Source organism: Caballeronia sordidicola, assembly GCF_002220365.1.
Classification (GTDB): domain Bacteria; phylum Pseudomonadota; class Gammaproteobacteria; order Burkholderiales; family Burkholderiaceae; genus Caballeronia; species Caballeronia sordidicola_C.
In genome coordinates this window covers 1-57093 of record NZ_MTHB01000301.1, presented here as the reverse complement: position 1 = coordinate 57093, position 57093 = coordinate 1, and the positions used below count along the sequence as shown (strand labels likewise).

Below are 57093 nucleotides of genomic sequence, written 5' to 3'. Positions count from 1 at the left end.
CTCCGAGTGGTTGTCGAAGACGCGCGGCGGCACGGTGGACACCGCCACCGAAGTCGACATGAACGGCTATCTCGCCGCCCGCCGCGCGGACAAGGCAACGTCCGCCAACCGCCGGTTATCGGTTTTTCGCCGCTACTACGCGTGGGCCTTGCGGGAACATCGCGCGCACGCCGATCCCACCCTGAAGTTGCGTTCGGCCAAACAGCCCCCGCGCTTTCCCAAGACCTTGAACGAAGCCCAGGTCGAGGCGTTGCTGAACGCGCCCGATGTGGAAACCGCGCTTGGGCTTCGCGACCGGACCATGCTCGAGTTGATGTACGCGAGCGGCCTGCGCGTGACCGAACTCGTGACGTTGAAAACGGTGGAAGTGGGGTTGAACGAAGGCGTGGTGCGCGTGATGGGCAAGGGGTCGAAGGAGCGCCTGATCCCGTTCGGGGCGGTCGCGCACGACTGGATCGAGCGCTATTTGCGCGAATCGCGGCCTGCGCTGCTCGGCGCCCGCGCCGCTGATGCGCTGTTCGTCACCACGCGCGGCGAAGGCATGACGCGCCAGCAATTCTGGAACATCATCAAGCGTCACGCGCTCACCGCCGACGTGCGCGCGCCACTCTCACCGCACACCTTGCGCCATGCGTTCGCCACGCACTTGCTGAATCACGGGGCCGATTTGCGGGTGGTGCAAATGCTGCTCGGCCATACCGATATCACCACGACGCAGATCTACACCCATGTCGCGCGTGAGCGGCTGAAGACACTGCATCACGATCACCATCCACGCGGTTGAAGGTCTAAAAAGGTCTAAAAAGGTCCGAGCGGGTCAGAGCCTAAAGCTCGTCCCTGAGCTTGTGTTTCAACACCTTCCCGGTCGATGCCGCCGGCAGTGCGGCCAGCACGCGGATCTCGGCAGGCCGCTTGTATGGCGCGAGACGGTCCGCACACCACTGGACGATATCGCCGGGCAGCGCATGCACTGACGGCAGCAATTCGATGAACGCAATCACTTCCTCGTTGCCCTCGACCGCCCGCCCGATCACAGCAGATTGCAGCACATCGGGATGTGAGTTCAGCACGTTCTCCACGTCAGCCGGATACACGTTGAAGCCTGAACGAATGATCAGTTCCTTGCTGCGCCCGACGATATACAACGCGCCATCCGGGGCAAGACGCGCGAGATCGCCGGTCCGGAGCCAGCCATCTTCCGTGACCGTCGCCCGCGTCTGCGCTTCATTGCGGTAATACCCGAGCATCACGTTCGGCCCGCGCACCCATAGTTCACCAACTTCACCCGGCGCTACATCCACGCCATCCAGCGCGACGAATCGCAGTTCGATACCGGGTATGGGGTCTCCCGCCGAGCAGTCATCGCGTGGCGCGTCGAGCATGGTCTGCGATATGGTCGGGCTGCTTTCCGTCATGCCATAGCCGTTGTGTAGCGGCACCTTGTACAAGCCTTCGACGCGCGCCTTGAGTGCGGCATCGAGCGCAGACCCGCCGGAATACGCGAAGCGCAACGCGGGCGCGCGCCACGGTGTACCGCTCGTCTGCACGTGTTCGACGAGCTTTGCGTGCATGGCCGGCACGCCCTGGAAGATCGAAACGTTCTCTTCTGCCAACGCCCGTCGCACGGCATCGGGCGCGAAGCGCGGCGCGAGCCGCAGCGTTGCGCCGGCGAACAGGCTGCCGAGACAGACCGACGCCAGCCCGTAGATATGCGTAATGGGCAGCACGGCGTACACCACGTCGTCGGGCGTCACGCGCCGCAACGTGCTGGACATGGCCGCGATAAACAACACGTTGCGATGCGACAGCATCACGCCCTTTGGCGCGCCCGTCGTGCCCGTGGTGTAGATCAGCGCGGCGCACTGACGGGCCGGATCGGTTGCGACGGGCTCCGGCGACACGGTTTCATCGACGAAAAAACGCCACGCGCCCACGTTCGCTGCCGCTGCCGCTTCTGCAGCGTTCAAGCGGCCTGCATGATTCGCGGCATCCTTCGATGCGTCGACAGTAAATGCCACCACGCGAGGCTTTGCGTGAGCGCGGATTGTGTCGACTTCGCTTGCCGAAAGCCGGGCGTTCGTGAGCAAACACCACGCGTCGAGCTTGGCCACGGCGAACATCAGCACGACCTGTGCGACGCAATTCTCGCTCACGATCATCACGCGATCACCGCCTTGCACGCCCGCTTGCGCGAGCTGGCGGGCTATGTCATCAACGGCTCGCAGGAGCTGCGCCGCGTTCAGCCGCCGCTCGTCTTCGATCAATACAACGTGCTGCGGGTCGCGGGCGGCGAGGCGCGCGGGGATATCGGAAATACGTGTGGGCAATGCGGCGAGCAAGGCGGCGACATCCATGTCCATTTCAAATCTCCGTGCCGCGCATGAGTCCGCGCGCGATGATCACTTGTTGAATCTGCGACGTGCCTTCGTACAGCCTGAAGAGCCGCACGTCGCGATAAAAACGTTCGATGCCGTACTCCGAGATATATCCTGCGCCACCGTGCACCTGCACCGCGCGATCGGCCACGCGGCCGCACATCTCGGTGGCGAAATATTTGGCACACGACGCTTCTATGGAGACGTCACGGCCCTCGTCTCGGCGGCGCGCGGCATCGAGCACCATGCATTCGGCCGCGTAGATCTCGGTCTTGCTGTCGGCCAGCATGCCCTGAACCAGTTGGAATTCGACGATCGGCTGGCCGAACTGCTTGCGTTCCACGGCGTAGGCGAGGGCGTCGCGCAGCATCCGTTTGGCCGCGCCGATAGCTACAGCTGCAATGTGCAAACGACCTTTGTCGAGCACTTTCATGGCTGTCTTGAAACCCACGCCCTCCACGCCGCCGATCAATTGCGCGGCCGGAATGCGGCAATTCTCGAAGATCACGTCACACGTGTGCGCGCCGCGCTGGCCCATTTTCTTGTCGGGTTTGCCGAGCGACAGCCCCGGCGATTCCCGCTCGACAATGAACGCCGAAATGCCGCTCGCGCCCTTTGCGTCGCTCGTGCGAGCCATGACGGTGAAGATGCCGGCTTCCGGCGCGTTCGTGATGAAGCGCTTCGTGCCGTTGAGCACGTAGTAGTCGCCGTCCTTGCGGGCCCTGGTTTTCAGCGACGCCGCGTCCGAACCCGCGTCCGGCTCGGTCAGGCAGAACGAGCCGATCAGATCGCCTGCGGCGAGCTTCGGCAGATAGTGCTGCTTCTGCTCCTCGCTGCCGTCGAGCAGGATGCCGATGGAACCAATGCCGTTGTTCGTTCCGATCACGGACCTGAATGCCGGCGATGTCTGACCGAGTTCGAACGCCACGCGCACTTCCTCTTCCATCGTCAGGCCGAGGCCTCCGTAAGCCTCTGGAATGGTCAGCCCGAACAGGCCGATCTCGCGCATGGCGGCGAGTACATCGGCGGGAATCTGGTCGGTTTCGTCGACTTGCGCTTCGCGCGGCACGAGCGTTTCACGTACAAAGCGGCGAATGGCGTCTTCAAGCAACGTCTGGGTTTCTGAATCGCGAATCACGTTGAATCTCCTTACTCTGGTCCCATGCGCTTACCGGATGAGCATTTGCGAACGATCGTGCCACAGTAAATCGGCTTGCACAATTGGCCGTTCGGCCGATGGTGGCCGTGGTTTCGCGCCGCTACAATGCCGTCATGTCCAAGGTAAAACACATTTCCGAGACCCCGGCGACGCAGTTTTTGCGTCGGCACAAGGTCGCGTTCGGCGAGCATCCTTATGAGTATGTCGAGCATGGTGGCACGGAGGAATCGGCGCGCCAGCTTGGTGTGGACGAACATTGCGTGGTCAAGACGCTCGTGATGGAGGACGAACATGCGAAGCCGCTGATCGTGCTCATGCACGGCGACAAAACGGTCTCGACCAAGAATCTCGCGCGGCAGATTGGCGCGAAGCGCGTCGAGCCGTGCAAGCCGGAAGTGGCCAATCGGCATTCAGGGTTCTTGATCGGCGGTACGTCGCCATTTGGCACGAGGAAGGCGATGCCGGTGTACGTGGAATCGACCATCCTGGACCTGGACACAATTTATCTGAATGGCGGACGGCGCGGGTATCTGGTGAGCATTGCGCCGCCGGTCCTGACCGACCTGCTGAAGGCCTCGCCCGTGAGTTGCGCGAGCGTCGATTAAAATGCGCGTCCTGAAGTCTTGCTCACGTCTCGCGCTTCACGTCCCATTACGCTTGACGTACCCGAAGATAAGAAGAAATCAATGAACAATGTGATTGTTGCTGTGGTGGCTTACCTGATCGGGTCGATCTCGTTCGCGGTGGTTGTCAGTTCGGCCATGGGTCTTGCCGACCCGCGCTCGTACGGTTCCGGCAACCCGGGCGCGACGAACGTGCTGCGCACCGGCAACAAGCTGGCAGCCATCCTGACGCTGCTCGGCGACGCGTTCAAAGGCTGGCTACCCGTATGGTTCGTCGTGCATGTCGGCGCCCGGTTCGGGCTGGATTCCACGGCTATCGCGCTGGCGGCCATCGCCGTGTTTCTCGGGCATGTGTTCCCGATATTCTTCAAGTTTCAGGGCGGCAAAGGTGTTGCGACCGCGGCGGGCGTGCTGCTCGCCATCAACCCGGTGCTGGGGCTGGCCACCTTGCTGACGTGGGTGATCATCGCGGTCTTCTTCCGGTATTCATCGCTGGCGGCGTTGGTGTCGGCGGTATTCGCGCCGTTTTTCGATGTCTTCCTCTTCGGCCCGAGCCGTATATCGCTGGCCGTCGCCGCGATGAGCGCGCTGCTGATCTGGCGGCATCGCGGGAATATCAAGAAATTGCTCGATGGGAAGGAGAGCCGGATTGGCGAGAAGAAGCGGGCGGCGGAAGCGGTTGAATAAGCCGCCGTAAAACCGTGCGGCCAAAGCAAGAAAGCCGCCCTGAAGGCGGCTTTCTTGCTCATTGCGGTGCCTGACTCAACGCAATCCGGATCACACTCAATCGCGGAAATTATTGAAGTCCAGCGGCGTATCTGTCACGTCCTTCTTCAGCAATGCAATGGCGCTTTGCAAGTCATCGCGCTTCGTGCCGTTGATGCGCACCGCGTCGCCCTGAATGCTCGCCTGGACCTTGATCTTGCTGTCCTTGATCATCTTGACGATTTTCTTGGCCAGATCGCCGGTTACGCCCTTCTTTACCTCGACGACTTGCTTGAGCTTGTCGCCGCCAATCTTCTCGATCTTGCCGTATTCGAGAAAACGCACGTCCACATTGCGTTTTGCCAGTTTCGACAACACCACGTCCTTGACCTGGCCGAGCTTGAAATCGTCGTCGGCAAAAAGCGTCAGATCACGATCCTTTTGCTCGACACGCGCGTCCGAACCCTTGAAGTCGAAGCGCGTGGCAATTTCCTTGTTCGATTGTTCGATGGCGTTTTTCACCTCGATCATGTTTGCTTCGCTGACGACGTCAAACGATGGCATCTGCATTCCCCTTCGTTGAGGCGAGGCGTGACGTAAGGCTTGCCGTAAGGCTCGCACGCACTCGCTATAATCACTGACCACCATCATTCTACCGATGCCGTCCCGGTTTGCCCAAGGCCGCCCCTGATCTGACCCAAGCGCTTCCTCAATGTCCGAGTTCCCACTTCTCTCCGATTACCCGCTGCTCGCGCATAACACGTTCGGTTTCGACGTTCGTGCCAAGTATGCCGTTCGGCTCACAGAAGAAGCGCAGATCCCGGCGTTGGCTCGTGACGCCCGATTAAACGGCTTGCCGCAGCTGGTGCTTGGCGGCGGCAGCAACGTCGTGCTGACGCGTCATTTCGACGGTGTCGCGTTGCTCGTCGACTTGCGCGGCCGGCGCGTGATCAATGAAGATAGCGAAGCCGTTTTCGTAGAAGCCGGTGCGGGGGAGAACTGGCACGAATTCGTCGCGTGGACGTTGTCGCAAGGCTTGCCCGGACTCGAAAATCTCGCGCTGATTCCCGGCACGGTGGGCGCGGCGCCGATTCAAAACATAGGTGCATACGGGCTCGAAATGGGTGAGTACTTCGAGCGTTTGCGGGCGATTGAATTATCGACGGGCGAAACGCGGGAATTTGATCGCGACGCGTGCGCGTTCGGTTACCGGGACAGTTTTTTCAAGCAGGAAGGGCGTGGGCGTTTTGTGATCGTATCGGTGACCTTTCGTCTGCCGAAAGCGTGGACGCCACGCGCGGAGTATGCGGATATCGCCCGTGTGCTTGAGAAAAGTAGCGCGAACAATCCCCAGGCTATCTTCGATGCCGTCGTCGCCGTGCGTCAGGCAAAGTTGCCCGACTGGCGGGTGCTCGGGAATGCGGGGAGTTTCTTCAAGAACCCAGTGATAAGCGCTACAGCTTTCGACGCACTGAAGGCGCTCGAACCCGACCTCGTGTCTTACAAGCAACAGGATGGCCAGTACAAGTTGGCGGCGGGTTGGCTGATCGACCAATGCGGCTGGAAAGGCCGCGCGATTGGAGCCGCCGCCGTGCACGACCGGCAGGCGCTGGTTCTGGTGAACCGCGGCGGCGCGTCGGGCGCGCAAATTTTGGAACTCGCCGCTGCCATTAAACGCGACGTACACGCGCGATTCGCGGTCGAGCTTGAAGCGGAGCCGGTGTGTCTTTGATTTAAGGCTGCTGCGAAAGAAGGATGTATTGCGGTTGTCGGGTGTCACAACAGTCGGCCGAAGCAAGCGGCGACGGCGAATCGGCCGGAAGCCCACGTAAGTCATCCTCCGCAGCCGCACATCGCCGCCCATCAAACAAAAACCCGCCGAGGCGGGTTTTTTTTCAACATCAACCAAGCTGGGCTAACTCAACCACCGCGCTTGCGACGTGCATTTTCCGCGATCCGCATCCGCAGGGCGTTCAGCTTGATGAACCCGCCGGCATCGGCCTGATCGTACGCGCCGCCGTCGTCATCGAACGTTGCGATGTTCTTGTCGAACAGCGTTTCCTTCGAATCGCGTGCAACCACGGTCACGCTGCCCTTGTACAGCTTCACGCGCGTCCAGCCGTTGACCTTGTCCTGCGTGTGGTCGATCAGCACTTGCAGCGCGCGCCGCTCCGGACTCCACCAGTAGCCGTTGTAAATCAACGCAGCGTAACGCGGCATGAGGTCGTCCTTCAGATGCGCCACTTCGCGATCCAGCGTGATCGACTCAATTCCACGATGCGCCTTGAGCATGATCGTGCCGCCTGGCGTTTCATAACAACCGCGCGACTTCATGCCGACATAGCGGTTCTCGACCAGATCCAGCCGGCCAATACCATGCTTGCCGCCAATCGCGTTCAACTCTGTCAGCATGTCCGCCGGCGACAAACGCTTGCCGTTCAGCGCGACCGGATCACCCTTCTCGTATTCGATATCCAGATATTCCGGCTGATCCGGCGCATCTTCGGGCGCGACCGTCCAGCGCCACATATCGGCTTCGGCTTCTGCCTTCGGATCTTCCAGGTGACGGCCTTCGAACGAAATATGCAGCAGGTTCGCGTCCATGGAGTAGGGCGCGCCGCCTTGCTTGTGCTTCATTTCGATCGGAATGCCCGCCTTTTCCGCGTAAGCCAGCAGCTTTTCACGCGACAGCAGATCCCACTCACGCCACGGCGCGATCACCTTGATACCCGGTTCGAGCGAGTAATAACCCAACTCGAAACGCACCTGATCGTTGCCCTTGCCGGTCGCGCCGTGCGACACGGATTGCGCACCCACCGCACGGGCAATCTCGATCTGGCGTTTAGCGATCAGCGGACGCGCGATCGACGTGCCAAGCAAGTACTCGCCTTCATAAACGGTATTGGCGCGGAACATCGGGAACACGAAGTCGCGGACAAACTCCTCACGCAGATCTTCGATAAAAATGTTGTCCTGCTTGATGCCGAGTTGCAGTGCTTTCTTGCGCGCCGGTTCGAGTTCTTCGCCCTGACCGATGTCAGCGGTAAACGTCACGACCTCGGCATCGTAGTTGTCTTGCAACCATTTCAGGATGACGGAGGTATCGAGGCCGCCTGAGTAGGCGAGCACGACTTTTTTGATATCGCTCATGGTGAACTCGTATAGCTGGAAAACGGTGCGCGCCGGGCTTTCTGCGCTCGGAAAACCGCCATTTTGACATCAAATGGCGGCCGTTCCGCATTTTCGAGACTACACGGCGGTTCGACGGAAACGCCGCACGGGTTACCTAAAAGCTGCAATCGGCGCAATCAGGTTGCTCGATCAAGCCGCTCAATCAAGCCGCTCAATCAAGCCGCTCAATCAAGCCGCTCAATCAAGCCGCTCAATCAAGCCGCTCAATCAAGCCGCTCAATGATTGAGTTTGCCGAGCAGCAGAAACTCCATCAGCGCCTTCTGGACGTGCAGCCTGTTTTCGGCTTCGTCCCACACTACGCTCTGCGGGCCGTCGATCACTTCGGCGCTCACTTCTTCGCCCCGGTGGGCCGGGAGGCAGTGCATGAAGAGGGCGTCCGGATGAGCGCGCGCCATCATGTCTGAGTCCACGCACCAGTCGGCGAAGGCTTTCTTACGCACTTCGTTCTCGGCTTCGAAACCCATGCTGGTCCAGACGTCGGTGGTGACGAGGTCGGCACCGGTGCAGGCGTCGTTCGGATCGGCGAATTCTTCGTAGAACGGCGCGCTGTCGGGCGAGACCAGCGAATGGTCGAGTGTGTAGCCCGGCGGCGTGGACAGACGCAATTTGAAGCCGAGAATCTGGGCGGCTTCGATCCACGTGTACAGCATGTTGTTCGCGTCGCCGACCCAGGCCACGGTTTTCCCCGCGATGGGGCCGCGCAGTTCGTAATAGGTGAAGACGTCGGCCAGGACTTGGCACGGGTGATATTCGTTCGTCAGACCATTGATCACCGGCACGCGCGAATTTTCGGCGAAGCGCTCGAGGATGTCCTGACCGAACGTGCGGATCATGATGATGTCGACCATGCGCGATACAACCTGCGCCGCATCCTCGATCGGCTCGCCTCGTCCTAGCTGCGTGTCGCGTGTGCTGAGGAACACGGCATGGCCGCCAAGCTGGAAGATCCCCGCTTCGAACGAGAGCCGCGTACGCGTCGAATTCTTCTCGAAGATCATCGCCAGCGTGCGGTCGTGCAGCGGATGGTAGGTCTCGTAGCTCTTGAACTTGCGCTTGAGAATACGCGCGCGTTCGAGCACGTAGTCATAGTCGTCGAGAGAGAAATCCTTGAACTGCAAGTAGTGGCGAATTTTTTTTTCGGTCATGAAAATGCGTACGGCGGCTTCAGCCGGCAATTGCGCCGGACGGCGCCGCCGTCGTGGTGGTATCGAATTTCAGCATAAAGGAATTTCCGGCGTTTGACGAGGTCGTCAAATAGCGGATGCGCGCCGCCATACGCCGTCTGGCGCGGTTTAGAGGCTTTGTGTGCAGTGCGGAAAAAGGGCCTCTGCTGTATAATCCGCCTGGTTTCTCCGGCAGTCCTGACACCTTTCGACTGCTTACGAAGCAGATCTGTTCGCGTTGGTTTTCAACAGTGAATCTGCGGGAGTCAGAGCGGTTTGCGCTCACGCGAGTTCGGCTCGCGGGTACCTGCCTATCTGCCCCGGCAGTCCCGTATGACGGGCAACTGTGAGCGGGATCAGCATGAGTTGATTGCGCGCTCAAGCCGACTCGGGCGATGTCGTAGTCTGGTCGATGATTGGGTAGATGCAGGTCGAAGAAATAGGCTGGGGCTGACCGGCCGCGACGCTGCCGGACGAGGCGGATTTCAGCCCCCGGGGGTGCAGCCGATGACTTTCCGGTTCACCTTGCCAACCATGCATGCGCGTTCGCCGGCGTTCTCCGCCGGTCGTCAAACAGGTATTCCTACATGGCCGAAACAATTCCAACCGAATACTTCATCCAGGGCGTTACGTCGAACGGCAAGACTTTTCGGCCGAGCGATTGGTGTGAACGGCTTTGCGGCGTAATGTCAGGGTTCGGCCCGGGCAAGCGCGGCCCAAATGCCCGGTTGCAGTATTCCGTTTATGTGCGCCCGACCTTGCTCGGTAACGTGAAGACGGTGATTCTTGATTCCCGCTTGCGTGACATCGAGCCTATGGCTTTCGATTTCGTGATGAACTTCGCCAAAGACAACGATCTGCTTGTGACTGAGGCTTGCGAATTGCCGCCGCACCACGCAACGCAGCAACAACATGGCTAATTGAGCAGCAGGGGCCTTCCAGAGGGCTTCTTTTCGATGCACACGACAAAAAACCCGCCATTGGCGGGGTTTTCTATTGCTGCCCTCTGTTGCCGTTCGCTGTTTTGAGCGTCAGGACAGAAAGCAGCAGCCTGTCACGTGCCCGTCAAACCAAAGGCACGCAAAGGGCGACGACCAGAATCCTTAAGCAGCAGTTGCTTGCAGACCCTTGATAGCAGCCGACAGACGGCTCTTATGGCGAGCAGCCTTGTTCTTGTGGACGATGCGCTTGTCCGCAATGATGTCGATGGTCTTGACCGACGTCTTGTAGATTTCTGCAGCCTTGGCTTGGTCGCCGGCGTCGATCGCCTTGCGAACGGCCTTGATGGCGGTGCGGAATTTCGAGCGCAGAGCCGAGTTGTGCGAGTTTGCCTTGGCGCCTTGACGGGCGCGCTTGCGGGCTTGTGCTGTATTTGCCATGACGGTTCCTTATCCTGTTCCAGCTATGTGTTTCAGCGCTTCCCGTTTTGCTTCTGGATCGGATCCAACTCGATGCTGGCCCGACTCCACACAAGATAAAACGAGGTCAATCCGATGCGCTGTTTATGATCAAACCCTCGGGATCGATTGCCCGAAAGCGCAAAAACGTCGAAAGAAGACGCGAAGCCGCCATGCTCGTAGGTAATTTTACAACTTGCGTAAAAGTGCCGAAAGCGGATTCAGGAGCTTCGAAACCGGCGATTATAGCAACGAAATCATGGGACTGGCAAGCGTAGCTGGTTTTTGCCCGCTGTCGCATTTGCCCGCTGTCGCAGGGAATCAACCCCAGCGAACCCGGACGCAGCTTAACAGGTGCATGCCAGGCGCACGCGAGGCCGCACGCGAGCTGCCTGCGCGCGGCCTAAGTTGCAAATTCTAACGATTCCGCAAATGTTGCAACGCGTCGCGTTCATAATGCGGCCCGTATAATAAGCCCCCCATGAATCTATTCCGAGCCCTACTGACGGTCAGCGGCTTCACGCTGCTTTCCCGCGTGACCGGCCTGGTCCGCGAAACGCTGATCGCGCGAGCTTTCGGCGCCAGTCAATTCACCGACGCCTTCTACGTCGCCTTCCGCATACCGAACCTGTTGCGGCGCTTGTCCGCTGAAGGAGCGTTTTCGCAGGCATTCGTGCCTATCCTCGCCGAGTTCAAAAACACGGAAGGTCACGACGCGACCAAAGCCCTTGTCGACGCCATGTCGACGGTGCTCGCCTGGGCGTTGGCTGGCGTATCGCTCGCGGGCGTGGCGGGCGCCTCCTGGGTCGTGTTTGCCGTGGCGTCAGGGCTGGAGCACGACGGCCGCGCGTTCGGCCTCGCGGTGACCATGACCCAGATCATGTTCCCGTACATCATCTTCATCTCGCTGACATCGCTCGCGTCCGGGGTGCTCAACACCTACCGGCAATTCTCCCTGCCTGCATTCGCGCCCGTGCTGCTCAACGTGTCGTTCATCGGGGCTGCCATCTTCCTCGCGCCGCATCTGAAGGTGCCGGTTTATGCGCTTGCCTATGCGGTGATCGTCGGCGGGATCCTGCAGTTTCTCGTGCAGTTGCCCGGCCTCAAGAAGATCGACATGATCCCGCGCATCGGCCTGAATTTTTTCCGTGCGCTGCGACATCCGGGCGTCAAGCGCGTGCTGATCAAGATGGTCCCCATGACGTTCGGCGTGTCGGTCGCCCAGCTGAGCCTGATCATCAATACGAACATTGCGTCGCGCCTCGGCCCGGGCGCGGTGTCGTGGATCAATTACTCCGATCGCCTGATGGAGTTTCCCACCGCGCTGCTCGGCGCGGCGTTGGGGACCATTCTGCTGCCAAGCCTCTCGAAGGCGCACGTGGACGCCGATCCGGTCGAATATTCGGCATTGCTCGACTGGGGGCTGCGCATTACGTTCCTGATGGCGGCGCCTAGCGGAGTCGCGCTGTTTTTCTTTGCCGTTCCGCTGACGGCTACGCTGTTCCATTACGGTAAATTCGATGCGCATTCCGTCGTCATGGTCGGCCGTGCGTTGTCGGCGTACGGCGTCGGACTGGTCGGGCTAATCCTGATCAAGATCCTCACGCCCGGTTTTTACGCGAAGCAGGACATCAAGACGCCGGTGATCATCGGCATCATCGTGTTGATCGCAATTCAGCTCAGCAACCTGATTTTCGTGCCGATCTTCGCGCACGCCGGATTGACGCTGTCGATCGGCCTGGGCGCATGCGTGAACGCAACGCTGTTGTTCATCGGCTTGAGGAAGCGCGGAATTTACCAACCCTCGCCGGGATGGACGCGCTTCTTCGCGCAACTGCTCGGCGCGTGTCTCGTGCTTGCGGGCGTCATGCATTGGGTGGCCGGCAATTTCGACTGGATCGGCATGCGCGCCGCGCCTCTGGAGCGAATCATGCTGCTTGGTGCAAGCCTGGTTGTATTCGGTGCGCTATATTTCGGTATGCTCTCCGCGATGGGTTTTAAATACGCGTATTTCAGAAGGCGAACGCTGCAATGACAACGACGCGCATCCTCGACTATTTCACCTCGCTCGTGGCGGAGGACGACAGTCTGCCGCTCACCGAGGCGGCGTTGTCGCTCGCCCAGGACGCGTATCCCGATCTCGATCTGCAGGGCGTACTGGCCGAGATCGACGAACTTGTCTTGCGTGTGCGCCGTCGTATGCCCGATGAGGCCGATATCAAGCAAAAAGTCGGCGTGCTGAATCGTTTCTTTTTCCGCGAGCTGGGTTTCACCAGCAATCTCAACGATTACTATGACCCCGATAACAGCCACCTGAACATGGTGCTGAAGCGGCGTCGCGGAATTCCGATTTCGCTGGCCGTCGTGTATCTGGAGATGAGCGAGCAGCTCGGTATTCCGGTGCGTGGTGTGTCGTTTCCGGCGCACTTCCTGCTGCGCGTGACCACGCCCGACGGCGATGTAATGCTCGATCCGACCACTGGCCATTCATTGTCCGAATCGGCGATGGTCGAGATGCTCGAGCCGTATGTGCAGCGCGTGGGCGAATCCATTGGCAGCGCGCTGAAGGTTTTATTGCAGCCGGCCACGCGCCGGGAAATCATCGGACGAATGCTGCGTAACTTGAAGAGCGTTTATCTGCAGACCGAGCGCTGGCAACGGCTGCTCGCCGTGCAGCAACGGCTGGTGATCCTGATGCCGGGAAGTATTGAAGAAGTGCGCGATCGGGGCTTCGCTTACGCGCGCCTGGATTACTTGCGCCCGGCGATAGAAGACCTGCGTCGATACCTCGACGATCGGCCTGATGCCGAAGACGCGACCGTCGTGGAGACGGAATTGCACGAGCTGCGCCAGCGCACGCACCACAACGGCGAGTAAGTTGCTTCGAGCTTTCTCTGGCTCACATCTCAAACCCAATAAAAAACGGCGGCCCATCATGTCGATGGCCGCCGTTTTTTTTGGCGCATAAGCCCGCGAGCTGATCAGCTAGCCGCTGCCAGCCCCGCCCAGCCGAAAACCTACTTCGGCTGCATCCGGATCGCGCCGTCCAGGCGAATCACTTCGCCGTTGAGCATGGGGTTGTCGAAGATCTGCTTGACCAGCATGGCGTACTCGTTCGGTTTGCCGAGACGCGAGGGGAACGGCACCATTGCGCCGAGCGCGTCCTGCACTTCCTGCGGCATGCCGAGCAACATTGGCGTTTCGAAGATGCCCGGCGCAATCGTCATCACGCGAATACCGTTGCGCGACAAATCGCGCGCGATCGGCAGCGTCATGCCCACCACGCCGCCTTTCGATGCCGCATAAGCCGCCTGGCCGATCTGGCCATCGTAAGCGGCAACGGATGCCGTGCTCACGATCACGCCCCGTTCGCCCGCGGCATTCGGATCGTTCTTCGACATGGCCGCTGCCGCCAGCCGGATCATGTTGAACGTGCCGATCAGGTTCACGCCGATAGTCTTGGCGAACAGATCGAGTGCATGCGGGCCATCCTTGCCCACCGTTTTCGCAGCCGGCGCGATTCCCGCGCAGTTGACGAGGCCGCGCAAGCTGCCGAGTTGCGTCGCGGCTTCCACGGCGCGCTGGCCGTCTTCCTCGCGGCTCACATCGCATTTCACGAACACGCCGCCGAGTTCCTTCGCCAGCTTCTCGCCGCCGGCTTCGTTCATGTCGGCGAGTACGACTTTGCCGCCGTGGTCGCGGATAAGCTGCGCCGTGGCCGCGCCGAGGCCCGATGCACCGCCGGTGACGAGAAAAACGTTGTCCTGGATGTCCATGCTGTGTGCTCCTTGATGATGGTTATACGTAATCGTGTGCGCGTGTTCGCGTGTTCGTCCCGAGGATCGCTCAGAACGAAAAACCCGCTCGGCCGATGGAGCACGAGCGGGTTTCGGAAGGCATGCCGCGAGCGCCCGGGTACGAGCGCTCAGTGACGTTTCAGGTCAATGCATCGAATACGCGCGTGCGGATTTCATCGACAGTACCAAGACCCGAAATACGTCGATACTCCGGCGCCTTCAGGCCATTGTTGTCGCCATGCTTGGACCACGTGTTGTAGTACTCGATCAACGGCTTGGTCTGCGCGACATACACGTCGAGCCGCTTCTTCACGGTCTCTTCCTTGTCGTCGTCGCGCTGGATCAGCGGCTCGCCGGTGACGTCATCCTTGCCTTCCTGCTTCGGCGGATTGAACTTGATGTGATACGTACGACCGGATGCCGCATGCACGCGACGACCGCTCATGCGCACGATGATGTCCTCGAACGGCACGTCGATCTCAAGCACGTAGTCGATAGCAACGCCGGCTTGCTTCATGGCGTCGGCCTGGGGAAGCGTGCGCGGGAAACCGTCGAAGAGATAACCGTTCGTGCAGTCCGGTTCCTGCAGGCGTTCTTTCACGAGGTTGATGATGAGCGTGTCCGGCACGAGTTCGCCGGCATCCATGAAGCGCTTGGCTTCCACGCCGAGCGGCGAACCCGCTTTCACGGCGGCGCGCAGCATATCGCCCGTCGAGATCTGCGGGATGCCGAACTTTTCCTTGATGAAAGTGGCCTGGGTGCCCTTGCCGGCGCCGGGGGCGCCCAACAGGATCAAACGCATGGTGATATCTCCGAATCGAATAGAAACCGCTGCGCTGCGAGGCTTATTCTTGCATCCGGTCGCTGTGGCACATTGCTCGGTTGAAGCCGCAAACGAGGCGCGACGAGCCGAATTCGGGAGACGGCGCGGCACCAGTCGGACACGGGCGCTCAGGAGCGTTGGCGCTGACCGGAAGGCTCGCGCTACCGACCGATTATGCCATGCATCGTTACGATGGCGGCTCGAATCCGAGGCTGGAAAGCCCGGTAAGTCGCGCGCAGCGGGGGTTAACGCGAGTTGATCGGAAAGGGGATGCCGCGCTAGGACGCGATGAAAACGAGCCGATTTCGCGGTTATGCCGACGCGCCAAACAGCGCGCGGACGCGAGCCAGATCATTGGGGGTATCGACACCCGGTGGCGGCGCGTCGTTCGTCGTCAGCACCGCGATGCGCTCGCCGTGCCAGAGCGCGCGCAGTTGCTCGAGCGCCTCGGCTTCTTCGATCGGCGCCATGGACAGCGTGGGATAAACCCGCAGGAACTTCGCGCGATACGCATACAGGCCGATATGGCGCAACACATTGGCGGGAACGGACGGACGCGCAGCAAGCGCGGCTACATCTGGCCAGTCCTTCTGCCACGCGTCCCGCGACCACGGGATCGGTGCGCGCGAAAAATACAGCGCGACGCTCTTCGAATCCAGCACGACTTTCACTACGTTGGGATTGAAGACATCGGCCGGATCGTGGATAGGATGCGCCGCGGTCGCGATCGCGCACGATGGATGCGCCGCGAGATGCGCGGCCACGTTGCGCACGAGCGCCGGGTCGATCAAGGGCTCGTCGCCTTGCACATTGACCACGATGGTGTCGTCGCTCCAGCCGAAATGCGTTGCCACTTCGGCGAGCCGGTCCGTACCGTTCGGATGATCGGCGCGGGTGAGCAGCGCCTCGAAACCATGTTCCCGCGCGACTTCGACCACACGCTGCGAATCGGTCGCGATCAGCACCTGCAGCGCGCCCGATAAACGCGCGCGCTCGGCGACGCGCACGACCATCGGCTTACCGCCGATATCCGCCAGCGGCTTGTCCGGCAGCCGCGTGGACGCGAGCCGCGCGGGCACGACTGCGATGAAGGGCGGCGCGACCGGAGCGTGTGCGTTCATAAAACCCTCAATTCCCGCCGGCAGGGTTCAACGGCTCGACGGGCGTGCCTTCCACGGTCTGGCGGGCTTCGTCGGGCAGCATGATCGGAATGCCGTCGCGGATGGGGTAAGCGAGTTTGTCGACGTTGCAGATGAGTTCCTGCGCCGCGCGGTCATACGTGAGCTGGGTCTTGCAAATAGGGCAGACAAGGATTTCAAGCAGGCGTGCGTCCACGGAGTTTCTCCACAACTAATGCGATGAGGCGGGGGCTGAGCACGGCTTCGACTGGAACCACCCAGATGCGCGCGTCACGCCAGGCCCCGAATTTTACTGCATCCTTCTCGGTGATCAGGATCGAATCGGCGTCGATGCCGGCGAAGGGATTGTCGCGATAATCGTAGTGATCCGGAAACGCGCGCGTGGCCGGCACGAGGCCGGCCGCGCGCAGCGACGCGAAGAACCGTTCCGGCGAGCCGATGCCCGCTGCTGCCGCGATCCGTTCGCCCTTGAACGCGCTGAGCGGACGGCGCACGGCGGGGTCGTCGAGGCGCCAGGCCTCGCCGGTGGCCAGGTCCAGCGAGAAGGTGTTCGGCCACGGCGGCAACGTGCGCTCGTACGGGCTGTTGATGAGCGTGGCGTCGCGGTGCCGCGACATCGGCTCACGCAGCGGTCCCGCCGGCAGCAGGAAACCGTTGCCGCCCAGACGGTCGTCGAAGACCACGAGTTCGAACGCGCGCGCGAGGCGGTAATGCTGCAGGCCGTCGTCGCTGACGATCACATCCACCGATGGATTCTGCTTCAACAACGCGCGCGCCGCCGCGACCCGATCCGGCGACACCATCACTGGCGCGTGCGTGCGGCGGGCGATCAGCAGGGGTTCATCGCCCACATCGGCAGGTTGGCTGTCGGGCGTGACCCGTGTGGCTTCATGGATCTTCGCACCGTAACCGCGCGAGACGACGCCCGGCTGAAAGCCGGCGGCGCGCAGCGCTTCGACGAGCGCGATGACCGTCGGCGTCTTGCCGGTGCCGCCCACGGTCACGTTGCCGACCACGACGACCGGCACGCCCACGTTCACCTGCTTGATCCAGCCGAGCGCGAAGAAGGCGCGGCGAATGGCTGCGATCAGGCCGAACACGCACGCGAACGGCGTGAGCGACCACGCGACCCAGCCGCGCTTGCGCCACTCACGGGCGAGGAAGTTTTCGATCGGCGGCTTGAAGTCAGACATGGCGCGCCTTGTTATCAGTGGCTTCAGTGGCTTCAGGACCTTCAGGAGCGAACGATGCATGCGCTTGGGACGACAGCAACGTAGGGCGGTGTAGCGGCGAGGGGATGGGCAATGTTCGTGTTAACGGCCGGCACCTTTGCATCAGGACGGATCTCCAGAATGAGCGAATGGTAAGCAGATGGTAAGCGGTCGCTAGGCGACGCTGGGCAATTGTCACGCTGGCCCTTGAACCCGGCACTCTAGCGCGGCGTTGCCGGAGGCGCCAGTCGAAGGGCAAACCGGACCATTCGGCCGGGCATCGAAACAGCTTTGGACGCGAACGGTAAACGGGTAGAGTCCATGCTCCATTTTTGACACACCGCGCCTGTGGATAACTCTGTGAACAACTTGGGCTTCAGGCGCCCGAAATCGGCTTCAGAAAAGCCTTGCATCGGTCTTGTCATTATTTTGAGACATAAAGCACAATAAAAACAATGACTTAAACGATATTCATCTAGGCTTCACGAGGGTTTCCGTTAGCTTCCGGTAACTTGTGCATTGTGGACACTTGCTACACTTCGGACGCGGAATGGTCTATCGTCCGTGCCTTGTTCATAGGCCGTTCAGCGTTGCCGGAATGGCCCTTGTTTGCCTTCAGGCGAGCGTATTTTCAGTCTCGTTTTCAACTTCAACCGACCCCCATTTTCTTCGATGAGCTCCGACCCTTTCGCTTCATCCGGTTCAGCCGGTGCATCCGGCAGCGCCGATGCCGTCATCCCCGTTTCGGCGCTGAACCGGGCGATCGGGTCGATGCTCGAACGCTCGTTCCCGCTGGTCTGGGTATCGGGTGAAGTATCGAATTTTACGAAAGCGGCGAGCGGTCACTGGTACTTTTCGATCAAGGACGCGCAGGCACAGATGCGCTGCGTGATGTTCCGCGGCCGCGCGCAGTACGCCGAGTTCACGCCGCGCGAAGGCGACCGGATCGAGGTTCGCGGGCTCGTCACCATGTACGAACCACGCGGCGAGTTGCAACTCGGCGTGGAAGCGGTGCGCCGGACGGGCCAAGGTCGGTTGTACGAAGCCTTTTTGAAGCTGAAGGCAAAACTCGAGGCCGAGGGACTGTTCGCGGCTGAGCGCAAGCGTGCGCTGCCGCAGCATCCGCGCGCGATCGGTATTGTGACGTCGCTGCAAGCTGCGGCGTTGCGCGACGTCCTCACCACGCTCTCGCGGCGTGCGCCGCACGTGCCGGTGATCGTGTATCCGGCGCCGGTGCAGGGCGCGGGCGTGGCCGCGAAGCTCGCAGCGATGGTCGATCAGGCCAGCGCGCGTCGCGAGGTCGATGTGTTGATCGTGTGTCGGGGGGGCGGTTCGATCGAAGATCTGTGGGCATTCAACGAGGAAGTGCTTGCTCGCGCGATAGCCGAAAGTGCGATGCCGGTTGTCAGCGGCGTGGGCCATGAGACGGATTTCACCATCGCGGATTTCGCCGCCGATGTCCGCGCGCCCACGCCGACGGCCGCCGCCGAACTTGTCAGTCCGCAGCGCGTGTTGTTGCTGCGCGATCTCGATCACCGGCATGCGGCGCTGGCGCGTGGTTTCGGCAGGATGATGGAACGGCGCGCGCAGCAAGTCGACTGGCTGGCGCGCCGGCTGGTCAGTCCGGCCGAACGGCTGGAACGTCAGCGCACGCACTTGCGGCAACTGGCAGTGCGGCTGGCGTCGGCCGGTGCGCGCCCGGTCCGCGATGCCCGCGCCCGTTTTGCGCTTGTGCAAATGCGCTGGCAACGCTGGCGTCCCGATCTCGTCGCTGAGCGGGAACATCTGATGCGTCTTGCACAACGCCTGAGTGTTTCGCAAGGGCGCCGGCATGAACGGGCGTCGGCCCGGGTGTCGGAGTTATCGGCGAGATTGCAGGTGTTGAGCCCGCAACGCACGCTTGAGCGCGGCTACGCGGCTTTGATCGATACGCAATCCGGACGCGCCGTGCGCGCGCCGGACGCGTTGAAGCCAAAACGGCCGTTGACCGTGCATCTGGCGGAAGGATCGGCGGATATCGTGCTGGCCGATATCCAGCCCCGGCTCTCCGATGAATTCTGACGCTGGCGGCGGTGTGTATCGAAAGAAAACGCCGCCGCGTTCATGCGATGTTCGTCAGGATGTTTACAAGACAAACGCGGGTGCTTGAAAGCCCGTATTTTTGACGGCTTAGAAGGAACGTTCGAGCATTTTTTACGCCGCTGTTAAAGCTTCGTAATCGATACTGCTCATAAAAACCCGCAATTTGCGGGGTTATCCCAACTCGCCTACAATCGAGTGCTCCATTGCTTCACTCCTCACGTCCCCCATAATCATCATAGAAGGAAGCTCGCACCATGGAACATACCCTCCCGCCGTTGCCGTTCGACAAGAACGCGCTTGTTCCGAACATGTCGGAAGAAACGCTTGAGTATCACTATGGCAAGCATCACCAGACCTATGTGACGAACCTGAACAAGCTGATCCCCGGTACCGAATTCGAAAACCTGCCGCTTGAAGAAATCGTCAAGAAGGCATCGGGTGGCGTGTTCAATAACGCAGCCCAGATCTGGAACCACACGTTCTTCTGGAACAGCCTGTCGCCCAAGGGTGGCGGCGCTCCGGCCGGCGCACTCGGCGACGCAATCAACGCCAAGTACGGCTCGTTCGACAAGTTCAAGGAAGAGTTCGCGAAGGTCGCAACCGGCACGTTCGGTTCGGGCTGGACGTGGCTCGTGAAGAAGACGGACGGTTCGCTCGACATCGTCTCGACGAGCAATGCCGCTACGCCGCTGACCACCGACGCGAAGGCGCTGCTGACCATCGACGTGTGGGAACACGCGTATTACATCGACTATCGCAATGCGCGCCCGAAGTTCATTGAAGCGTTCTGGAACATTGCGAACTGGGACTTTGCGTCGAAGAATTTCGGCGCTTAAGGTTTCTTGTAGCGTGAAAAAATAGTTTGGAAAGTGCAATAAAGTTTGGAAAATCCAGACTGCATGTCGCAATAAAGCTTAGAAACGGTAGTCAAAATGACAGCCCTCGCTTTGAGGGGAATGCCGTTCAGTTAAGGTCCTGCTTAAGGTATCGAACGGTGTAACGTTTAGGTCGGGATTTGACGACCCGCTCGCATGCGCGACCGGGTCGTTTTCCGTTGGGTAAAGCCTTGAGCCGTTCACGCAGCCGCTGAAGGCACGCCGGCAATTTTGCATAGGCCGGAGTAACGGCGGCCCACATCATTTCGTGGTGGATCGTATGAAGGGCTCGCACGAAGCTGATAGTCGGTTCGAGGTTGGCTTCCCATGCGGCGCTGGCGATCTCACGGCGAATCAGGTTGTAGGCGATCAACGCACCCCATATCTCCTGATACACCCCTTCGACCGTGCGACTGCACAAGGTCAACTCCGAACCCAGCATCGATTGCTTGATCTCCCGGAAACTGGTTTCGATCTGCCAGCGACGCTCGTAGCAGGCCACGATATCGGCGGGTTTGAAACGCCGACGCTCGCCCAGCGAAGTCAGCAGCACGCGTTCGCGCCCGCGTGCGTCGAAGGTGCGGATCGCCCGCGCATTCCAGAATTCGGACAAAGCCGAGCACTTCTTGCGCGCCTGCTGCGAGACGCGCATGCGCACCGTTGCATCGTCAGCGGTACCCGCGATCACTTCCCAGCAGGTGGTGGATTTGGCTGGAATCAGGAAGTGGCGATTGCGTGCTCCCATCGTCAGGCCACACAGAATCTCGGCGGCCAGAAAGCCCTTGTCGAACACAGTCAGCGAGTCTTCCGGTATCTGTGGCAACAGGCTCTTGGCGTACACCATTGCGTTGGTGTCATAGCGACCGAAATTGATATCGGCGACCGGATGCGTTGGAATCGCGGTGAGCGTCACTGCGCGCACTTGCGGATAACTGGCCACCTTGCCACTGGCGTAACCCTGTGCGCCGAAGTGCTCACGGTTGGCCGGGCTGTCGGGCGTGCGCAGCGTGGTGCTGTCCATCGCCCACAGACTCAACCCCTTGAATGCATGGTGAGCCGCGTCCTGCGTCGTCCACGCACGTGCTGTCTGCTCAAACAGCCAAGCCAACGGTGCCTCGCCGATGCGCTGACGCGCCTGCGCCGCCGCGCTCTTGCTGACAAACGGTGCGGCCTCGTTAGGCAACGCTAGATCAAGACTGTCGAGCACCTCGCTGATCGACCAGTGCCGGTACATCGCCAGTGCGATTACCAGCCACACCACCTGTTCAGCCGGCAGGCGCCGCCGCCGGATGCTCGCTGCGCCCGCTGCCCAGACTACACGTTCGATCCACTCGTCGGGCAGATGCTCGGCTAACCGGCGCAGATCGTCAGGCTCTTGTGCTTCGATCAGGTAAGTGAGGTGGCCGGAGAGCATCGTGCCGAAAAGTTAACAGCTTGGCGCAACGTTTACAACCACTTCCCGCGACAAAAATGAAAATGCCGCTCAGCTCTTAACTGAACGGCATTAGGTGCGCGAGGGGGGATTTTGGAATGTTCAGCACGCCGCTGACGATGCCGAAATGCCGGGCCGACAGATGCCGTTGACGCGGCACCCGCGGCATCTCCAGCCCGACGCGGCTATGATTATGAGCGGCAATCCATGCTAAACCACGAAAGGAGATGTCCGGATGATTCACGTCATTGCCACGATCACTGCGCTACCCGGTTCACGCGACGCCGTCCTCGCTTTATTTCACAAGAACCGTCCGGCGGTGCTGGCGGAAGAGGGATGCATCAGCTATGAAGCGGTTATCGATGTACCCGACTTCGGTGCAATTCAGACACCGCTCGGCAATGACACGTTTGCCGTGATCGAACGCTGGGAAAGTGCCGATGCATTGAAGGCGCATGGCGCCTCCGCGCACATGGCTGATTACGGGCGCAACACCAAGGCGTTGCTCGCCAGCCGCGTGATTAATGTGCTGCAAGTCTGCTAAAGAACGGGGGTCACATGCGCTTTAGCGGCTAACTTAGCGGCTTATTTAGCGACTTTGCGCATGGGCCGCTGCTTGCGCATGTGTTTCGCAAACATGTGACGCAGGATCGGACTCGCCAAACGCGGCATCGAGTTTCATGCGCATGAATGCGCTGGTAGTAAAGCGATTCGCCGAACTGTAGTACTTGAGTTGCAACTGCCTGACCATCTCGAAGTACGCATCGACCTCCGACTCGTCCAGCCGGAATCCGTCGCAGTTGACCATCCGCGAAACCTTGTGGCCAATGCGATCGCAGAATGCCGCGAGCACGCGCCGAACACTTTCGATATCGTCATTCGAGCGGATCGCCATGCCTTCGAAGTTCACGAACATCGTGTTGCGCCCGGCGTCGTAGCTGAGCCGGCCGCTCATCTGGAGATCGAGCAGCACGGTTGCCAAGCCCATGGCACGGCGTCGGGGTCCAGTTACATGAACAGGCCTTGAACCACGATGAATACATCGGGACTCGGGTCGATCCCTTCAATCCAGCCAGGCTCGAACACGCTTGCAGCAACATGGCGCATGCGTTCGGACGAAGGCAGGAAGTGCTCACGCAACGCGATCACAGCCGGCAGATCGACGGTGAGCCAGCGCATCCGGCCGTTGTCCACTCGATGAGCCTGCGTTTCGAGGCCTTCGCCAGGGGACACAATCAAGCCATCCGGATGGCGTTCGAGCCATTGCTTCAATTGGTCGATCTGTGCTGCCCGCGCGGCAAACGAACCAACAGGTTCTCCAAAATGACGCTCGAAATCGTAATCGATAGCGTCACAGATGCGCACGCCGTGCGGGTCGATAAGAATGCCGCCGGCTCGGCGGGCTTCACATGCACGATCGTAAAGCGTCCACAGCGTTGTTTCCGACACGCCGTTCAGTTTGCACGGGTCCTTCGAGACACTGTCCACACTGTGAGTGCGCGAAGGCTGATAGTCTCGACGAAGTGGCGGCCGTGACGCGGTGACTGTCAAAGCGCACCCAGACGTTTTGCATTCGCCGTTGCGCGCTCATGAATGGGCGCAAAGCTTTCCCGGACTACACGAGTAGTTAAACTGGCCAATTGCGAAGGATCGGCCGGAGAGTTTGCCGCGATCTTCAGCAGCGCTGCCTGGCATTCAATCCATTGCGTGGCAGATCGACTTGACGCCAGTGCCTACGCCGCTTAAGACGCAGCCCAGATATGTTTGCTGGTGTCCATTGCCAGTGTCATGCCGAGGCTCACCAATCCTGAACCCATCGCCCGAATCGATTCGGATGCAGCTTCGCTCTTTTCCCGGCTCATCAGGCTGAACTCAACCCGGTCGCGTTCGTTGGGCAATGGGCCGGCCATCGCCATGCGAGTGGTGCGAACTTTGACGACCTGGGTGGTCGCGCTGAGCATTTTGCAGGTGTCGGTAAAAAAGTGCAACCAGTTGGTCGAAAGCTCACCGAGAGAGGGCGAGCAGGTGGCGGAAGTCATGAAGTGCTCCACGGATTAGACCAGCTGCTACGGATACCTAATAAAGGGATCAATCGTAACGAAAAGAAGGATGCGAATTAAGTCAGGGATGTGTCTGCTGCGGGAATTTGATGCGGGTCACTTGAGTGCGCGATAAATGTCCGGCCATGTCCAGAACATAGGCCGAAATGCTGCATCGCAACAAGTCATTTGAGAACGACGAACACGATTGATTCGTCCGTCTTCACAGCAACCGATGTTTGATCCGGAAGCAAGCGTCGCACGAGTTCCGGGAAGCGGGTTTCGCTTACGTCTTCAACGAAGCTTGCTCGCAATGCGTCCGATGCCGGGCTCAGCGATCTTCCTGCAAGCTCCACGAATCCCACAGTACGCTCGATCCGCGGCGCGTCAATTGGAATGAACCGCAGCGCGTCGCGGTAACGCTGTTTCGCGAGATAGGGCAGCACGGTGAGGCCCACGCCTCCTTCCACAGCGGCAAGCAGCGTGGTGGTATTGGCGATGAAGATTTCGTCCTGTACGGCCGCCGCTTCACGCACTTCTGGCGGCAAGGCGCGAAGCGTGCCGTTGCCGATCATCCGGTATCCCGACAGGTCGCTCCATTCAACATGCCGATGCCTGAAAAGCGCATGTCCTGAGTTCACGACCACGCACATGACGTCCGCGATCAGCGGCGTAAAAGTCAGCTCGGATTCCTGCTCAGGCTCGCCCGCGATGCCGAAATCGATTGCGCCGGAGCGTACACGCTCGTGGATATACGCAGCGGTGCTGTCCTCCACATGAAGCTGGATGCCGGGATAACGCGCGGTGAACCGGCTGATCGCGCGCGGCAGTATTTCGTGCGCGATCGACGGTACGGCGGCGAGCCGCACGCTGCCGCCGCGCACGCGCGCGACATCGATTGCGGCTGAAAGCGTGCGCTCGTAATGCTCCACGAGTTTCCTCGCTTCGCCATAAAACGTCGACCCGAAGGGCGTTGGCGTCGCATGGCTGCCCTTTTCGAATAGCGGAGCGCCGAGCGCGGTTTCCAACTCCTTCATTGACAGCGATAAAGCCGGCTGGCTGCGAAATACGGCCTTTGCGGCAGCCTTGAAGCCGCCATGCTCGATGACGGATACGAAATGCCGCAACTGCGCGATCTTCACATCGGGGAAGCGATCCATAGCGGGAATAAGTTTTTCAAATAATTTAATTAATATAATTGGTTTTGATTATTTTACGCATGTTCCTAGAATCGGTCACATGTCAAACGCATTGAGACCGATATGAATTCGCAGACTTTTTTGAACTGGATGGACGGCAGATGGGTAGCCGGCGCAACAGTTGTTGCGAACCGCAACCCCTCGGACACGGACGACCTGATTGGCCACTACGCGCAGGCGACCAGCGCCCAAGTGCAGGGCGCCATAGGCGCCGCAGTCATTGCGCAACCGGTTTGGGCCGCGACCGGACTCGAAAAGCGGCACGACGTGCTGCGCGCCATTGGCGATGAACTGATCGCCCGTAGCCAGGAACTCGGACGTGAGCTGTCGCGGGAAGAGGGAAAGACGCTGGCGGAAGGTGTGGGTGAGGTTTATCGCTCGGGACAGTTTTTTCACTACTTCGCGGCTGAAGTGCTTCGGCAATTGGGCGGCAAAGCGGATTCCGTGCGCCCCGGCGTCGAGATCGATATCCAGCGTGAACCGCTCGGCGTTATCGGCGTCATTACGCCCTGGAATTTCCCGATGGCCACCGCCAGCTGGAAAATCGCGCCCGCCCTCGCGTTCGGTAATGCCGTGCTGTTCAAGCCCGCGAACCTGACGCCCGGCAGTGCGTGGGCGCTCACCGAAATCATCAGCCGCCAGGCATTGCCGGCAGGCACCTTCAACCTGTTGATGGGGGATGGCGCATCGGTCGGCAACGCGCTGGCGGCGTCGCGCTCAGTCAACGGAATTTCATTTACCGGATCGGTCGACACAGGCCGGCGAATCGCGGCCGTCGCTGCGCCGAACCTGATCAAGTTGCAGATGGAAATGGGCAGCAAGAACGCGCTTGTTGTACTTGACGATGCGGACATCGACCTCGCCGTCGAATGCGCGTTCCAGGGCGCGTATTCCGGCACGGGGCAAAAGTGCACGGCCTCGTCGCGGCTGATCGTGACGCACGCCGTGCACCGGACGTTCGTCGAACGGCTTACCGCAAAACTGCGCAGCGTGAAGGTGGGACGCGCGCTGGATGACGGCGTGCAAATGGGTCCGGTCGTCGATGGACGCCAGCTCGACCAGAATCTTCAGTACATCGAGATCGGCAAGCGCGAAGGCGCGCGGCTCGTGATCGGCGGCGAGCATCTTACGCAGCCTGAACGCGCGTATTGCATGTCGCCGGCTCTGTTCGACGAGGGCCGCAACGACATGCAGCTCAATCGTGACGAAGTGTTCGGCCCGATCGCCTGCGTGATACCCGTGCGCGATTACGACGAAGCGCTGACCGTTTCGAACGACACAGAGTTTGGTCTGACTGCGGGAGTCGTCACTCAATCGCTCAGGCACGCCACGCATTTTCGCCGCCATGCGCAGGCCGGATGTGTGATGGTGAATCTGCCGACGGCGGGAACTGACTACCACGTGCCGTTCGGCGGCCGCAAATCATCAAGCTACGGTCCGCGTGAGCAGGGCCCCAATGCGGCTGAGTTCTATACGACGCTGAAGACTTCTTACACACGTGCCTGACGGCTGGAGACACTTCATGACTTTGCATAGCTCATTGCTTGTCGTCGACGGCACGCAGTACTCGAACTGGAACCGGCAGATCTTCGAAGAGATGCGCGCCGGCGGCGTTAGCGCTGTCAACGCGACCATCGTCTATTGGGAGAACGCTCGCGAAACACTGTCGCGCATTGCCGGGTGGAATGCGCTTTACGAACAACACGGTGATCTTGTCATGTTGGCTCGCACGATGGACGACGTGTTGCGCGCAAAAAGTATCGGCAAGATTGCGATTTTATACGGGCTACAAAACTGTTCGCCGATTGAAGACGACATTGGCCTCGTCGAGGTCTTCCGCGATCTCGGCGTGCGCACCATGCAACTGACGTACAACAACCAGAGTCCGCTGGCGACCGGTTGCTACGAATCGTCTGACAGTGGGATCACGCGGTTTGGCCGGGTGGTGATCAAGGAGATGAACCGGGTCGGCATGGTCGTGGACATGTCGCATAGCGCCGAGCGCTCGACATTGGAGGCTATCGACATCTCGAACCAGCCGATCGTGATCAGCCACGCCAATCCGAGCTTTTTCCACGAAGCCAAACGCAACAAATCGGACGATGTATTGCGTGCGTTGGCGGCACGCGGCGGTCTGGTTGGTTTTAGTCTCTATCCGTTCCATCTGAAGAACGGCAGCCGCTGCACGCCTGGCGAATTCACCGACATGGTGGCGCGCACGGTCGATCTGCTCGGCGTTGATCACGTTGGCATTGGCAGCGACCTGTGCCAGGGACAGCCGTACAGCGTGCTTGAGTGGATGCGCAACGGCCGCTGGAGCAAGGAGACGGATTTCGGCGAAGGGAGCGCGAACAATGCGGCATGGCCTGAACCCGTGAGCTGGTTCCGTTCCAGCGCGCACTTTCCGAACTTGACCTCTGCGCTGGACAAGGCAGGTTTTTCCGAAGCCGACGTGGCCAAGATCATGGGCGGCAACTGGATAAGAATTTTGCGCGATGCAGAGAACAGCCGTGACCGGCACGCACCGGCAGCGGCGGGTGAGTCCGTTGTGAGTTAACCATCTCGCTACGTAGCCCTGAAAAAAATCACTCGACGCCACCTTGAACCAACGACGAATTGGACCTGGCGCTTCAACAATTTATCCTCCCGGAGGAGACATGGAAATTCCAACCACGCCGAGCATTGCAGCCAATCGCCCAGCACCGGAGCATCGCAAAGGGGGCATAGACTGGCCCATTTTCTGGATCAGCGGTGGATTTTTCCTGCTGTTCCTGATCGCGGCGCTGGTCAATCTGGGTTGGCTATCATCAGTAGTCGATACCGCATTCGGATGGGCCACAAGGGGCTTCGGACTTTACTGGCAAGTGCTGATGCTCGCCACCTTTGCGGTCAGCCTCGGCATTGCCTTCTCCAAGCTCGGACGCGTGAAACTGGGCGGCATCGGACAAGTTCCATCCAACTCGACCTTCAACTGGGTGGTCATCATCATGTGTGCGTTGCTGGCCGGTGGCGGCGCGTTCTGGGCGGCGGCCGAGCCTTTGATGCATTTCGTCAATCCGCCGCCTTTCTATGGAGTAGAGGGCAAGACGTATGCAGCAGGCGTTGCGGCGCTCTCGCAATCGTTCCTTCACTGGGGCTTTCTCGCATGGGCGGTACTCGGTAGCCTGCTGAGCATTGTGTTGATGCATCTGCATTACGACAAGGGCTTGCCGCTTGCACCGCGCACCTTGTTGTATCCGCTGTTTGGCGAACGTGCGCTCAAAGGACCGATCGCGGCCATTGCCGATGCAACGTCGATCATCGCGGTTGCCGCCGGCACGATTGGACCGATCGGTTTTCTCGGTTTGCAAATCGCCTATGTGCTGCATTCCGTCTGGAACGTGCCCGACACGATCACCACGCAGGCGCTCGTTATTCTGGCGGTCACCGCCATCTTTACGGCGGCGTGTATCGCCGGTCTCGAAGGCTTGCGCTTTGTTTGCAAGATCCATGTGTGGCTGATGCTCGGGCTGGCTGCATTCCTCTACCTGTTCGGGCCGACGGAGTTTCTCACCACGGTTTTCTTCAAGGCATTCGCTACGCATATCGTCGATTTCGCGCAGACAGCGATGTATCGCGGCGACGGCAAGTGGCTCAATTCATGGACGCTCTTCTACTGGGGCTGGTTCATCGGCTATGCGCCAATCATGGCGATCTACGTCGCGAAGGTTTCGCGAGGCCGTACGATCCGCGAGGTAGTGGTGTTGCTGTCAATCGCAGCACCAATCATCACCATGCTGTGGTTCACGCTGGTCGGCGGAACGGGAATTGGCATTGAACTGAAGTCGCCGGGCGCGGTGATCGGCCACGGCACGCAACCTGAAGCGCTATTGCTGGGCGTGGCGCAAGCCATGCCGCTACGCAACCTGATTTCCGCCCTGTTCCTGTTCCTCAGCTTCTTCTCGGTGGTGACCAATGGCGGGTCCATGGCCTACACCATCGCCATGGCGGTGACCGGGGATCGTGGGGAGCCTGGAAACTGGCTGAAGATTTTCTGGGCCGTGGGCATGGGTCTGGTGGGCGCAGTGCTGATCACCATGGGCGCGGGCGGCGTGAGTGCACTACAGTCGTTCATTGTCATTACGGCGGTGCCTGTGTCGATCATCATCCTGCCCTCGCTGTGGGACGCTGTTCGCATAGCGCGCACGATGGCCGCAGAGCAAGGAGTGCAATGATGACAATCGACGAGATCATGGATGAAGAACAACAGCGGGCGCAGGGAACCGGTGAACCGGCGCGTGCGGTGGCCTTTCCTTGCGCGCCGCTACGCAGTCCGGACATCACGAATCGTCCCGAACGTCTTGGCGCGATGCACGGCACGCGCCTGAGCTTCGTGCGCTCGCTCGTGCGGCGCATGGCGCACGACAATTGGCGTGTCCGCGTCACAAGCATGGATCTCGATGACAACGGATTCGGGGTTTGCATCTACACCATCGAAGCGTATGGCGAGCGCTACAGCCAGGTGATTTTCTCGCAATATCTCGATGACGCGGATCGTACCGACCGCGTCATTGCGCAAAAGTGGGACATCACTTCGGCGCTGATTTGCGGTGTTCCAAGTGCTGCCGATATTGAGTATTTGCGTGGCAACGTGCCGTTGCAGGAAGCGGGACGGCTGCGTGCCAATGACCTGGTCCTCTGTCGCGCGAACAAGAGCGTGCGCAACTTCGGCTACGTTGCGGACTGCCTTGCCGCAGGCAGGCAACCGGACCCTGCCGCGTTTGAACGGGTCGGTTATCTGATCCGCACGACAGCGGTGTACGGCAACGGAAAGTTCGGCATTGCGGATTATCCGAGGCTTGTCGATAGCCACGCATTCAACCGGGGCTTTTCGGCACAGATGTGTGCCGTATTCGTGCTGCGCGATTTCAGCGTGCGGCTGGTCGAACACGTTGCGTCACGCCGGAATCCGCGTGCAGCGGTCAAGCTCGCGCACAGCTTTCGCCGCTATCTCGGGGTGGGTAATGCAACCGGTCTTGGCATGGCGCCGTTCCTTGTGCGCCATCCGGTACAGGTCGATCAGTGGATACGGGCACGCGAAACTGCGCTGGCGCGCGTGCTTGCGGTTGAAGTGGTCGAGCGTGACGTATTCGAGCGCGCCATGGCACTGATCGCGCGAGCGGGGCGTCACGTGGCGCAGGTTCACACAGACCATCCGCCGGAAGCAGCACGCAATGCGCTCATTATCGGCGAGCTGCCGCAGCTCGCGCGTGAACTGGAGACCACCTACGAACAGAAGGGCATGTTTCGCTGGAGCAAGTTGCTTGCGTGGGCCGATGAGCAACTCTCCTGTGCAACGCAGGAAATTCTCGTGACGGTGTTGATCGAGCTTTATCCGGGTCTGGTGGATTCGATCGAAACCGCGACGCCGGTCGATGACGTGTTGACACTTGATCCCGATATGTCGGTGGGCGAGTTGCTCCGGCTCGTCGAGCGCGACTACGAATGGGTGATGAATCAGCCCGCCGGCCAACGTGACGATGACCACTTCTTCTGGTACCGGTCAGCCGCGAAAGAGGAGCCGAGACTCGGCGTGCGGGCGCACGAAGCGGGCGCTGAGCTGGAACAGCCGCTGGATATCTCGCGTCAGGTTTCGCGGCTGCACACGAAACTGAAGGCACAGGAGGACAACGCTCGCACTGTTGCAGAGTTTGTCGCCAAGTGCCCTGAATATCGTGCCATTGTGCGGCGAATCCAGACGCTCGCATCGCGTGCTTACGGCGAAATCCGTCACAACCTGCTCGCGCAGGACATGCTGCCCATCGACCTGATGCGCGCGAAGCTTTCTATGTTCGGTGCGAGCAAGTTCGATCCGAAGTCGAACCTGTGGGTTCGGGTCACGCTATACCAGGGAGCACCGACGCTTGACGATCTGTCGCCGGACATGGTCGATGACTGGGCTTTTCCCTGCGTGCCGGGCGGCAACGAACGAGGAGGTGCATGACATGAAGACGGCGATCAACGAATTGAATTCGCTGTGCCGCAGCGCGTTGGAAGGCAGCGGCTGGGCGCAAGGCGATTATGAGGACGCGGCGGACGCGGCCGTGTGGTTGCATGCGATGGGGTTGGATGGCATGGAGGCGATTGACAGACTTCTGGGTGTTGCGCATCAGGAGGAATACGTCGTCGAGCCGGCGCTTTCGGCCAGGCAGGGCGCAGGCGCGGAACACACGGCATCTTGCAACGGCCTAGCTGGTTGCCTGCTTGCGTTCGAACTGGCGTGGGCGAGGGCGACGCAGGCGGGCACGGGAACGGTGAGGATATCCAATGCCTTGTCTCCGCGGCTGGCACTGTATGGCCTGAAGGTGATGTGCACGCGCGGGCGTCGTTTCGATCTATCGTGGACCGAAAACGCGGGCCGGCATTTCGCCACGACGTCCGGGCACGACGACTATCCGCGCTACCTGGGTTTCAATGCACTTGCGAGCAAAACGTCGTCGGAAATCATGGTGTGGTGTGGAGTGGACGGGGCCACGTCCAATGGAATTGCTGCTGCAGGGCAAGATGTCACCGGAGCCATCGACGCGGCCGAATTCGATGCGCGTTATCGCGACGCGCTGTGGCGTGGGATTGAAGTCGATGCTGCGCATATCGACCGGCTGATCGCGTGGAAGAGCAAGGTGCTCGTCCCGGAATCTCTGGCCTCACGAGCACACGGCGCGGGAGGCGCGGACGATGGATTCTGACATCGCCGATATGCATTCCACTGTTGCAAGCAACGTGCGTGCAATCGAGACCGGGCTGCCGGCAAGTCCAACGCAGCTCTTCGAATGGGCCGTGCTCGGCAACGGCACGCTTTATACAGCGCAGATACCGATAGGCCCCAATGGCGCCGTTGTAACGGGTGGTATCGACGAGCAGGCGCGTCAGGTGTTTGAGAATTTGCGGCAGACACTGAGCGCGGTCGGAGCGTCGCATCGCGATGTCGCGCAGATCCTGATCTATGTGAGGGATCGCGCGTGATTGCCGGCTGTCAACGCGGTGTACCGGGAGCATTTCTCAGCGCCGTTTCCGAACCGGGCATCGGTTGTTGTCGCTGGATTGGCGCGGGAAGAGATGTTGATTGAGATCGTGGCGTATGCGTGTTCGCCGCTCCGAAAAACCCACCATATAGGCGATGCCCGCGCCATTTAATGCAACGCAGCCCACGCGAGAGACAAGGAAAAAGCAGCCAGGATGATCGATGCCCAACGCTGCATGTACACCGGACTGATCCGATCAGGCGACCGCTGCCGAGTCCCGCGTGGAAAGCGATCCACGCCAGCCCGATAGGGACCAGCAACGCGGTGAAGATTGCCATGGCTTCAAGATAAGCAGTCAGGCCCTGGAGCGCAGCCGCAGGGAAAATCGTGCCCGCGAACAGCTCGCTTTGAGGGCTTTCTGCTTTCCGGCGGGGACAGCCACATGCGGGCAAGCCTTCAATCGTCACGCGGGCGATATGTCGCCCGCGTTAGTGGTGGTTTGATCGCGATGCCATCGGCTTTCAGCTCACTCTGCGCACTACAACAAATTAAGGCATGCCCTTTCCGCAGCGCACACACCTGACGACCAAGCACCCGCTGCCTGACGATACCTGAGTTCGGTTTTCGCCAGCGACGGTCAGTCGGTCGATCGGTCCATCTGGGAGCGAAGATTAGACCAGGCGTGCTCGCGATCTCGAAGACCGAAGACTGGTAAATCGCGCCATCGGGGATACCGCTTCCTCTTGGGGTTTTAATAACCTGACGCATTTCAGTCAGTCTTTCAACGCGGCTTTCGGCAAAACGCCTCGTGAGTTTCGAAAAGGCACGTAAAGAAGTTTTTCTACACGTCAGCTGCGAGCATCTCTGCAAGCAGTTGGCCATGCGCTAGTCACCCACCTCAGCCAGCTTGTGCCTCGAGCAATTGCATCCGATGGTATGCATCCCATATTTGCGCCCAGGCTTCAGGTTATGCAATAAGAGGGCGTGCCGACGCACTTCCGTGGCCGGCAGCGGACCACCATGGCCCATGTGAAAGCGTTTCATGCCCGCGTCCACCATGCCAAGTAGTTCTTCGCTGACAGCTTGCGGATCATCTTCGAACGGAGGGCGCATGGCGTGCCCTTTGCGTATCAATCCCCCCAGAAAGACGCCCGAGGCGACTAGGTCGCCGACCAACGCATCTCCACTGCCTAGCTCAACCGACACCGACCCGGCCGTGTGGCCAGGTGTGTGCCTCGCCACACCGTCGATTCCATAGCGGCCCAGGTCAACGCTGGCATCGTCCCGTAGCAGGATGTCCGGCGTGAACGGCAGGTACGGTTCGACGGGCACCCCTGAGCGTAGGAAGAGCGGTCCCCACCAATGGGCGACGCAGTACGTCATCTCCTTTCGCCGCTCGTAGTAGTCCAGATCGCCGGCGTGCGCCAGGATCGGTGCGCCGGTCAGTTCACGCAGCCGCGCGGCCGAACCGGCATGGTCGGTATGTGCGTGAGTGACCACGATCAGGGTGACATCGCGAAAGCCGCGACCGTGTTCCTTCAAAGCGCGCCCGATCTTGTCCTCGGAGCCGGGGGTGCCAGTGTCCACGACAACGCAGCCCGGTGCACCGATGATCACGTGGCAATTGACCATGCCGAAGGGCAGGATGGGAACCGTGACGATAGTAGGTTGAGTCATGATGTGCTTTGATGTCGGTCGGTTTTAGCGTTGCACCTGCAGCGCCGGTCAGTTCAGCCCAAGCGGATTGGAAATCCGCAGCCGCCATCCACCGTCGCGGCCCAATTCCATCACCTGCGTAGCGGTGCCGAGCTCTTCGTGCTCGCGACCGTCCGGTAGCGTCACGTTCAAGGTCCAGTCGAGCATAACCAGGGCGATGTCGCCGCTCGTCAGTACACGACGCACCTTGTTATGGATGCGCGGCCTCAGTGCCAGCAACCGGGCAAAAGCGGTGCGCAATCCGGCGGGATTTTCCTGAACTACATCGCCATTGGTCATTCGCATCGTGGCTTGATTGCTGAACAGACCGAGCAGGCAATCGAGATCGCCGGCGTTCAGCGCTGCATCGAAAGCGACCGGGACCTGCTCGGGCGAACTGCACACTACAGACTTGTCCTCGATCGCTGTGACGAATCGCGCAATCAGTCGCGCGACATCAGCCGGTGCCTCTAGCGGCGACAAGTGCCCGATTCCGGGCAGTATGTGCATAGCAGCGTGGGGAATGCGCGGCAGCAGTTCCGCCTGTAGCGTTGCGGCGCGATCTACCTGGTCAAGCTCGCCGGAGATGACGATGGTCGGCGCATCGATCAACGCCGTCGCCGCGGTAATGTCTTCGCGCATGGCCACGTCTGGCCAGGCCGCCTTGGCCTGCGGTGCGCCCCTCAGACTGTCCTCGATGACTTGCTCGCGGCGGGACGCGTCGAGCGGTTTTGCAGTCAACACGTGATCGATGACAAACTCGACTGATTCGCGCGATTTATACGCGCCGCTCAGCGTCGTACGTTGCTCGTCAGACAGCAGCATCGGCGACGGCGGCGACGGCGCGACGAGCACCAGACCTTCGAGCCCGCACGGTCGACGCGATGCGATAAGTTGAGCCACCTTGCCGCCCATCGAGTGACCGATTAGAACGTAACGCTGCAGCCCCAGCGCTTCGATGACGCCTTCGGCATCAGCGGCAAGGTCGGTGATGCGGTAGCCGTCGACAGGCGCCTCGGAGTCGCCCCAGCCGCGGTGATCGGTCGCAACAATTGAATAACGGTCTGACAATTTGCTCGCCACCCCGTCCCATGTACGCGACGAGCCACCGTAGTAGTGCAGGAACACCAGCGCTAACTCGCCGCTGCCGCTTTGCCTGACATGAATCCGCGTACCGTTCGACTTAATATCCATTTTCGGGCCCTTGTTCTTTAGGTGATGCACGAATAGTAGATTCAAGTCTCCAGTTTGATAATTGGCGAAATAGTGTTTTGAGTCGATAATGCAGCTATCGAATCGGAGAAGAAAATGGACCGACTTACGAGCCTTGGCATATTCGTCTCCGCTGTCGAGGAAGGCAGCTTTGCTGCGGCGGCACGCCGCTTCGGCCTATCGGCGGCAATGGCGGGCAAGCATGTGAGCGCCCTTGAGGCCGAACTGAATGCGAGGCTACTCCAGCGCACCACACGGCACCTGAGTCTGACCGATACCGGCCAGACCTACTACGAACGCTGCAAGCGCATCCTTGAAGCCTTCGACGAAGCAAGGCGTGAAGCGAGCGATTCGCAAGGCACGGCGCGCGGTGTGCTGCGCGTTGCGGCGCCGGTTACGTTCGGCGCAATGCACCTGGGCGAGGTCGTGGCGCGCTACCTGGAGGATCATCCGCACGTTAACGTGGAAGTGGTGCTTGGAGACCGCTATGTCGATCTTATCGACGCGGGCGTTGATGTCGCAATCCGGATCGGACGGCTGGAGGACCCTGGACTCGTGACTCGTCGGCTTGCGCCCTGCCGGATGGTCGTGTGTGCGTCGCCCGCCTACCTCAAGCGCCATGGAACGCCTCGCAAACCGGTCGACTTGCAGCATGCGCAACGACTTGCTTTCAGCGAGGCTGTGTCGGCTGGCGACTGGACCTTGCTCGATGCGAGAAACCGCGCGCACGTCATCGACGGACCATGCCGGATGGCAGCCAACAATACCCAAATGCTTCTGGCTGCAGCACTCGCCGGGGCCGGTATCGCGTACGGTCCGACCTTCGTGTTCGGCGAGCACCTCCGGCGCGGCGAACTGGTGGCGCTGCTGCCGGCTTATCGCGCCGCTGATCTGGCCATTCAAGCCATTTATCCGAGCGCGCGGCGCATACCGCTCAAAGTGCGACGATTCGTCGATTATCTTGCCGAAACTTTCGGCGATGAACCGTCCTGGGATCGTAAGGAAATACCTTAGAAGAGAGGCTGTTCCGGCTTCGAAAGCGGCCGTTCAGGCGTGCCGAGCAAAAAGTGGCCGCTTAGGGGCGACAAGGACCCTCGTGATGTCCGGCGGCGAACGCTAATGCCATGCCGCAACCGGGGACGCTTAATTTGGATAGTCGTGGCGGGCGGTATGAACTGATCGGCCCGATCCGGATAGGCAGGATGTCGATCAATTAAGTTTGGAATCTACCTTTCAATCTGCTGCTTCTTAGAGCGTTTAGCTTCGACACTTGGCGTTTCGAAAGAATAGTGCGATTTTGTTGCATAAAAGAGGCGCTTCACTACAGGTATGAGTCATGAAGCTTCTATCCGGGCGTTCTCAACTGTATTGCCAACGTTTCCAAAGTTTATTGTCACAAAACATTGAGGTCTCTTGTCCCGTGACAATAAAGTCTGGAAAGCGCAATAAAGTCCGGAAAATGTAGCGACCCCTCTGCAATAAACTTCGGAGACCGAAGACAAATGAAAGCCCTCTATGCGAGGGCTTTTTTTACGGTCCATCACACGCGCCGAAAGCGCTTGTCCGCCAGTTGCAGCCACTCACCTGTGCGGCCATGCGGACATACGGGCGTCCGCTTCGGCCAGCGACGAGGTCTTGCAGCGCGAGCGAGCGAAGGTAGATGGCTAACAGCTGGTGCCTGGCGAAGGGTACTCTGGCGCAAGGTTGAGCGCGAAGCCGAGCGCGAAGCGTCCGCTACGACAACATCAAATACACGAAGAAGGTCTGGTTCAATCGCAATCGCTTTCTTCAAAATAAAACGGACGCGTTTTTCAGTATTCCCCTGCAAAACGACTCTGATTAGGTGGATGTAGTCGATCGGACAATCGCGCCGGCAGTTGATAAAAAGAAACTGCTCAATCAGTTCGGCGCGGCTACTGCTGCGCAGTGACAGGGGCAGGCGCTACGAGCTTCTTCCCGAGCGCGGCGTCCTTGGCTCGTTGTGCTTCAGACAGGGTTTCCAGAGCGCGGCCTTCGTCGACGGTGAGATCCACGAGGAATGCATCGTTGTTCGCCTTGATCCAGTCCAGCGGCATATCCCACCAGGCGAGCTCAAGCAACTTTTCACGCACTTTCTCCGGGAACCGAAAACGCAGCAGACGAGCCGGTGAGCCAGCGTACACACCGTAAGGCTCGCTACGAAAGTTTGGCGGCACGACCGTGCGTGCGCCAATGACGCACCCGCTCGCGACTACGCTGCCGCCAAGAAACAACGCCTCGTCCCCAATCCAGACGTCGTTGTGGATCACTGTGTCGGCATACTGCGGCATGGGCGGATTGATGATGCCGGTGCCGTAGCCACTGAACATGGTTGTCGACATGGTCCGCGTCTCATGCTGTCCATTCAGGAGGAACCGAAGTCGCAATCCTCCTGCGACGTTCTTCCCAATGACGAGTTTTTGAGCTGCTCCGTCGTACTTGACGATGGAACCGACACCCAGCCCTGAACAGCGGCCGATGTGAAAGTCGCCGAATTGCGGCTCTTCGTCCAGCCAGTCTCTGAAGAAATGGTTGGGAACGCATGAGAAAGCGCCGTCCTTGTAACCGATCATGACGAAATGTTTTGACCACGGATGGTTCGGCATGATGCCGGTGCAGTCATCAGATGTAACAAGGTTCATTGGCATTAATTGGTTAGTGCTTGGCGGCAATTGGCCTGCCGGATGTCGCTTTCGCCAGATCCGGGGCGCGGCTGGAAGCGGGGTTGTCCGATGGATCGGAGGCCGGCATGAGGCCTCATTGCTCCTTTGGTACGTGCAGGACAGCTAGAGCTTAAGACCGGTCGGTCAAAGCAGTTACCGTGAACAGAGCAGCTTTCTGCCTTCTGTTCAATTCATACCAAAAAGACGGCCCGCCAGGCTTACGCCTGGTGGGCCGTTGTCAGTTGCGGGTCTTTGTTCTGCTGCCGCCACTCGCGCCGCACCCGGCACGTTTCGCGGCGCAATGTGTCATCCCGTCGCAAACCGCTGGCGACGTGCGAGGCCAACGCCGACCATGAGCATCATCGAAATCTCCTCCCTACGGATAAGGACGATCATCATGCTCATCAGCATTCTTCAGCACACACCGCACTGGGTTTGGTGGCTGCTCGCCGCCCTGGTTTCTGTCGGCGTTTCGCAGACGCATCCGCGGCACAGGACGCTGCGCGCCGCGACCGCAATTCCCATCGCGATGGCCGCGCTCTCTTTTTACGGCGTTGTGTCAGTCTTCGCCGCGCAGTCGATCGCGCTGGTTGCGTGGGCGGCGGCGGTGCTCGCGGCTGTCGTGATATCGCATGCTGCCGGTGTAGGCAGCAAGGTCCGCTGGCTTGCTGCCGAGCAGCGTCTGCTCGTGCCCGGAAGCTGGGTTCCGCTCATGTTGATCCTCGGCCTGTTCATCATCAAGTTTGGCGCTAACGTCGCGCTGGCGATGCATCCCGATCTGAGCGGCGACGGGCTGTTCGCGGTATCGGTGAGTTTGGCGTACGGCGCTTTTAGCGGCATCTTCCTTGCACGCGGCCTCGCAATGTGGCGCGTCGCCCGACAGGCCGAACCGTCCAGCATGGCTTTTTGAGCGGCTCATTGAGCGGCTCGATAAGCTGCTCGATAAGCGGGTTATTCGGCGGCTTAAGCGTACGGTATGTCCTACGCCAGCTTCTTCGCATAAGCCCCGAACCGGCAGCCATGATCTCGCGGGAAGCGCGCCCATCTGTCTTACCGCTACTGTCTTGCCGCTAAGGCCTGAAGCATCCGATGACCTGCTACAACCCGCTACGCGTAGAATCCGCGCAATGGGTCGATCCGCCGGGTGATCTGGCCGGCGGGCAGTGGGTCCGCCATCCTCGGATACGTGTTCAAACCATCCCGGATGGGCGCCCCACGGCGAAGGCAATACGACTGTCGAGTTGCGCACGGGCGCGGGCTGTCGAACAACCAAAAGGCTCCAGCCGTGTCTGAATCAACGCACACCACCAACGCCCGCTTCATGCGTCACACTCGTTCCATCCTGAACCGGCTATGGCGCGAACTGCGGATCTTTATCCTGGTATCGGCGGCGAGCACCCTGTTCTTCTACGCGATGTATCGCGATTCGTTCGCGAACAACCTGATCTATTCGCTTTGCAGCGCACTCTTTATCCAGGGTTTGATCGAGGTGGGCCGATACGGCCTGGCCTTCCTGATTCGCAAGCGCTCGCCAGGTAACCAGGAGGCTCAGCGCAACTGGCCCGGCTGGGCATTGATGGCTCCGTGGGTGGTTGTTTCGGGCGTAGGGGGCTACCTCGCCGGGCACATGCTGGGCGATCGGCTGACCGGCGTGCCGCACGCATCGGCTGCGATCATGGACAACCCTCGGGCAGTATTGCTGAGCATGACCGGCGTATTTGTGCTGTCGCTTGGCATCACCTATTTCTTCTATGCCCGAGGTCGTATGGCCGCGATGGAAACGCGCACGGAAGTTGCGCTGCGAAGTGCCGCGGAGAGTCAGCTCAAGTTGCTAGAGTCGCAGCTCGAACCGCACATGCTGTTCAACACGCTGGCCAATCTGCGGGTGCTGATCGCGCAAGACCCGCCGCGTGCCCAGGCCATGCTCGACCGGTTGATCGCGTTCCTGCGCGCGACGCTTGACGCGTCCCGCTCGGGATTGGGATCACATTCGTTGTCCGAGGAGTTTGCGCGTATCGACGACTATCTCGAGTTGATGCAGACCCGCATGGGAAAACGCCTGAGCAGGCGGCTCGATCTTCCGGACGACCTTGGCCGGTTGTCGGTGCCGCCGCTGCTGCTGCAACCTCTGGTCGAAAACGCGATCAAGCATGGACTTGAACCCACGGTCGCGGGCGGCTGGATTCGGGTGTCCGCGCAGCGTGAAGGCGGTACGCTCGTGCTCAGTGTCCGCGATACAGGGGCGGGGATTGGCGGTACGGGCCTTGGTGGTTTACCGCCCGGTGGCAGCCGTTTTGGCATCCAGCAGGTTCGCGAACGGCTTGCTGCGCTATACGGTAAAACGGCGTCGCTCGAACTCGTTGCCGCTAGCGATAATGAGGGCGGTACCCTCGCTATCGTGCGCCTTCCCGTATCTTGATTCTGGCCGATCGTTTGATCCCGACTGCCGAGTTGATTCCGACCACCGACCATTCCTCGCCGAGTATGAAAGCCACCGTTCTGATTGCCGAAGACGCAGTCAAGCAGGCGCTGGCGCTCCAACCCGACGTGCTTTCCCTCGACATACGCATGCCCGGCATGACGGGACTCGAGGCCGCACAGACCCTTGCCGAAGACTGGCCTGACCTCGCTAAACCGTTCCCGGTGCTGGTGTTCGTGACGGCTTACGATTAATACGCATCGCACGCGTTCGAGCAGGCAGCGGTCGATTATGTTCTGAAGCCCGTGCAGCCCGATCGCCTCGAAAAAACCTGCGCGCGTTTGCAAGCCGCATTGCAGCAGAGGGCGCAATCGGAGGCAGCGCGGCCGTCGTGGGCCGCTGCCATCCACACGTTGCGCGAGCTCATCTGAACCACGCGGTCAGTCGAACCCGCACCGTCTACCTAACCCCGCAGCCGACGAAACTCCCCCAGCCACTCCGACAACAGGCCGACCGCTTCGGGCGTCACCGCGTTGTATAGCGACGCTCGCAGGCCGCCGATCGATCGATGTCCTTCCAGTCCGTGCAAGCCTGCGCGGCGGGCGTCATCGAGGAACTGTGCTTGCGTGGCTGTGTCGGGCAGGCGGAAGGCGACGTTCATGGTCGACCGGCAAGCGCGCTCACCATGCACACAATAGAAATCCGGCTCGGCATCGAGCGCACGATACAGCCGCTCCGATTTCGCGCGGTTGATCGCGGCCATGTTTTCCACTCCGCCTATTTCATCGCGCAGCCAGCGTGTCACCAGCATCAACACATAGATGGCAAACACAGGCGGCGTGTTGTACAGCGAACGCGATTGAATATGCGTCCGATAGTCGAGCAGGGTCGGCAACGCATGCGTTGCCCGTTGAGCGAATTCATCGCGCAAGATCACCAAGGTGACACCGGCCGGCCCGAGGTTCTTCTGCGCGTGCGCATAGATCATCGCGTAACGGTCGATATCGAGCGGCGCAGCCAGCAGATTGGAGGACATGTCGCAGACCAGCGGCACCTCATGCAGGCCCGGAATGTTCGCAAATTCCAGCCCTTCGACCGTTTCGTTGGACACGTAATGCAGATAGGCCGCGTCTGGCGCGAGGTTTAACTCCGCCGGCGCCGGCAAGCGGCGATACCCCTGTGCGCTGCCGTCCCACACCACCCTCGTTGCTCCTTCGTGCCGCGCTTCGACCGGCGCCTTCGCGCTCCAGTAACCCGACACAATGTACTCGGCATGCTTGCCGCTGCTGCGCAGGAAGTTCATCGGCAGCATGGAGAACTGCAGGCTGCTGCCGCCCTGCATGAACAGCACATGGTAGGTGCCGGGAATGTCGAGCAGCACGCGCAGGTTGCGCTCGGCTTCATCGAGGACGCCGCGGAACCAGTCGGATCGATGGCTCATTCCCAGCACCGATAAACCCGTCTCGGGCAACGCGTCGATAGCAATGCTCGTTTCGCGCAGCACCGACGCCGGTAGCGCACCCGGTCCACCCGAGAAGTTCATCGTCTTGTTCATTCAGCCCGCCGTCCGGTGCGCGAGCATGTGTTCGAACGCATCGACGATATGTTGCACATGTTGGTTCTTGTGAGCGAGCACGCCGCTATCGCGCTCGTAGTGCGCGAGCATGGTCGCGTTGGCTTCGAACACGAAGACCTGACCGTCAGGCAGAAGCGTGAAATCGATGCCGCCGTAGTCCAGATCGAGCCGCTGCCCGATAGCCGCAATAGCGTTCATTGCACGCTCGCCGAGTGCCGCACGCGGGTCTTGCAGGAAGCGCCGTTCCTCGTCGAGCTTCCAGGCATGGTTTTCCATTTCGGCGGAAAAATAATGCGCGATCCAGTGCGGCGAGATCACGAGATGATAGGGAAGCGGCCGACGATCGACGTAGATCACGCGATACTTGCGGTAGAAACCATCGTCCGACTGGCAATCGCGAAACGCCGTCAGGTACTGGGCGCCTTCTTGCGTCGATAACCGGCTTTCAAGTGCTTCGATGCTGTCGCACAGAACCAGGCCGTCGCCGCCGTGAGCGGCAACGGGCCGCGCCAGCAGCGGAAACGTAACGGCGTGATCGGCGAGCAGCGAGCGAAGCGACGCCAGTGCCCCAACGCCCTGCGCTTCGTTCGGTATTTCGCTGTGACCTTCGCTTTGACCTTCGTACCGCACGCACGGCGCAGTCTGTACATCATCAATGCCATCAAGCAGCGCGGACAGCGTATGCCGCGAGGTCGGGGTGATTGCCGAGTTCGGATTGAGCAACGGGCGCGAACACTGCGCCTCGAAACGCGCGAGCCTCGCCCCAAGCGGCGCCGCGATATCTGGATCGCCGATCGCGTTGAACACGAGATCGAAGGCGGGGAGTTGAGCGTCTTCGTCGTCGGCAGCGTAGTCGATTGCGTACTTGATCCGACGGTTCCTCGTTCCCGGCAACAACGCCTCGAACGGGACATTACCTGTCCTCCTGCCCGCGCACAGGATCAGGACAGAGCGAGTCCAGCCCGCAGTCTCTTCGACAAACACCCGCTGGATTGCGTACGCGCGTTCGCGATAGACCTCGGCAAGGGCCGTGTTTCCTTCACCTGCATGGATAGCGGCGAGGTTCTGGCACGCAACGGCGACATTCGGATCGAGCGTGAGCACGAGCGCGTACCAGCGCGCGGCGACTGCGTGGTCGCCCTTCATGAAATAGCCCGTGGCGACGTCGCACAAGCTGTTCGTGCGGGCGTCCGGCGAGCCACTCGCATAGGCATCGAGGGTATGGGCTGCGATCAGATGGGCGAGCGCGCCGAGTTCATCGCCGGCTTGGCGGGATGCATCGGCGAGCGTGCGGTGAACCGATGGATCTGGCGACGCGATCGCGCCTGAACGATCGATTGGTGCGGGCGGATGCTTGGCGGTGTCGTCGGGTTCTTGGGTCATCATGGCCTGGCCGTGCGCATCGGGACGTCCCGTCAATGCTGGTTTTGCAGCATAGCGTCGTCACCCGACATTCCGGTTACAGCCGTGCTCGCCAGCGTAACGAAAATTTACGCGGAGGTCGAACGCGCTTCAACACGGTTCTGTCACGGCTCCATCGCCTTGACGATGACCTGGGCATCCGCGTCCCGTTCGATTCGCTTCAACACCGGTTGCATGGCAGTGAAGTCCGCGGGCGTACATACCTGCTTGCCGAAGTTCGCCTTCAGATGGCGCTCTGCCTGAAGCAGGTTCGTCGCGGGGTCGAAGACATAACGCGATGAATAATCGAAAAATGCGCTCGTGAAATTTGCGTCGGTCGGAACATCAGTGACGCGAACTGTCTTTGGCAAGGTGACTTGTGCGACTTCATCGAACGCGCCTCCGGTGCACATGAACGGCTGGGTCCGCACGCGCTCGGCGAGCAGGTTCTCAACCTGCGTGGCAATCCCGCCCGACAGGCTCGTCAGCGCGGGCAGGGCGGTCGTGCCGGTGGGCCACACCACATCGTCCAGAGTTCCATTGATCGTGGTGGTCAGCGCCCCGTTGCTTGCGTCCAGGTCGCGGGCGGCAAGCGATGCGACACCGCGCAGGCCTGTCGCCCGAAGGCGGGCATCGGCGATCTGCTTGCGGCGCTCGTCAGTCGCATGCAGCAGGTTCGCACGCTCCGGCCCGGTGCTCCATCCGGCGTCTTCCACCTGATCGGCGAACGCAGCCGAGCCATCAGGCATTACCTCGATCTGCAAGCGCACTGTGCGTGACAGCGGCTCGGTAGCGGGCGTTCGTGACAGCGTGCCGTCGCCCACCAGCAGCGTTGGACGATCCATGTCCGCGAGCGGGAGAGAGCCGAACTCAATACTCAAGGCCGTCGAGTCGGCATACATTCCCAGCCCCGGCAGCCACGTAATGACGTGGTTGATCGCGCTGCCGCCATAGCCCGGTACGGACGGCAACGTATAGACCGAGCCGAGGCTGATCAAGGCCGGCGAGTTCTCGATACCAACCGCAGCCAGCATCGCACCGTAGAGCGCGACATAGTCCTTGCAGTCGCCATAGCGGTTGGCGAGAATATCGGCGGCCCGGTGGGGAATGGCGGGACTCTGCCCCAGGAACAGCGACACGTAGCGGATGTTGTGGCGTACCCAGTCGTAAAGCGTGGCCGCTTTCGCGCGTGCATCGGTTTCGTTGCGCGTGAGCGATTGCGCGAGGGTACGCACCGCCGCGTCGTTCGCACTCGGATCGACGGTGCCGTCCCGATAGCTTGCGGCAAAGCTCCGGTAGTCCGGAAATGTCGACACCATCAGCCGGTCGCCGTACTGCGCATAGCCGACCGAGCCCGCTTCCACCCGATCGTAATGGGCCCGGCTGTAGTCGAATTCGTAGCGCGTGCGGCCACCCTGCGTCACCGGCGGCACGGCGATATAACCGCGCGCATCGGCATAGAGTGGTTTGTCGGCGGGCAAGTCGAAGATCAGCCGCTGGACTTCCACCGGGCCACGGCTGGGCTCGACGAAATAATCGAACTGCCCCGCGATGACCGGTTTCGACTGGGTCTTATGAAACCGCAGATGCACGATCGATCCCGTGTTCACCCCAGGAAAGACCACCGCTTTCAGGCGAGAGTCCTCGAACGTGGGGGCGCCCGCCGAGCGCGGCTCCTGGATCTCGCGGATCTGATCGGGCGCCACGATGTGTTTGATACCGTCGGGGCCGAGCGAGTAGGCATCGCTTATGTCGATGGTTGAGGTCGATTTGTCGAACCAGATGTAGCGTTGCGCGATGTCGCCAACACCCGCCGGCGTGTTCGCGCGCAAGGTGGTTTCATCGTCCTCCGTCAAGGAGCCGTCTTCCGCCACGACGAAGGTGTGGACGTCGCTGACAAGCGTAGACGGCTGCGCGGTTTCGATGGTCTCCATGCCCAAAGCCGGCCGTAATCCTATACACGCCAGAGATGCAGCCAGCAAAACACGGTGTTTGACACGCATCGATCTCGAACTCATGGAGGGCGGTTTTAGGTGCAGGTTCAACGGCTTATCGTATCTCAACAGGTATCTCGCCCGGTATCCCGCGCGGTATCGCGTGTGCGCCTGTCACCACGGCTTACCGGTGCGAGCGAAAACCCTTGGGCCTGTTCTTTGCTTTTACCTGACATTTATGGCGGCTGTTCGGTAGCGAGATCCGACCTTGGCCGTGTTCTTTGCGAGACCGCTACGTCCATTAAATCCTATTCCTGCTATGAGCACTCAACGTCAGTCGTCCCTCCCCGCACCCCGCATGTCGACGGGCATCACCGGGCTTGACAACATCCTGGGCGGCGGACTGACGCCGAACCGTGTGTACCTTATCGAAGGGTCGCCGGGGGCTGGAAAAACCACCCTCGCACTGCAATTTTTACTCAAGGGCGTAGAACTGGGCGAAGTCGGTTTGTACATCACCCTTTCCGAGACGCACTCTGAGCTGCTAGCCGTCGCCGATGCCCACGGCTGGAATGTCGATGCGTTGTCCATTATTGAACTCCTCTCCGACGAAGGGCTGGACCCTGAGTACGAGCAGTCGATCCTGCACCCGGCGGAAGTGGAGCTTGGCGAGACGGTCGAAAACGTGATGCGCCAGGTTGAAACGCTCAAGCCTGTGCGGATCGTGCTGGACAGCTTGTCGGAACTACGGTTGTTGTCACAGAACCCCTTGCGCTACCGGCGTCAGATCCTCGCGCTCAAGCGTTATTTCGCGACCCGCGATTGCACGGTGTACCTGCTCGACGACAACACCTCTGACCCCAACGATCTGCAGCTTCACAGCATCGCGCACGGCGTGATCAGCCTCGACCAGCTTGTCCACGATTATGGCGGCGCGCGTCGCCGCGTGCGTGTCGCGAAAATGCGCGGTATCAAGTTTCGCGAAGGATTCCACGACTTCACGCTGGAGACGGGCGGTATCGACGTCTATCCGCGCCTGGTGGCCGCCGAACATCACGCGGAATTTGCCAACGCGCCGGTGTCGACCGGATCGGCGGGCCTAGACGCCATGCTCGGTGGCGGCTTGATTCCCGGCACGAATGCGCTGCTGATCGGGCCGTCAGGTGTGGGCAAGACCACGACCGTGGTGTGTTGCCTCATGGCGGCGCTCAAGCGTGGCGAGCGCTGCATCTACTATCTCTTCGACGAAACGCTCGGCACGCTGTTAATGCGTTCGAAGTCACTCGGCATGGATCTGTCGACCTATCTCGACAACGGTCTGCTGACCTTGCGCCAGATCGATCCGGCCGAGATGTCGCCCGGCCAATTCACCAGCGACGTGCGCGATGCGGTGGAAGACGAAGCCGTGACCTACGTTGCCATCGACAGCCTGAACGCCTATCTGCAGGCGATGCCCGGCGAGCGTTATCTGCTGCTGCAAATGCACGAGTTGCTCGGTTATCTCAACCAGCGCGGCATTGTGACGATGCTCGTGCTCGGGCAGCACGGCATTGTGGGCGAGGTGCAGTCGGACGTCGATATCAGCTACCTCAGCGACGCGATGGTCCTGTTCCGCTACTTTGAACACCGGGGTGAGGTGTTGACGGCGGTCGCCACTGTCAAAAGCCGTGGCAGCGCGCATGAGCGCACGATTCGCCAGTTCAGGCTGACGCACGGCGGCCTGGAGCTGAGTGAAGCACTGCGCGATTTCGATGGCGTGCTCGCCGGCCTGCCGGCGTATCGCGGTGACACAGCCATGCTGGGAAGTCCCGACGCGAGGGACCGCTAAGCCGTGGAAAACCGTGTCCTGATCCTAGCCCCTCGCGGCCGCGACGCGGACGTAGTCGGTGAAGTGCTGAGCAAGGATGGCCGCAACTGTCTTTCCTGCCTCAATGCCGCCATGCTGAATGCCGAACTGCGCGGCGGCGCGGGCACGGCGCTGATCGCGGAAGAAGCACTCTCCGACAGCGACATGCCGCAGCTCTTCCAGTGGCTCGGCCAGCAGCCCACGTGGTCCGATTTTCCTCTGATCCTGCTTGCCACCAAACGCACCGAACGTCGTCCGGAACAGGCGCTAGACCGGCTAGAGTTGCTGGGTAACGTCGTCGTGCTGGAGCGCCCGCTCAACGCGGAAACGTTGCGGCGCGCGGTGTCGTCGGCGTTGCGCGCGCGCCTGCGGCAATACGAGGCGCGGCGTCAGCTTGCCGAGCGCGTGGAAGCGCAGGAACGGCTGCATCTGGCGCTTGCGGCGGGCCAGTTGGGATCGTGGGAACTCGATGTCGAGACCGGCGCGCTGCGCTCCACCGAAGCGTTCCGCAAGATCTACGGACACAAGGGGCCGACGCTGGACTACGCGCAGATTATCCAGCTGGTGCACCCCGATGACCGCGAGATGCGTCAGCGCGCGCTGGATAGTTGCATCAATAACAATACCAACCTGACGGTCGAATATCGGGTGATCTGGCCGGACGACACCGTTCACTGGGTTCAGTCGCGCGGCCATCCAATGCGCGCTCCAGGCAGCGTTTCTGGGACCTCGACGACACGCATCATCGGCGTGTCGCTGGACGTCACCGACCGTCACGAAGTCAACGAGAAGATTCTTGCGAGCCAGCTCGTGGTTGAGCGTTTGAACGACACGCTGGAGAGTCGTATCGCGGAACGCACGCAGGAACTGGCGTCGGCGAACGACCGGCTGATGAAGGAAATCCACGAGCGTGCCAAGGTCCAGGCGGTGCTCGTGCAGGCACAAAAGATGGAAGCGCTCGGGCAACTGACCGGCGGTATTGCGCATGACTTCAACAATCTGCTGAACGTGATCATGGGCAACGCTGAGCTGATCACGCGCGTGACCCGCGATGAACGCGTGCAGACCATGGCGCAGACGGTCAAGCGGGCGACCGAACGCGGCGCGAAGCTGACCGGCCAGCTACTGACGTTTTCACGCAGCAGCAATCTGGACCTGAAGGCCATCGACGTCATTTCGATGCTGCATGGCATGCGCGACATGCTGACGTTGTCGCTGGGAACGGGCATTCATTTCGGTACCCGCTTCGATGTGAAAGAAGCCTGGACCGACGCCGATGCCAACCAGCTCGAGCTCGCCGTGCTGAATCTAGCCATCAACGCGCGTGACGCCATGCCCGACGGCGGCTTGCTGACCATTCGCGTGAGTGAGCGCACAGCGCCTGACGAAGCGGTGCCGTCGGGACACTATGTGGTGATCGGCGTGAGCGATACGGGCACAGGCATCGCGCCGGAGTTGCTGACGCGTGTCTTCGATCCGTTTTTCACGACCAAACCGGTCGGCAAGGGCACGGGTCTCGGCTTGAGTCAGGTCTATGGCATTGCGCGTCAGGCCGGAGGAACGGCGCGGATTCAGAGCGAGCCGGGCGAGGGCACGACCGTCGAGTTATGGCTGCCTTTGCGCGAACGCGTGGTGGCCAAGGCGGAGGTCGCGCAGCCGGGTGAAGAGATCTCGGGCGCGCACGAGCGGATCCTCGTGATTGAAGACGACGTCGACGTGCGGGCCTTTCTCGTCGACTGCCTGAAGATGCTCGGCTACACGGTCACCGAGGCATCGCACGGTCGCGCGGGGCTGGAGCGGCTGCAGGCCGACAATCCGGACTTGCTGATGGTCGACTTCGCGATGCCCGGCATGAATGGCCTCGAAGTGATTGCAGAAGCGAAGCGCTCACGCCCGCAACTGCCTGTGATCCTGGCGACGGGGTATGCGGACGTGGATGTATCGAAAGACCGCGTAGAGGGTTACGCGGTGCTCAGGAAGCCGTTTCAGATAGGAGAGCTTGCGCGCACCGTGAAGGCTGCGCTGACGACACGCTCGAATGTGTGATTCAGCGAGTCTGCTTGCGCTGCTCAACGTTCAACGCCGTTGCGACGTCACGTCCCAGTTGATATCGACACACAGGACCTGCAAGCCGCGCGGCGTATGCGCGGCGATGGACGCCGTTACGCAGAGATGCGCTTCGTTGATCGACAGATACGGCGCGGTCAGATGAACCCGGTCCGGCGTGCGCAATGCTTCGATGAAATAAGGCCGGCGTTCCCAGCTCGCGCCTTCAGAATGCAGCAGCGGCCGAAAACGCTTGGCACGTTGCGAGGCACGCGCGACGGGCAAGACGTTGTCGCCAATCTGCCGTCCCGATGCATCGAGCAGGAAGCAGCGCGCCGTTTCGTGAAGCTGCAATAGCGTGCGGGTCGCATTGGCGAGCGTTTCGCCTTCGATCAGACGCGCCGCCGCTGTTTCCAGCGCGCCGACATACGGCGCGAGCCGCGCTGACTGCGTGCGTTCACGCGCGGCCACGCGCTCGCGGGACGCGGCAGACAACGCGTCCAGCACGCCTTGCGCGGCTTGCGGTTTCACGGCTTCCACGCTCGGGCCCGCGAAATACGCGCCCTGCACGAAATCGACGTTGCATTCGAGCGCGATCAGCGCGTCGCGTTCGGTGCTCAGGCCACCCATCAAGACCAGTTGACCGGACTCGTGCAGCAGGGAAACAAGCCCCGGTAACACGCGCTCGATATGCGAATGTTCGCTCGCCTGCTGCAGGATGCAGCGGTCGAGCGTCACGATATCGGGCCGCAGATGCCACACGCGGTCGATATTCGAATGCTTCACGCCGAAGCCGTCCAACGCGATCAGAAAGCCGGACTTGCGCAATGAATCGATGATTTCAGCAAAGCGCGTAGTCTCGCCGCCCGCTTGCTCGGGCACTTCCAGCACGACGCGCTGCGGCGGCAGACCGATGTTTTTCAGCGATGCCAGCAGCGCGTCGCCGTAGCTCGTGTCCATCAACGCGGCCGGATGGAGGCTGAGGAACAGCCATTCGTCGTCGCTATCGAAGGAAAAGAAATTGCCCAGATGCAGCGATTCGGCCAACCGGCCCAGTTCGAGCAGATCCCCGCGCCGTGCTGCCTGCGTGAAGACTTCATGCGAGGGGACTTGCCGGCCGGAATCGTCCCGGGCTCGCAGCGACGCGTGATAACCGATCGCGCGCCGGTGAGACACGGAGAACACGGGCTGGAAAACGCTGAACACCGTGTATTCGCCGTACAGGACAGTGCGCCGCGAACCATCGTCTTCCGCAACGGGACGCGGTGGCTGAAAGCGGGGAGGGTCGAGATCAACCATGCTCATGGTGGTTTTGGCAGGCGTTCGAACGCGGCTCGAGTGGGAGTAAACATCGGGAAAGAACTAGTTTACAGGATAGGGCCCCTCCCGGAAGAGCAAGAAATATGCGCATTTGCCGGACAATTGAGATATTCCCGCCGAAACCGGGCCTGGCTGGGGCGCAGCTGCGGCGCCGGTTCTAAAGGCAGGGAAGCGGCGAGACCGCATGCACGTTCGTAGTGCAGCACGCACGGGAGATGGATCGAGGTGGCGCGTTGTTGGCACCCATCAACGCAAGGAGCGGGCAGCGGTGCGTATAACGAGCAACGAGCAGCGAGCAACAAGCGCGCAGCGAGCGCAAGGCAAAGCAGCGTCGCCAGCGCCTTAATGTGCTTCGGAGGGATCGGTTTTCTTGGTATTCACGGCGCGGATTTCCGGCCCGAGCTGCGCAAAGATCCACGCTGACGCAGCCGTAATAATGCCAACGCAGAGGAACGTCGCGTGAAAGGCGGGCAGCGAATTCGTCGCGGTGACGCGGGGCAGGATGCCGGTGAAGGTCGCGAGCACTGCGCCGGCGATCGTGACGCCCAGACTCATCGAGAGCATCTGCACGAGCGAGAACAAGCTATTGCCGCTGCTCGCGCCGCCGGTTCCCAGGTCTTTCAGCGTGAGCGTGTTCATCGCGGTGAACTGGATGGAGTTGACGCCGCCGAAGAACGCCAGCTGAACGAGGCGCAGCCACAGAGGCTGCTCGGCGCTGGTGAGCGAGAAACTTGCCATCGTGAGTCCGACGAGCACCGTGTTGACCATCAGTACCTTCCGATACCCGCGCTTCATGATCAGGCTCGTCACAATGCGCTTCGACAACATCCCGGCAGCGGCCACGGGCAGCATCATGAGACCGGCTTGGAACGCGGAATAGCCGAGACTGATCTGGAGCAGCAGCGGCAGCAGATACGGCATCGCGCCGCTGCCTATGCGAGCGAACAGATTGCCGAGCAAGCCGACGCTGAACGTATGGATCTTGAAGAGATCGAGCGAGAAGATTGGTTGTGCAACGCGTACGGCGTGCAGTCCGTACGCGACAAAACATGCCATGCTCAGCACGAGCAACACGAGCACGATGGCGTGCTGGAGGCCGAGATCGGCGAGGCCGTCGAGCGAGATGGTCAGCGCGATCATGCCGACCGCGAGCAGCAGGTAACCGGCGAGATCGAAGGGAGCGGTGGACGGGTTGCGGCTATCGGTCATGAAAAGCCGCGTGGCAATACAGCCGATCACGCCCACGGGTACGTTGATCAGGAAGATCCAGTGCCACGACGCAATCTGCACGATCCAGCCGCCGAGCGTCGGTCCGATAAGCGGCCCGATCAGCCCCGGAATGGCGACAAACGACATGGCGCTGAGATAACGTTCGGCGGGCACCACGCGCAGCAACGCGAGGCGCCCGACGGGCAGCAGCATGGCGCCCCCCACCCCTTGCACCACGCGATAAATCACGAGTTGCATGAGCGTGTGGGCGTTGGCGCAAAGCAACGAACCGATGGTGAAGATCAGGATTGCGCTGAAGAAGACGTGGCGCGTGCCGAGTTTGTCGGCTAGCCACCCGGAAAAAGGAATGACGGTCGCCATGGTCAACGAATACGCGATCACCACGCCTTGCATTCGCAGCGGCGCTTCACCGAGGCTTCGGGCCATGGCGGGCAGGGCGGTGTTGACGATGGTTGAATCGAGCGTCTGCATGAAAAAGCCCGTGGCGACAAGCCACAGCATGATCGTGAGCGATTGGGGCGAGGGCGTGGGTGCAACGTTCGAGCGGATTGTGTCGGGCATGAAAGGAGCCGGCGGAGGGAGTGCCGTGATTTTACGTGGATGTGCGCACGGATTGCGTACCGATGTGCGCCACAATCGGCACGCCGTCTAGACCGTCTAGACCGGTTAGACCGATTGGACCGGACGGGAATCGGACGGCAAACGGATGGGTGCGCCGGCAGTCGATATCATCGAGGGTGAACCTGCGGACCCCGGGTGGACCAAGCGGCATTGAGAAGGAGCATGGCTATGAAACCTGTCGAAGAACTCTGGCGTCTGGCGCAGGGAGATCCTGAGGCGCTTGAACGCCTCACGATCAGCGGCGATGAACGCCAACTGCCGTCGGTGTATCGGGTGAGTGATCTGGCGGCGGCGAGCGTGGGCGCCTCGGCGTTGGCGGCAGCGGAATGCTTCAGGCATCGCACCGGGCGGCAGCAAGATGTGCACATCTACACGCGCCGCGCGGCAATCGCGTTTCGCAGCGAGCGTTACTTACGCATCGGAACCGAGAACCCGCCGGAGCTGCGCGATCCGCTAATGGGCTTCTACGAGACCCGTGACGGCCGCTGGATCCAGCTTCATACCAACTTCAAGCATCATCGCGATAATGTGGTGAAGCTGCTGGGCTGCCCGAACGATCACGCCGGCGTCACGCAGGCCATCCGTGAATGGAGCGGCGCAAGCCTGGACGAGGCGCTCGCTGATGCCGGACTATGCGCCGCGCTGATCCGCACGCCCGAGGAGTGGGCGCTCACGCCGCAGGCCCAAGCGATTGCGGAAATACCGCTGCTGGAGATCGTCAAACTCGACGATACCCCGCCGGAACCCATCGGCCAAGGCGAGCCGCAACGGCCTTTGGCAGACGTGCGCGTGCTGGACCTGAGCCGGATCATCGCGGGGCCGGTAGCGGGGCGAACGCTCGCCCAGCACGGTGCCGATGTCCTGCTGATCAACGGTGCGCATCTGCCGAACATTGCACCGTTAGTCATCGACAACGGCCGCGGCAAACGCTCGGCGACGCTCGACCTTCGCGAAGAAAACGACCGCGAATTGCTGCGTGCGCTATTGAAAGATGCCGATGTATTCCTGCAAGGCTATCGTCCCGGCGCGCTGGCTGCACATGGCTTCGGCCCGGAAGAGGCTGCGCGCCTGCGCCCGGGTATCGTGTACGTGACGATCTCGGCGTATGGGCACAAAGGCCCCTGGTCACAGCGGCGCGGCTTCGACAGCCTCGTGCAATCAGCGAGCGGGATTGCGTGGACCGAAGCGCAGGCGGCTGGTCAGACCCAACCTCGCCATCTACCGTGTCAGGCACTCGATCACGCCACCGGTTATCTCGCGGCACTGGGCGCGATGATCGCGCTGCAACGACGCGCCACGCAAGGGGGGAGCTGGCATGTGCGGGTGGCGCTGGCGCGGACCGGGCGCTGGCTGCAATCGATGGGTCTGATCGAAGATGGCCAGAACGTACCCGATCCCCAACTCGACGATGTCCGCGACATGCTGCAAACCATCGCCTCGCCGTTCGGACCGCTCACGTGCACGCAGCCGCCTGAACGCATGTCGCTGACGCCGCCGTACTGGGTTTCACCACCGGTGCCTATCGGGACCGACCAGCCGCGCTGGTGGTAGCTACGTACGACTACTTGCGCAATTCCGCGACGAAATCGTAGTAGTCGTTGCGGCAATAGGTATCGGTGAGTTCGATCGGGCGCTGGTCGGCCGTATACCCCACGCGCGTGATCAGCAGCAGCGCGTCGTGCGGCGCGATGCCCATTTGCTCGGCGATCTCATCGCTCGCATTCACCGCGCGGAAATGCTGCAGGGCTCGCACGATCGACAGGTTGCGCTGCTCCAGAAAGCTGTAAAGCGAATCGCCAACGGCCTGCGGGTCCGGAATCAGCGCCGCCGGAAACGTGGAATTTTCAACGGCCATCACAATGCCGTCGGCCGTGCGCAAGCGGCGCAAGCGGGTTACGGCCGCCGCCGGCGACAACCCGAGCTGGATCACTTCATCGCGATTCGCGGGCTCGATCACGCGGGAGAGCCATTTCGAGCCGGGGGTAAAACCGCGTCGGCGCAGCATTTCGCTGAAGCTCGACAGCCGCGACAGCGGATCTTCATAGCGCGGCGTGATGAATGATCCGGCGCCTTGTGTGCGCCGGATCAGCCCTTGTTCGACCAGCAATGCGATTGCTTTACGCGACGTGATCCGCGATACCCCGAGCGCCTCCGACAACACGCGCTCCGAGGGCAGCGCTTCACCCGCGTTCCAGCGATTGTCGTGGATTGCGTTGCCGAGCTTGCGGGCGAGCTGGAGATAAAGCGGGGTGTCACTGTCCGGGTCCGGGCGCAAGTCGCGCCAGCGATCTTCCGATGTCGTGTTCATAGGGCGCAGGAAGTGGGGACCAAGGGCAGATTCTAAGACAAGCAGCGCGGCGACGGGGATTGAATGAGAAGCGGCACCCGTGGGCGGAGGCAAGTGAGCCCTGCGTTTATTCCCAGACAGCCGATTCGCTCAGGCCCATTTCGGCCAGATCGGTGGCGCGGAGCTCGGCATCGATCTCGCAGAAAAATTCGTCGAGCTGCGGGGGCGGGACCGACGTTCCGGCAAGCATGGCGTGCACTTGCCCGCGATGATGGATCTGATGCTGGAACACATGTCCAAGTAACCGCGTGCGGGTTTCCTGCTGTTTTGCACGAGGACGAAGGAGGGTGACCTGACGCTCGAGGGTGTCGTCGGTGAGATGAGCGCAGTAGTCGATGAGCCGCCGATCCGCCAGCCGTTGCTCGCGCTGGAGGTCGACGCAGGTATCGAAGGGTTCTTCCGGATCGAAGAAAGACATGATCTGCGGATGAGGCGGCTCGTTGCGCTGCTCGCGTTCGAGCGCGTCGACGTAAAACCAGTCGACGCTCAGATTGTGGTTGAGCGTTGCCTTGATCGATGGAAAGAAGCTGGTTCGATGCGCGACGAAATCCGCCTGGGTCAGCTGAGCGCAAGCCTTCAACAGACGATGATTCGACCAGGCGCTGTTATAGGCCATGCTCAGGAAATGGCGGGAAAGCGGGTTGGACATGGTCGGCGGACTCGTGAGACAGGACAATTGCTATCGCGGGATAGCGGCCGGAAATTATGGCATGGGGGATGAGGGCCATGCCTTAGGGTCCTCCCTCTTCCGTTGGAGCACGCCAAAGCAAAACGTCCGCCGAAGCGGACGTTTCATCGATCGAGCAATCCGGCGTTCTAAGCCGTCGCAGCGCCGCCCAGTCCACGCCCGGTACGCAAATACAGCGCGACGGTCAACGCCACGCCCGCCGCCGATGCAACCGCGGCGAACAGGTACACGGAGCTGAAGCCGAACTCCCCGGCGATATATCCGGCCAGCGGCCCCGTCACGCCCAGCGACAAATCGAGGAACACCGAATACGCCGACAACGCCGCGCCCCGGCTGGCCGGCGGCACGAGCCCGACCGCTTCCACGCCGAGCGCCGGGAAGATCAGCGCGAAGCCAAACCCGGTCAGCGCGGCGCCCGCGAGTGCAAAGGCGGGGTCTGCCGCAAGCCAGAGCATCAGCAGGCCGACGCATTCGAACGCAAACGAGACGATAGCCACGCGAAAGCCGCCGAAGACCTTGATGGTGTTGGCAAACAAGAGCCGGGAGCCGACGAACATCGTGCCGAACACGGTCAGCGAAAGCGCTGCGTCAGGCCAGTTGTGCGCGGCATAAAAGAGCGTGATGAAGGTGGCGATCGACCCAAATCCCGCCGATCCCAGCGCGAGACCCATGCCGTGCGGCAGCACCCGAAAGAACACGCTGCGATACGACATGCGCTCGCCATGCACGATCGGCACCGCCGCCATGCGTGTGGCGAGCCAGTAACCAAGCCCCCCGAGCGCGATCACGAGCACACCCAGCGACGCAAATCCGAGCGAGCGTTCCATCGCCACGCCAAGCGGAGCGCCAATAGCCAGCGCGCCATACGTGGCAATGCCGTTCCACGAGATCACCCGGCCACTCCCGGCGGCGCCGACGCGTCCGATACCCCACGTGATCGCGCCGGTTCCCACCCAGCTTTCGCCGAAGCCAAGCACAAGACGGCCGACGATCAGCAGCCCCAGGCTCACCGAATGCCATTGCGACGCAAGCGCCGCGCTGAGCAGCAGCACGCCGCTGATCGCGCAGGCGGTCAGCCCGTACAGCACCGTCTGCTTAGGCCCGATGGTGTCCGCCGTGCGCCCGGCGAGCGGCCGCGAGGCGAGCGTGGCGAAGTACTGCACGCTAATTGCCACGCCTGCCATCACCGACCCGTAGCCGAGATCCGTATGCACGAAACCAGGCAGCACCGCGAGCGGGACACCGATGGTCAGGTAACAAATGAACGTGAACGTGACGACCGAGACGATCCGCCCGGTAATGGCTAGATCGGCGCGTCGGGACAGCGGGGCTTCGGTAGACATTGGGGTAAGTGCGGGGTTGATATCGCTGAAGAAGCGTGATTGTCCCATAGGTTGGGCGCGGACGTGACCCGCCGGACGCTTTTTCAGGACCCGCAGAATAGCGGAAAGGCTTATGGGAGAAGGACTTACGGAATTTTCCGGTAACTTCTCAATAACCCGGGGCGAGCACCACGCGCCGTGCTGTGTTATTTGATCTGCGCACGCGGTCGAGGTAGCCGATAGCTTCGTTGCGTGCGCTCATGATTGCGCTTGTAAACTGCGGATGACGATGTTAACGTTTGTCGCACCAACATCATTTGATCCGCACTCGTGACTCTTCCAAAAAAATTCTCACTACCCGACATCGCTCGAGAGGGACTAACGCCGTCGGAGCTTGAAGTGCTAGCGTGGGTAGAGAAACTGACGGACATCGCTAATGACTTGCAGGATGAGTCTGAGCAACTGAAACAGGAAGCAGCTCAGCTCAGGAAAACCAGGAAGCGCGACTAGGTTGGCCGCTGCGATGATGAAGAAACTCGCGG

52 protein-coding genes and 1 pseudogene (1 of these 53 only partly in view) are annotated in these 57093 nt (G+C 60.9%); 25 read left to right on the top strand and 28 right to left on the bottom strand.

The window, feature by feature from the left end:
- Positions 1 to 784, top strand: the 3' portion of a protein-coding gene (xerD, locus tag BSU04_RS43920) for a site-specific tyrosine recombinase XerD (RefSeq protein WP_089166420.1). It extends 140 nt beyond the left edge of the window; only the last 784 of its 924 coding nucleotides appear in the window; its start codon lies off the left edge, out of view; its stop codon occupies positions 782 to 784.
- 40 nt (positions 785 to 824) lie between these two features.
- On the opposite strand, the gene BSU04_RS43915 is transcribed toward xerD, so the two are convergent.
- Both BSU04_RS43915 and BSU04_RS43910 read right to left on the bottom strand, forming a co-directional pair.
- On the bottom strand, positions 825 to 2360 hold the full coding sequence (locus BSU04_RS43915) for a class I adenylate-forming enzyme family protein (protein WP_089166419.1): 1536 nt from the start codon (positions 2358 to 2360) through the stop codon (positions 825 to 827).
- Position 2361: 1 nt separating this feature from the next.
- Positions 2362 to 3513 (bottom strand): acyl-CoA dehydrogenase family protein, encoded by a 1152-nt coding sequence (locus BSU04_RS43910; RefSeq protein ID WP_089166418.1) that lies wholly within the window; start codon positions 3511 to 3513, stop codon positions 2362 to 2364.
- Positions 3514 to 3647: 134 nt separating this feature from the next.
- Here BSU04_RS43910 and BSU04_RS43905 point away from each other — a divergent pair, with 134 nt between their 5' ends.
- Positions 3648 to 4139, top strand: coding sequence for an aminoacyl-tRNA deacylase (locus tag BSU04_RS43905; RefSeq protein WP_089166427.1), 492 nt, complete (start codon positions 3648 to 3650; stop codon positions 4137 to 4139).
- A gap of 81 nt (positions 4140 to 4220) precedes the next feature.
- Positions 4221 to 4844 (top strand): glycerol-3-phosphate 1-O-acyltransferase PlsY, encoded by a 624-nt coding sequence (gene plsY / locus BSU04_RS43900; protein ID WP_089166417.1) that lies wholly within the window; start codon positions 4221 to 4223, stop codon positions 4842 to 4844.
- A gap of 96 nt (positions 4845 to 4940) precedes the next feature.
- Here plsY and BSU04_RS43895 read toward each other — a convergent pair whose 3' ends face one another.
- A complete protein-coding gene (locus BSU04_RS43895; protein ID WP_089166426.1) occupies positions 4941 to 5426 on the bottom strand; it encodes a YajQ family cyclic di-GMP-binding protein in 486 nt (161 codons plus the stop codon).
- 148 nt (positions 5427 to 5574) lie between these two features.
- Between BSU04_RS43895 and murB the strand changes: the two genes are divergently transcribed.
- Complete coding sequence (gene murB / locus BSU04_RS43890; RefSeq protein WP_089166416.1) at positions 5575 to 6594, top strand: UDP-N-acetylmuramate dehydrogenase; 1020 nt, start codon at positions 5575 to 5577, stop codon at positions 6592 to 6594.
- Between the two features lie 188 nt (positions 6595 to 6782).
- Here the strand turns inward: murB and BSU04_RS43885 are convergent, their stop codons facing one another.
- Both BSU04_RS43885 and argF read right to left on the bottom strand, forming a co-directional pair.
- Positions 6783 to 8012, bottom strand: a complete 1230-nt coding sequence (locus BSU04_RS43885) for an argininosuccinate synthase (protein WP_089166415.1) — start codon at positions 8010 to 8012, stop codon at positions 6783 to 6785.
- Between the two features lie 258 nt (positions 8013 to 8270).
- Entirely contained in the window at positions 8271 to 9200 is a 930-nt protein-coding gene (gene argF / locus BSU04_RS43875) for an ornithine carbamoyltransferase (RefSeq protein WP_089166425.1), read from the bottom strand.
- A gap of 605 nt (positions 9201 to 9805) precedes the next feature.
- On the opposite strand from argF, the gene BSU04_RS43870 reads away from it, so the two are divergent.
- Positions 9806 to 10138, top strand: a complete 333-nt coding sequence (locus BSU04_RS43870) for a DUF3579 domain-containing protein (protein WP_031361386.1) — start codon at positions 9806 to 9808, stop codon at positions 10136 to 10138.
- Positions 10139 to 10321: 183 nt separating this feature from the next.
- Here the strand turns inward: BSU04_RS43870 and rpsT are convergent, their stop codons facing one another.
- On the bottom strand, positions 10322 to 10597 hold the full coding sequence (gene rpsT / locus BSU04_RS43865) for a 30S ribosomal protein S20 (RefSeq protein ID WP_089166413.1): 276 nt from the start codon (positions 10595 to 10597) through the stop codon (positions 10322 to 10324).
- 478 nt (positions 10598 to 11075) lie between these two features.
- Here rpsT and murJ point away from each other — a divergent pair.
- Positions 11076 to 12650: pseudogene (gene murJ, locus BSU04_RS43860) on the top strand (murein biosynthesis integral membrane protein MurJ); the annotation flags it as partial.
- Positions 12647 to 13492 (top strand): SirB1 family protein, encoded by an 846-nt coding sequence (locus BSU04_RS43855; protein ID WP_089166411.1) that lies wholly within the window; start codon positions 12647 to 12649, stop codon positions 13490 to 13492. The pseudogene murJ and the gene BSU04_RS43855, both read left to right, overlap by 4 nt.
- Positions 13493 to 13632: 140 nt before the next feature.
- On the opposite strand, the gene BSU04_RS43850 is transcribed toward BSU04_RS43855, so the two are convergent.
- From BSU04_RS43850 to lpxK, 5 genes are all read right to left on the bottom strand, one after another.
- A complete protein-coding gene (locus BSU04_RS43850; RefSeq protein ID WP_089166410.1) occupies positions 13633 to 14391 on the bottom strand; it encodes a 3-hydroxyacyl-CoA dehydrogenase in 759 nt (252 codons plus the stop codon).
- Positions 14392 to 14551: 160 nt separating this feature from the next.
- The gene (gene adk / locus BSU04_RS43845) at positions 14552 to 15214 is read right to left on the bottom strand and encodes an adenylate kinase (RefSeq protein ID WP_089166409.1); all 663 of its coding nucleotides are present in this window, start codon (positions 15212 to 15214) and stop codon (positions 14552 to 14554) included.
- A 332-nt stretch (positions 15215 to 15546) separates the two neighbouring features.
- Positions 15547 to 16356 carry a 3-deoxy-manno-octulosonate cytidylyltransferase gene (gene kdsB / locus BSU04_RS43840; RefSeq protein ID WP_089166408.1) on the bottom strand — a complete coding sequence of 270 codons (810 nt, stop codon included), beginning with the start codon at positions 16354 to 16356 and terminating at the stop codon, positions 15547 to 15549.
- A gap of 7 nt (positions 16357 to 16363) precedes the next feature.
- Positions 16364 to 16570, bottom strand: coding sequence for a Trm112 family protein (locus tag BSU04_RS43835; protein WP_089166407.1), 207 nt, complete (start codon positions 16568 to 16570; stop codon positions 16364 to 16366).
- A complete protein-coding gene (gene lpxK / locus BSU04_RS43830; protein ID WP_089166406.1) occupies positions 16551 to 17567 on the bottom strand; it encodes a tetraacyldisaccharide 4'-kinase in 1017 nt (338 codons plus the stop codon). The genes BSU04_RS43835 and lpxK overlap by 20 nt, the downstream gene beginning before the upstream one ends.
- Positions 17568 to 18257: 690 nt before the next feature.
- Between lpxK and xseA the strand changes: the two genes are divergently transcribed.
- Entirely contained in the window at positions 18258 to 19646 is a 1389-nt protein-coding gene (xseA, locus tag BSU04_RS43825; protein WP_089166405.1) for an exodeoxyribonuclease VII large subunit, read from the top strand.
- A 275-nt stretch (positions 19647 to 19921) separates the two neighbouring features.
- Positions 19922 to 20503, top strand: coding sequence for a superoxide dismutase (locus BSU04_RS43820; RefSeq protein ID WP_031361396.1), 582 nt, complete (start codon positions 19922 to 19924; stop codon positions 20501 to 20503).
- Between the two features lie 127 nt (positions 20504 to 20630).
- On the opposite strand, the gene BSU04_RS43815 is transcribed toward BSU04_RS43820, so the two are convergent.
- Together BSU04_RS43815 and BSU04_RS46970 are read right to left on the bottom strand one after the other, a co-directional pair.
- Positions 20631 to 21956, bottom strand: a complete 1326-nt coding sequence (locus BSU04_RS43815; RefSeq protein ID WP_089166404.1) for an IS4 family transposase — start codon at positions 21954 to 21956, stop codon at positions 20631 to 20633.
- 76 nt (positions 21957 to 22032) lie between these two features.
- Complete coding sequence (locus BSU04_RS46970; RefSeq protein WP_179258642.1) at positions 22033 to 22218, bottom strand: hypothetical protein; 186 nt, start codon at positions 22216 to 22218, stop codon at positions 22033 to 22035.
- Here BSU04_RS46970 and BSU04_RS43810 point away from each other — a divergent pair.
- Entirely contained in the window at positions 22210 to 22518 is a 309-nt protein-coding gene (locus BSU04_RS43810) for a putative quinol monooxygenase (protein WP_089166403.1), read from the top strand. The two genes, BSU04_RS46970 and BSU04_RS43810, sit on opposite strands and share 9 nt — an antisense overlap.
- A gap of 45 nt (positions 22519 to 22563) precedes the next feature.
- Here BSU04_RS43810 and BSU04_RS43805 read toward each other — a convergent pair whose 3' ends face one another.
- The 4 genes from BSU04_RS43805 to BSU04_RS43790 form a co-directional block, all read right to left on the bottom strand.
- On the bottom strand, positions 22564 to 22962 hold the full coding sequence (locus BSU04_RS43805) for a hypothetical protein (protein WP_089166402.1): 399 nt from the start codon (positions 22960 to 22962) through the stop codon (positions 22564 to 22566).
- 20 nt (positions 22963 to 22982) lie between these two features.
- Positions 22983 to 23462, bottom strand: coding sequence for a class I SAM-dependent methyltransferase (locus tag BSU04_RS43800; protein ID WP_089166401.1), 480 nt, complete (start codon positions 23460 to 23462; stop codon positions 22983 to 22985).
- 254 nt (positions 23463 to 23716) lie between these two features.
- Entirely contained in the window at positions 23717 to 24013 is a 297-nt protein-coding gene (locus BSU04_RS48455; protein WP_256983941.1) for a hypothetical protein, read from the bottom strand.
- 185 nt (positions 24014 to 24198) lie between these two features.
- Positions 24199 to 25173: a LysR family transcriptional regulator gene (locus BSU04_RS43790; protein WP_089166400.1), complete on the bottom strand. Its 975-nt coding sequence runs from the start codon at positions 25171 to 25173 to the stop codon at positions 24199 to 24201.
- A 102-nt stretch (positions 25174 to 25275) separates the two neighbouring features.
- On the opposite strand from BSU04_RS43790, the gene BSU04_RS43785 reads away from it, so the two are divergent.
- From BSU04_RS43785 to BSU04_RS49095, 7 genes are all read left to right on the top strand, one after another.
- Entirely contained in the window at positions 25276 to 26718 is a 1443-nt protein-coding gene (locus tag BSU04_RS43785) for an aldehyde dehydrogenase family protein (protein WP_089166399.1), read from the top strand.
- Positions 26719 to 26734: 16 nt separating this feature from the next.
- Positions 26735 to 27769 (top strand): dipeptidase, encoded by a 1035-nt coding sequence (locus BSU04_RS43780; protein WP_256983940.1) that lies wholly within the window; start codon positions 26735 to 26737, stop codon positions 27767 to 27769.
- A 100-nt stretch (positions 27770 to 27869) separates the two neighbouring features.
- A complete protein-coding gene (locus BSU04_RS43775) occupies positions 27870 to 29426 on the top strand; it encodes a BCCT family transporter (RefSeq protein WP_089166398.1) in 1557 nt (518 codons plus the stop codon).
- On the top strand, positions 29423 to 31195 hold the full coding sequence (locus BSU04_RS43770) for a hypothetical protein (RefSeq protein ID WP_144021546.1): 1773 nt from the start codon (positions 29423 to 29425) through the stop codon (positions 31193 to 31195). The genes BSU04_RS43775 and BSU04_RS43770 overlap by 4 nt, the downstream gene beginning before the upstream one ends.
- 1 nt (position 31196) lies before the next feature.
- A complete protein-coding gene (locus tag BSU04_RS43765; protein ID WP_179258641.1) occupies positions 31197 to 31937 on the top strand; it encodes a DUF3726 domain-containing protein in 741 nt (246 codons plus the stop codon).
- Positions 31927 to 32214: a RidA family protein gene (locus BSU04_RS48450; protein WP_256983938.1), complete on the top strand. Its 288-nt coding sequence runs from the start codon at positions 31927 to 31929 to the stop codon at positions 32212 to 32214. Before BSU04_RS43765 ends, BSU04_RS48450 begins: the two co-directional genes overlap by 11 nt.
- 707 nt (positions 32215 to 32921) lie before the next feature.
- Positions 32922 to 33044, top strand: coding sequence for a helix-turn-helix domain-containing protein (locus BSU04_RS49095; protein WP_089166423.1), 123 nt, complete (start codon positions 32922 to 32924; stop codon positions 33042 to 33044).
- A gap of 54 nt (positions 33045 to 33098) precedes the next feature.
- Here BSU04_RS49095 and BSU04_RS43750 read toward each other — a convergent pair whose 3' ends face one another.
- Both BSU04_RS43750 and BSU04_RS43745 read right to left on the bottom strand, forming a co-directional pair.
- Positions 33099 to 33890 carry an MBL fold metallo-hydrolase gene (locus BSU04_RS43750; protein WP_089166395.1) on the bottom strand — a complete coding sequence of 264 codons (792 nt, stop codon included), beginning with the start codon at positions 33888 to 33890 and terminating at the stop codon, positions 33099 to 33101.
- Positions 33891 to 33938: 48 nt separating this feature from the next.
- Positions 33939 to 35102, bottom strand: coding sequence for an alpha/beta fold hydrolase (locus BSU04_RS43745; RefSeq protein ID WP_089166394.1), 1164 nt, complete (start codon positions 35100 to 35102; stop codon positions 33939 to 33941).
- Between the two features lie 114 nt (positions 35103 to 35216).
- Between BSU04_RS43745 and BSU04_RS43740 the strand changes: the two genes are divergently transcribed.
- Together BSU04_RS43740 and BSU04_RS46155 are read left to right on the top strand one after the other, a co-directional pair.
- Complete coding sequence (locus BSU04_RS43740) at positions 35217 to 36134, top strand: LysR family transcriptional regulator (protein WP_089166393.1); 918 nt, start codon at positions 35217 to 35219, stop codon at positions 36132 to 36134.
- 730 nt (positions 36135 to 36864) lie between these two features.
- The gene (locus tag BSU04_RS46155; protein ID WP_144021547.1) at positions 36865 to 36963 is read left to right on the top strand and encodes a WbqC family protein; all 99 of its coding nucleotides are present in this window, start codon (positions 36865 to 36867) and stop codon (positions 36961 to 36963) included.
- Between the two features lie 70 nt (positions 36964 to 37033).
- Here the strand turns inward: BSU04_RS46155 and BSU04_RS43735 are convergent, their stop codons facing one another.
- Positions 37034 to 37780 (bottom strand): acetyltransferase, encoded by a 747-nt coding sequence (locus BSU04_RS43735; protein ID WP_089166392.1) that lies wholly within the window; start codon positions 37778 to 37780, stop codon positions 37034 to 37036.
- Positions 37781 to 38198: 418 nt separating this feature from the next.
- Here BSU04_RS43735 and BSU04_RS43730 point away from each other — a divergent pair, with 418 nt between their 5' ends.
- The 3 genes from BSU04_RS43730 to BSU04_RS49090 all read left to right on the top strand — a co-directional run bounded on the left by BSU04_RS43730 (position 38199) and on the right by BSU04_RS49090 (position 40474).
- Positions 38199 to 38711, top strand: coding sequence for a DUF6622 family protein (locus BSU04_RS43730; RefSeq protein ID WP_089166391.1), 513 nt, complete (start codon positions 38199 to 38201; stop codon positions 38709 to 38711).
- 375 nt (positions 38712 to 39086) lie between these two features.
- The gene (locus BSU04_RS43720; RefSeq protein WP_256983935.1) at positions 39087 to 40220 is read left to right on the top strand and encodes a sensor histidine kinase; all 1134 of its coding nucleotides are present in this window, start codon (positions 39087 to 39089) and stop codon (positions 40218 to 40220) included.
- Between the two features lie 65 nt (positions 40221 to 40285).
- Positions 40286 to 40474: a response regulator gene (locus tag BSU04_RS49090; protein ID WP_373452930.1), complete on the top strand. Its 189-nt coding sequence runs from the start codon at positions 40286 to 40288 to the stop codon at positions 40472 to 40474.
- A gap of 209 nt (positions 40475 to 40683) precedes the next feature.
- Here BSU04_RS49090 and serC read toward each other — a convergent pair whose 3' ends face one another.
- From serC to BSU04_RS43700, 3 genes are all read right to left on the bottom strand, one after another.
- Positions 40684 to 41775, bottom strand: coding sequence for a 3-phosphoserine/phosphohydroxythreonine transaminase (gene serC, locus BSU04_RS43710; RefSeq protein WP_089166388.1), 1092 nt, complete (start codon positions 41773 to 41775; stop codon positions 40684 to 40686).
- Positions 41776 to 43182 carry a hypothetical protein gene (locus tag BSU04_RS43705; RefSeq protein WP_144021545.1) on the bottom strand — a complete coding sequence of 469 codons (1407 nt, stop codon included), beginning with the start codon at positions 43180 to 43182 and terminating at the stop codon, positions 41776 to 41778.
- 140 nt (positions 43183 to 43322) lie between these two features.
- Positions 43323 to 45215 (bottom strand): DUF3857 domain-containing transglutaminase family protein, encoded by a 1893-nt coding sequence (locus BSU04_RS43700; RefSeq protein ID WP_373452929.1) that lies wholly within the window; start codon positions 45213 to 45215, stop codon positions 43323 to 43325.
- A 274-nt stretch (positions 45216 to 45489) separates the two neighbouring features.
- Here BSU04_RS43700 and BSU04_RS43695 point away from each other — a divergent pair, with 274 nt between their 5' ends.
- A complete protein-coding gene (locus BSU04_RS43695) occupies positions 45490 to 46959 on the top strand; it encodes an ATPase domain-containing protein (protein WP_373452928.1) in 1470 nt (489 codons plus the stop codon).
- Positions 46960 to 46962: 3 nt separating this feature from the next.
- Positions 46963 to 49023: a hybrid sensor histidine kinase/response regulator gene (locus BSU04_RS43690; RefSeq protein ID WP_256983934.1), complete on the top strand. Its 2061-nt coding sequence runs from the start codon at positions 46963 to 46965 to the stop codon at positions 49021 to 49023.
- A 30-nt stretch (positions 49024 to 49053) separates the two neighbouring features.
- Here the strand turns inward: BSU04_RS43690 and BSU04_RS43685 are convergent, their stop codons facing one another.
- Entirely contained in the window at positions 49054 to 50328 is a 1275-nt protein-coding gene (locus BSU04_RS43685) for an EAL domain-containing protein (RefSeq protein ID WP_089166384.1), read from the bottom strand.
- Between the two features lie 357 nt (positions 50329 to 50685).
- Positions 50686 to 52134 (bottom strand): multidrug transporter subunit MdtD, encoded by a 1449-nt coding sequence (gene mdtD / locus BSU04_RS43680; protein WP_089166383.1) that lies wholly within the window; start codon positions 52132 to 52134, stop codon positions 50686 to 50688.
- A 222-nt stretch (positions 52135 to 52356) separates the two neighbouring features.
- Here mdtD and BSU04_RS43675 point away from each other — a divergent pair, with 222 nt between their 5' ends.
- On the top strand, positions 52357 to 53745 hold the full coding sequence (locus BSU04_RS43675) for a CoA transferase (protein WP_373452927.1): 1389 nt from the start codon (positions 52357 to 52359) through the stop codon (positions 53743 to 53745).
- A gap of 10 nt (positions 53746 to 53755) precedes the next feature.
- Here the strand turns inward: BSU04_RS43675 and BSU04_RS43670 are convergent, their stop codons facing one another.
- The 3 genes from BSU04_RS43670 to BSU04_RS43660 all read right to left on the bottom strand — a co-directional run bounded on the left by BSU04_RS43670 (position 53756) and on the right by BSU04_RS43660 (position 56572).
- Positions 53756 to 54502, bottom strand: a complete 747-nt coding sequence (locus BSU04_RS43670; RefSeq protein ID WP_089166381.1) for a GntR family transcriptional regulator — start codon at positions 54500 to 54502, stop codon at positions 53756 to 53758.
- A gap of 106 nt (positions 54503 to 54608) precedes the next feature.
- Positions 54609 to 55190: a DinB family protein gene (locus BSU04_RS43665; RefSeq protein ID WP_089166380.1), complete on the bottom strand. Its 582-nt coding sequence runs from the start codon at positions 55188 to 55190 to the stop codon at positions 54609 to 54611.
- A gap of 167 nt (positions 55191 to 55357) precedes the next feature.
- Positions 55358 to 56572, bottom strand: a complete 1215-nt coding sequence (locus tag BSU04_RS43660; RefSeq protein WP_089166379.1) for an MFS transporter — start codon at positions 56570 to 56572, stop codon at positions 55358 to 55360.
- Between the last annotated feature and the right edge of the window lie 521 nt (positions 56573 to 57093).

Excerpts from the sequence above, each read along its gene's own strand:
- BSU04_RS43915 (WP_089166419.1), bottom strand. The coding sequence starts at position 2,360 with ATGGACATGGATGTCGCCGCCTTGCTCGCCGCATTGCCCACACGTATT.
- BSU04_RS43905 (WP_089166427.1), top strand. The coding sequence starts at position 3,648 with ATGTCCAAGGTAAAACACATTTCCGAGACCCCGGCGACGCAGTTTTTG.
- plsY (WP_089166417.1), top strand. The coding sequence starts at position 4,221 with ATGAACAATGTGATTGTTGCTGTGGTGGCTTACCTGATCGGGTCGATC.
- BSU04_RS43895 (WP_089166426.1), bottom strand. The coding sequence starts at position 5,426 with ATGCCATCGTTTGACGTCGTCAGCGAAGCAAACATGATCGAGGTGAAA.
- murB (WP_089166416.1), top strand. The coding sequence starts at position 5,575 with ATGTCCGAGTTCCCACTTCTCTCCGATTACCCGCTGCTCGCGCATAAC.
- BSU04_RS43885 (WP_089166415.1), bottom strand. The coding sequence starts at position 8,012 with ATGAGCGATATCAAAAAAGTCGTGCTCGCCTACTCAGGCGGCCTCGAT.
- argF (WP_089166425.1), bottom strand. The coding sequence starts at position 9,200 with ATGACCGAAAAAAAAATTCGCCACTACTTGCAGTTCAAGGATTTCTCT.
- BSU04_RS43870 (WP_031361386.1), top strand. The coding sequence starts at position 9,806 with ATGGCCGAAACAATTCCAACCGAATACTTCATCCAGGGCGTTACGTCG.
- rpsT (WP_089166413.1), bottom strand. The coding sequence starts at position 10,597 with ATGGCAAATACAGCACAAGCCCGCAAGCGCGCCCGTCAAGGCGCCAAG.
- BSU04_RS43855 (WP_089166411.1), top strand. The coding sequence starts at position 12,647 with ATGACAACGACGCGCATCCTCGACTATTTCACCTCGCTCGTGGCGGAG.
- BSU04_RS43850 (WP_089166410.1), bottom strand. The coding sequence starts at position 14,391 with ATGGACATCCAGGACAACGTTTTTCTCGTCACCGGCGGTGCATCGGGC.
- adk (WP_089166409.1), bottom strand. The coding sequence starts at position 15,214 with ATGCGTTTGATCCTGTTGGGCGCCCCCGGCGCCGGCAAGGGCACCCAG.
- kdsB (WP_089166408.1), bottom strand. The coding sequence starts at position 16,356 with ATGAACGCACACGCTCCGGTCGCGCCGCCCTTCATCGCAGTCGTGCCC.
- lpxK (WP_089166406.1), bottom strand. The coding sequence starts at position 17,567 with ATGTCTGACTTCAAGCCGCCGATCGAAAACTTCCTCGCCCGTGAGTGG.
- xseA (WP_089166405.1), top strand. The coding sequence starts at position 18,258 with ATGAGCTCCGACCCTTTCGCTTCATCCGGTTCAGCCGGTGCATCCGGC.
- BSU04_RS43820 (WP_031361396.1), top strand. The coding sequence starts at position 19,922 with ATGGAACATACCCTCCCGCCGTTGCCGTTCGACAAGAACGCGCTTGTT.
- BSU04_RS43815 (WP_089166404.1), bottom strand. The coding sequence starts at position 21,956 with ATGCTCTCCGGCCACCTCACTTACCTGATCGAAGCACAAGAGCCTGAC.
- BSU04_RS43810 (WP_089166403.1), top strand. The coding sequence starts at position 22,210 with ATGATTCACGTCATTGCCACGATCACTGCGCTACCCGGTTCACGCGAC.
- BSU04_RS43805 (WP_089166402.1), bottom strand. The coding sequence starts at position 22,962 with ATGGGCTTGGCAACCGTGCTGCTCGATCTCCAGATGAGCGGCCGGCTC.
- BSU04_RS48455 (WP_256983941.1), bottom strand. The coding sequence starts at position 24,013 with ATGACTTCCGCCACCTGCTCGCCCTCTCTCGGTGAGCTTTCGACCAAC.
- BSU04_RS43790 (WP_089166400.1), bottom strand. The coding sequence starts at position 25,173 with ATGGATCGCTTCCCCGATGTGAAGATCGCGCAGTTGCGGCATTTCGTA.
- BSU04_RS43785 (WP_089166399.1), top strand. The coding sequence starts at position 25,276 with ATGAATTCGCAGACTTTTTTGAACTGGATGGACGGCAGATGGGTAGCC.
- BSU04_RS43780 (WP_256983940.1), top strand. The coding sequence starts at position 26,735 with ATGACTTTGCATAGCTCATTGCTTGTCGTCGACGGCACGCAGTACTCG.
- BSU04_RS43775 (WP_089166398.1), top strand. The coding sequence starts at position 27,870 with ATGGAAATTCCAACCACGCCGAGCATTGCAGCCAATCGCCCAGCACCG.
- BSU04_RS43770 (WP_144021546.1), top strand. The coding sequence starts at position 29,423 with ATGATGACAATCGACGAGATCATGGATGAAGAACAACAGCGGGCGCAG.
- BSU04_RS43765 (WP_179258641.1), top strand. The coding sequence starts at position 31,197 with ATGAAGACGGCGATCAACGAATTGAATTCGCTGTGCCGCAGCGCGTTG.
- BSU04_RS48450 (WP_256983938.1), top strand. The coding sequence starts at position 31,927 with ATGGATTCTGACATCGCCGATATGCATTCCACTGTTGCAAGCAACGTG.
- BSU04_RS43750 (WP_089166395.1), bottom strand. The coding sequence starts at position 33,890 with ATGACTCAACCTACTATCGTCACGGTTCCCATCCTGCCCTTCGGCATG.
- BSU04_RS43745 (WP_089166394.1), bottom strand. The coding sequence starts at position 35,102 with ATGGATATTAAGTCGAACGGTACGCGGATTCATGTCAGGCAAAGCGGC.
- BSU04_RS43740 (WP_089166393.1), top strand. The coding sequence starts at position 35,217 with ATGGACCGACTTACGAGCCTTGGCATATTCGTCTCCGCTGTCGAGGAA.
- BSU04_RS43735 (WP_089166392.1), bottom strand. The coding sequence starts at position 37,780 with ATGAACCTTGTTACATCTGATGACTGCACCGGCATCATGCCGAACCAT.
- BSU04_RS43730 (WP_089166391.1), top strand. The coding sequence starts at position 38,199 with ATGCTCATCAGCATTCTTCAGCACACACCGCACTGGGTTTGGTGGCTG.
- BSU04_RS49090 (WP_373452930.1), top strand. The coding sequence starts at position 40,286 with ATGAAAGCCACCGTTCTGATTGCCGAAGACGCAGTCAAGCAGGCGCTG.
- serC (WP_089166388.1), bottom strand. The coding sequence starts at position 41,775 with ATGAACAAGACGATGAACTTCTCGGGTGGACCGGGTGCGCTACCGGCG.
- BSU04_RS43705 (WP_144021545.1), bottom strand. The coding sequence starts at position 43,182 with ATGATGACCCAAGAACCCGACGACACCGCCAAGCATCCGCCCGCACCA.
- BSU04_RS43700 (WP_373452929.1), bottom strand. The coding sequence starts at position 45,215 with ATGAGTTCGAGATCGATGCGTGTCAAACACCGTGTTTTGCTGGCTGCA.
- BSU04_RS43695 (WP_373452928.1), top strand. The coding sequence starts at position 45,490 with ATGTCGACGGGCATCACCGGGCTTGACAACATCCTGGGCGGCGGACTG.
- BSU04_RS43685 (WP_089166384.1), bottom strand. The coding sequence starts at position 50,328 with ATGAGCATGGTTGATCTCGACCCTCCCCGCTTTCAGCCACCGCGTCCC.
- mdtD (WP_089166383.1), bottom strand. The coding sequence starts at position 52,134 with ATGCCCGACACAATCCGCTCGAACGTTGCACCCACGCCCTCGCCCCAA.
- BSU04_RS43675 (WP_373452927.1), top strand. The coding sequence starts at position 52,357 with ATGGCTATGAAACCTGTCGAAGAACTCTGGCGTCTGGCGCAGGGAGAT.
- BSU04_RS43670 (WP_089166381.1), bottom strand. The coding sequence starts at position 54,502 with ATGAACACGACATCGGAAGATCGCTGGCGCGACTTGCGCCCGGACCCG.
- BSU04_RS43665 (WP_089166380.1), bottom strand. The coding sequence starts at position 55,190 with ATGTCCAACCCGCTTTCCCGCCATTTCCTGAGCATGGCCTATAACAGC.
- BSU04_RS43660 (WP_089166379.1), bottom strand. The coding sequence starts at position 56,572 with ATGTCTACCGAAGCCCCGCTGTCCCGACGCGCCGATCTAGCCATTACC.